The organism is Cellulomonas sp. NPDC055163, assembly GCF_053607065.1.
The window spans coordinates 1-56,860 of record NZ_JBSGSU010000014.1; the positions used below are offsets into that span (position 1 = coordinate 1).

The 56,860-nt window shown below is 75.1% G+C and carries 54 protein-coding genes and 1 riboswitch (1 of these 55 cut by a window edge); of the genes, 43 read left to right on the forward strand and 11 right to left on the reverse strand.

Annotation, left to right across the window (positions count from 1 at the left end; translation table 11 throughout):
- Positions 1–268, reverse strand: a 268-nt coding sequence (locus tag ACWFNE_RS19825; RefSeq protein WP_452124143.1) for a hypothetical protein, incomplete at its 3' end; no start/stop codon positions are given.
- Between ACWFNE_RS19825 and ACWFNE_RS19830 the strand changes: the two genes are divergently transcribed.
- The 21 genes from ACWFNE_RS19830 to ACWFNE_RS19930 all read left to right on the forward strand — a co-directional run bounded on the left by ACWFNE_RS19830 (position 267) and on the right by ACWFNE_RS19930 (position 24,485).
- Complete coding sequence (locus tag ACWFNE_RS19830) at positions 267–2,105, forward strand: peptidoglycan D,D-transpeptidase FtsI family protein (protein ID WP_452124144.1); 1,839 nt, start codon at positions 267–269, stop codon at positions 2,103–2,105. The genes ACWFNE_RS19825 and ACWFNE_RS19830 overlap by 2 nt on opposite strands.
- 79 nt (positions 2,106–2,184) lie before the next feature.
- Positions 2,185–3,780: a UDP-N-acetylmuramoyl-L-alanyl-D-glutamate--2,6-diaminopimelate ligase gene (locus ACWFNE_RS19835; protein WP_452124145.1), complete on the forward strand. Its 1,596-nt coding sequence runs from the start codon at positions 2,185–2,187 to the stop codon at positions 3,778–3,780.
- Positions 3,777–5,237: a UDP-N-acetylmuramoyl-tripeptide--D-alanyl-D-alanine ligase gene (locus ACWFNE_RS19840; protein ID WP_452124146.1), complete on the forward strand. Its 1,461-nt coding sequence runs from the start codon at positions 3,777–3,779 to the stop codon at positions 5,235–5,237. Before ACWFNE_RS19835 ends, ACWFNE_RS19840 begins: the two co-directional genes overlap by 4 nt.
- Positions 5,234–6,316: a phospho-N-acetylmuramoyl-pentapeptide-transferase gene (mraY, locus tag ACWFNE_RS19845; RefSeq protein WP_452124147.1), complete on the forward strand. Its 1,083-nt coding sequence runs from the start codon at positions 5,234–5,236 to the stop codon at positions 6,314–6,316. The genes ACWFNE_RS19840 and mraY overlap by 4 nt, the downstream gene beginning before the upstream one ends.
- Entirely contained in the window at positions 6,316–7,743 is a 1,428-nt protein-coding gene (gene murD, locus ACWFNE_RS19850; protein ID WP_452124148.1) for a UDP-N-acetylmuramoyl-L-alanine--D-glutamate ligase, read from the forward strand. The genes mraY and murD overlap by 1 nt, the downstream gene beginning before the upstream one ends.
- A gap of 11 nt (positions 7,744–7,754) precedes the next feature.
- On the forward strand, positions 7,755–9,002 hold the full coding sequence (ftsW, locus tag ACWFNE_RS19855) for a putative lipid II flippase FtsW (RefSeq protein ID WP_452124149.1): 1,248 nt from the start codon (positions 7,755–7,757) through the stop codon (positions 9,000–9,002).
- Complete coding sequence (gene murG / locus ACWFNE_RS19860; RefSeq protein ID WP_452124150.1) at positions 8,995–10,251, forward strand: undecaprenyldiphospho-muramoylpentapeptide beta-N-acetylglucosaminyltransferase; 1,257 nt, start codon at positions 8,995–8,997, stop codon at positions 10,249–10,251. Before ftsW ends, murG begins: the two co-directional genes overlap by 8 nt.
- Positions 10,252–10,346: 95 nt before the next feature.
- A complete protein-coding gene (gene murC, locus ACWFNE_RS19865; RefSeq protein ID WP_452124200.1) occupies positions 10,347–11,744 on the forward strand; it encodes a UDP-N-acetylmuramate--L-alanine ligase in 1,398 nt (465 codons plus the stop codon).
- The gene (locus ACWFNE_RS19870) at positions 11,741–12,856 is read left to right on the forward strand and encodes a cell division protein FtsQ/DivIB (protein ID WP_452124151.1); all 1,116 of its coding nucleotides are present in this window, start codon (positions 11,741–11,743) and stop codon (positions 12,854–12,856) included. The genes murC and ACWFNE_RS19870 overlap by 4 nt, the downstream gene beginning before the upstream one ends.
- Positions 12,857–13,044: 188 nt before the next feature.
- A complete protein-coding gene (gene ftsZ / locus ACWFNE_RS19875; RefSeq protein WP_452124152.1) occupies positions 13,045–14,298 on the forward strand; it encodes a cell division protein FtsZ in 1,254 nt (417 codons plus the stop codon).
- An 8-nt stretch (positions 14,299–14,306) separates the two neighbouring features.
- A complete protein-coding gene (locus ACWFNE_RS19880; protein ID WP_452124153.1) occupies positions 14,307–15,065 on the forward strand; it encodes a polyphenol oxidase family protein in 759 nt (252 codons plus the stop codon).
- Positions 15,066–15,183: 118 nt separating this feature from the next.
- Positions 15,184–15,672 (forward strand): cell division protein SepF, encoded by a 489-nt coding sequence (locus tag ACWFNE_RS19885; RefSeq protein ID WP_452124154.1) that lies wholly within the window; start codon positions 15,184–15,186, stop codon positions 15,670–15,672.
- Between the two features lie 3 nt (positions 15,673–15,675).
- Positions 15,676–15,960: a YggT family protein gene (locus ACWFNE_RS19890; RefSeq protein WP_452124155.1), complete on the forward strand. Its 285-nt coding sequence runs from the start codon at positions 15,676–15,678 to the stop codon at positions 15,958–15,960.
- Positions 15,961–16,137: 177 nt separating this feature from the next.
- Entirely contained in the window at positions 16,138–16,812 is a 675-nt protein-coding gene (locus ACWFNE_RS19895; RefSeq protein WP_412870340.1) for a DivIVA domain-containing protein, read from the forward strand.
- A 116-nt stretch (positions 16,813–16,928) separates the two neighbouring features.
- The gene (locus ACWFNE_RS19900; protein ID WP_396126392.1) at positions 16,929–17,384 is read left to right on the forward strand and encodes a TraR/DksA family transcriptional regulator; all 456 of its coding nucleotides are present in this window, start codon (positions 16,929–16,931) and stop codon (positions 17,382–17,384) included.
- Positions 17,385–17,406: 22 nt separating this feature from the next.
- Complete coding sequence (gene lspA, locus ACWFNE_RS19905; RefSeq protein WP_452124156.1) at positions 17,407–18,087, forward strand: signal peptidase II; 681 nt, start codon at positions 17,407–17,409, stop codon at positions 18,085–18,087.
- The gene (locus ACWFNE_RS19910; RefSeq protein WP_452124157.1) at positions 18,080–19,018 is read left to right on the forward strand and encodes an RluA family pseudouridine synthase; all 939 of its coding nucleotides are present in this window, start codon (positions 18,080–18,082) and stop codon (positions 19,016–19,018) included. Before lspA ends, ACWFNE_RS19910 begins: the two co-directional genes overlap by 8 nt.
- Positions 19,019–19,191: 173 nt before the next feature.
- A complete protein-coding gene (gene dnaE / locus ACWFNE_RS19915) occupies positions 19,192–22,728 on the forward strand; it encodes a DNA polymerase III subunit alpha (protein ID WP_452124158.1) in 3,537 nt (1,178 codons plus the stop codon).
- 106 nt (positions 22,729–22,834) lie between these two features.
- Positions 22,835–23,188: an ArsR/SmtB family transcription factor gene (locus ACWFNE_RS19920; protein WP_452124201.1), complete on the forward strand. Its 354-nt coding sequence runs from the start codon at positions 22,835–22,837 to the stop codon at positions 23,186–23,188.
- Positions 23,185–24,084, forward strand: coding sequence for an SRPBCC family protein (locus tag ACWFNE_RS19925; protein WP_452124159.1), 900 nt, complete (start codon positions 23,185–23,187; stop codon positions 24,082–24,084). The genes ACWFNE_RS19920 and ACWFNE_RS19925 overlap by 4 nt, the downstream gene beginning before the upstream one ends.
- A gap of 11 nt (positions 24,085–24,095) precedes the next feature.
- On the forward strand, positions 24,096–24,485 hold the full coding sequence (locus ACWFNE_RS19930; protein WP_452124160.1) for a pyridoxamine 5'-phosphate oxidase family protein: 390 nt from the start codon (positions 24,096–24,098) through the stop codon (positions 24,483–24,485).
- 38 nt (positions 24,486–24,523) lie between these two features.
- On the opposite strand, the gene ACWFNE_RS19935 is transcribed toward ACWFNE_RS19930, so the two are convergent.
- Positions 24,524–24,772, reverse strand: a complete 249-nt coding sequence (locus tag ACWFNE_RS19935; RefSeq protein WP_452124161.1) for an RNA-binding S4 domain-containing protein — start codon at positions 24,770–24,772, stop codon at positions 24,524–24,526.
- Between the two features lie 73 nt (positions 24,773–24,845).
- Here ACWFNE_RS19935 and hisD point away from each other — a divergent pair, with 73 nt between their 5' ends.
- Positions 24,846–26,168, forward strand: a complete 1,323-nt coding sequence (gene hisD / locus ACWFNE_RS19940; RefSeq protein WP_452124162.1) for a histidinol dehydrogenase — start codon at positions 24,846–24,848, stop codon at positions 26,166–26,168.
- A gap of 295 nt (positions 26,169–26,463) precedes the next feature.
- Here the strand turns inward: hisD and ACWFNE_RS19945 are convergent, their stop codons facing one another.
- Positions 26,464–28,716, reverse strand: a complete 2,253-nt coding sequence (locus ACWFNE_RS19945) for a DEAD/DEAH box helicase (protein ID WP_452124163.1) — start codon at positions 28,714–28,716, stop codon at positions 26,464–26,466.
- Between the two features lie 344 nt (positions 28,717–29,060).
- Here ACWFNE_RS19945 and ACWFNE_RS19950 point away from each other — a divergent pair, with 344 nt between their 5' ends.
- The 6 genes from ACWFNE_RS19950 (at position 29,061) to ACWFNE_RS19975 (ending at position 33,932) form a co-directional block, all read left to right on the forward strand.
- On the forward strand, positions 29,061–30,176 hold the full coding sequence (locus ACWFNE_RS19950) for a histidinol-phosphate transaminase (RefSeq protein WP_452124164.1): 1,116 nt from the start codon (positions 29,061–29,063) through the stop codon (positions 30,174–30,176).
- Complete coding sequence (hisB, locus tag ACWFNE_RS19955; protein WP_452124165.1) at positions 30,173–30,781, forward strand: imidazoleglycerol-phosphate dehydratase HisB; 609 nt, start codon at positions 30,173–30,175, stop codon at positions 30,779–30,781. Before ACWFNE_RS19950 ends, hisB begins: the two co-directional genes overlap by 4 nt.
- Positions 30,778–31,566, forward strand: a complete 789-nt coding sequence (locus tag ACWFNE_RS19960; protein WP_452124166.1) for a hypothetical protein — start codon at positions 30,778–30,780, stop codon at positions 31,564–31,566. Before hisB ends, ACWFNE_RS19960 begins: the two co-directional genes overlap by 4 nt.
- Positions 31,567–31,653: 87 nt before the next feature.
- Complete coding sequence (gene hisH, locus ACWFNE_RS19965) at positions 31,654–32,301, forward strand: imidazole glycerol phosphate synthase subunit HisH (protein ID WP_452124167.1); 648 nt, start codon at positions 31,654–31,656, stop codon at positions 32,299–32,301.
- 93 nt (positions 32,302–32,394) lie between these two features.
- Positions 32,395–33,135: a bifunctional 1-(5-phosphoribosyl)-5-((5-phosphoribosylamino)methylideneamino)imidazole-4-carboxamide isomerase/phosphoribosylanthranilate isomerase PriA gene (gene priA / locus ACWFNE_RS19970; RefSeq protein WP_452124168.1), complete on the forward strand. Its 741-nt coding sequence runs from the start codon at positions 32,395–32,397 to the stop codon at positions 33,133–33,135.
- Positions 33,132–33,932, forward strand: coding sequence for an SseB family protein (locus ACWFNE_RS19975; protein WP_452124169.1), 801 nt, complete (start codon positions 33,132–33,134; stop codon positions 33,930–33,932). The genes priA and ACWFNE_RS19975 overlap by 4 nt, the downstream gene beginning before the upstream one ends.
- A 30-nt stretch (positions 33,933–33,962) precedes the next feature.
- On the opposite strand, the gene ACWFNE_RS19980 is transcribed toward ACWFNE_RS19975, so the two are convergent.
- From ACWFNE_RS19980 to ACWFNE_RS19990, 3 genes are all read right to left on the reverse strand, one after another.
- On the reverse strand, positions 33,963–34,406 hold the full coding sequence (locus tag ACWFNE_RS19980; RefSeq protein ID WP_452124170.1) for a hypothetical protein: 444 nt from the start codon (positions 34,404–34,406) through the stop codon (positions 33,963–33,965).
- A 110-nt stretch (positions 34,407–34,516) separates the two neighbouring features.
- A complete protein-coding gene (locus tag ACWFNE_RS19985) occupies positions 34,517–35,260 on the reverse strand; it encodes a S1C family serine protease (protein WP_452124171.1) in 744 nt (247 codons plus the stop codon).
- Positions 35,257–36,366 carry a hypothetical protein gene (locus ACWFNE_RS19990; RefSeq protein ID WP_452124172.1) on the reverse strand — a complete coding sequence of 370 codons (1,110 nt, stop codon included), beginning with the start codon at positions 36,364–36,366 and terminating at the stop codon, positions 35,257–35,259. The genes ACWFNE_RS19985 and ACWFNE_RS19990 overlap by 4 nt, the downstream gene beginning before the upstream one ends.
- A gap of 234 nt (positions 36,367–36,600) precedes the next feature.
- Between ACWFNE_RS19990 and ACWFNE_RS19995 the strand changes: the two genes are divergently transcribed.
- The gene (locus tag ACWFNE_RS19995; protein ID WP_452124173.1) at positions 36,601–37,923 is read left to right on the forward strand and encodes an MFS transporter; all 1,323 of its coding nucleotides are present in this window, start codon (positions 36,601–36,603) and stop codon (positions 37,921–37,923) included.
- Between the two features lie 149 nt (positions 37,924–38,072).
- Here the strand turns inward: ACWFNE_RS19995 and ACWFNE_RS20000 are convergent, their stop codons facing one another.
- The 3 genes from ACWFNE_RS20000 to ACWFNE_RS20010 all read right to left on the reverse strand — a co-directional run bounded on the left by ACWFNE_RS20000 (position 38,073) and on the right by ACWFNE_RS20010 (position 40,690).
- Entirely contained in the window at positions 38,073–38,459 is a 387-nt protein-coding gene (locus ACWFNE_RS20000) for a DUF1844 domain-containing protein (protein ID WP_452124174.1), read from the reverse strand.
- A 192-nt stretch (positions 38,460–38,651) separates the two neighbouring features.
- Complete coding sequence (locus ACWFNE_RS20005) at positions 38,652–40,157, reverse strand: catalase (RefSeq protein ID WP_452124175.1); 1,506 nt, start codon at positions 40,155–40,157, stop codon at positions 38,652–38,654.
- 113 nt (positions 40,158–40,270) lie between these two features.
- A complete protein-coding gene (locus tag ACWFNE_RS20010) occupies positions 40,271–40,690 on the reverse strand; it encodes a Fur family transcriptional regulator (protein ID WP_452124176.1) in 420 nt (139 codons plus the stop codon).
- A gap of 500 nt (positions 40,691–41,190) precedes the next feature.
- Between ACWFNE_RS20010 and infC the strand changes: the two genes are divergently transcribed.
- The 10 genes from infC to thiD all read left to right on the forward strand — a co-directional run bounded on the left by infC (position 41,191) and on the right by thiD (position 52,102).
- A complete protein-coding gene (infC, locus tag ACWFNE_RS20015) occupies positions 41,191–42,255 on the forward strand; it encodes a translation initiation factor IF-3 (protein ID WP_452124202.1) in 1,065 nt (354 codons plus the stop codon).
- An 87-nt stretch (positions 42,256–42,342) separates the two neighbouring features.
- Positions 42,343–42,537, forward strand: a complete 195-nt coding sequence (rpmI, locus tag ACWFNE_RS20020; RefSeq protein WP_141372337.1) for a 50S ribosomal protein L35 — start codon at positions 42,343–42,345, stop codon at positions 42,535–42,537.
- Between the two features lie 61 nt (positions 42,538–42,598).
- A complete protein-coding gene (gene rplT / locus ACWFNE_RS20025) occupies positions 42,599–42,985 on the forward strand; it encodes a 50S ribosomal protein L20 (RefSeq protein ID WP_452124177.1) in 387 nt (128 codons plus the stop codon).
- 128 nt (positions 42,986–43,113) lie between these two features.
- Positions 43,114–44,055 (forward strand): TrmH family RNA methyltransferase, encoded by a 942-nt coding sequence (locus tag ACWFNE_RS20030; protein ID WP_452124178.1) that lies wholly within the window; start codon positions 43,114–43,116, stop codon positions 44,053–44,055.
- Positions 44,056–44,125: 70 nt separating this feature from the next.
- On the forward strand, positions 44,126–44,749 hold the full coding sequence (gene thpR, locus ACWFNE_RS20035; protein WP_452124179.1) for an RNA 2',3'-cyclic phosphodiesterase: 624 nt from the start codon (positions 44,126–44,128) through the stop codon (positions 44,747–44,749).
- A 290-nt stretch (positions 44,750–45,039) separates the two neighbouring features.
- The gene (gene pheS, locus ACWFNE_RS20040; protein ID WP_452124180.1) at positions 45,040–46,098 is read left to right on the forward strand and encodes a phenylalanine--tRNA ligase subunit alpha; all 1,059 of its coding nucleotides are present in this window, start codon (positions 45,040–45,042) and stop codon (positions 46,096–46,098) included.
- Positions 46,098–48,656: a phenylalanine--tRNA ligase subunit beta gene (pheT, locus tag ACWFNE_RS20045; protein ID WP_452124181.1), complete on the forward strand. Its 2,559-nt coding sequence runs from the start codon at positions 46,098–46,100 to the stop codon at positions 48,654–48,656. Before pheS ends, pheT begins: the two co-directional genes overlap by 1 nt.
- A 181-nt stretch (positions 48,657–48,837) precedes the next feature.
- A riboswitch (TPP riboswitch) is annotated at positions 48,838–48,950 on the forward strand.
- Positions 48,943–49,821, forward strand: a complete 879-nt coding sequence (gene thiM / locus ACWFNE_RS20050; protein WP_452124182.1) for a hydroxyethylthiazole kinase — start codon at positions 48,943–48,945, stop codon at positions 49,819–49,821. Its footprint overlaps the riboswitch before it by 8 nt.
- Entirely contained in the window at positions 49,818–50,504 is a 687-nt protein-coding gene (gene thiE, locus ACWFNE_RS20055) for a thiamine phosphate synthase (RefSeq protein WP_452124183.1), read from the forward strand. The genes thiM and thiE overlap by 4 nt, the downstream gene beginning before the upstream one ends.
- Complete coding sequence (thiD, locus tag ACWFNE_RS20060; RefSeq protein WP_452124184.1) at positions 50,501–52,102, forward strand: bifunctional hydroxymethylpyrimidine kinase/phosphomethylpyrimidine kinase; 1,602 nt, start codon at positions 50,501–50,503, stop codon at positions 52,100–52,102. Before thiE ends, thiD begins: the two co-directional genes overlap by 4 nt.
- 46 nt (positions 52,103–52,148) lie before the next feature.
- On the opposite strand, the gene ACWFNE_RS20065 is transcribed toward thiD, so the two are convergent.
- Together ACWFNE_RS20065 and ACWFNE_RS20070 are read right to left on the reverse strand one after the other, a co-directional pair.
- On the reverse strand, positions 52,149–52,679 hold the full coding sequence (locus ACWFNE_RS20065; RefSeq protein WP_452124185.1) for a GNAT family N-acetyltransferase: 531 nt from the start codon (positions 52,677–52,679) through the stop codon (positions 52,149–52,151).
- Positions 52,676–53,695 carry a quinone oxidoreductase family protein gene (locus ACWFNE_RS20070; protein ID WP_452124186.1) on the reverse strand — a complete coding sequence of 340 codons (1,020 nt, stop codon included), beginning with the start codon at positions 53,693–53,695 and terminating at the stop codon, positions 52,676–52,678. Before ACWFNE_RS20070 ends, ACWFNE_RS20065 begins: the two co-directional genes overlap by 4 nt.
- Positions 53,696–53,819: 124 nt before the next feature.
- Here ACWFNE_RS20070 and ACWFNE_RS20075 point away from each other — a divergent pair, with 124 nt between their 5' ends.
- The 4 genes in view from ACWFNE_RS20075 to argJ are tightly spaced (at most 60 nt apart) and all read left to right on the forward strand, a layout consistent with a single transcriptional unit that may run on beyond the window.
- Positions 53,820–54,722: a sulfurtransferase gene (locus tag ACWFNE_RS20075; protein WP_452124187.1), complete on the forward strand. Its 903-nt coding sequence runs from the start codon at positions 53,820–53,822 to the stop codon at positions 54,720–54,722.
- Between the two features lie 48 nt (positions 54,723–54,770).
- Entirely contained in the window at positions 54,771–55,211 is a 441-nt protein-coding gene (locus ACWFNE_RS20080; RefSeq protein ID WP_452124188.1) for a SufE family protein, read from the forward strand.
- A 60-nt stretch (positions 55,212–55,271) separates the two neighbouring features.
- The gene (gene argC / locus ACWFNE_RS20085) at positions 55,272–56,327 is read left to right on the forward strand and encodes an N-acetyl-gamma-glutamyl-phosphate reductase (RefSeq protein ID WP_452124189.1); all 1,056 of its coding nucleotides are present in this window, start codon (positions 55,272–55,274) and stop codon (positions 56,325–56,327) included.
- Positions 56,324–56,860: the 5' portion of a bifunctional glutamate N-acetyltransferase/amino-acid acetyltransferase ArgJ gene (gene argJ / locus ACWFNE_RS20090; RefSeq protein WP_452124190.1), read on the forward strand. Its footprint extends 663 nt past the window's final position; 537 of the gene's 1,200 nt are visible here — the first part of the coding sequence; it begins with the start codon at positions 56,324–56,326; its stop codon lies beyond the right edge, outside the window. Before argC ends, argJ begins: the two co-directional genes overlap by 4 nt.

The window sequence follows — 56,860 nt, forward strand, 5'->3', positions numbered from 1 at the left end:
CCCCCACCCCGGCCGCCCGTACCTCCGTGCCGCGCACCTCGACCGGAGATGCGACGCCGCTCGCGGCGGGCCGGAGCGGCAGCGTGCCGCGCTCCACTCGCCCGGACGACTCGGCACGGCGCACCCCGGCGCCGCGCGCCCCTTCGCCGCGCACGTCGGTACCGCGCACGGCCGCACGAGCCGCGAGCCCGGTCGTCGCACCGCTCCGCAGCTCCGCCCCGCGTGCGGCGTCGTCCTCGACGCGCACGCCGCCGGCGGGCGAGCGCATGCTGCGCCCCGGCCCGGCCGGACGCGCCACGGTGCGCCGCGGTCTCGTCCCGTCGGAGCGCGTCCGGGTCCCCGCCCGCCGCGTCCCGCCGCCCCCGGCCCTCCCGCCCGAGCCCGCGGACCCGCGCCGCCGGCAGGCCGTGCTGACGGTGCTCGTCCTCGTGCTGCTCACGGTGTTCGCCGGGCGGCTCGTGTACATCCAGGGCTTCCAGGGGGAGGCCATCGCCGCGAAGGCCCTCGAGGAGCGGCTCTCGTACGCCGAGCTCATCGCGGCGCGCGGTCAGATCACGGACGCGAACGGCAAGCCGCTCGCGACGTCCGTCGAGCGCTACACGATGCACGTCAACCAGCGCGAGCTCGCCAAGTGGGAGGTCAAGGGCAGCGACCCGCTCGTCGAGGGACCGGCCGGCGCCGCCGCGAGGATCGCGCCGATCCTCGGCATGAACCCGGCCGAGCTGGGCGCGGTGCTCACGGGGAACGCCAAGTACAAGGTCGTGCAGCGCGACGTGCTGCCGGCGCAGGTCCGCGCGATCCGCGACCTGAAGATCTACTCGATCGGGTTCGACCCGACCCCCAAGCGCGTGTACCCGAACGGCATCGTCGCGGGGAACCTGCTCGGCTGGGTCAACCGTGAGGGTCAGGGCGCGTCGGGCCTCGAGGCCCTGCTCGACGAGCGGCTCGCCGGCACGCCGGGTGTCGCGGTGTGGGAGCGCGGGCGCCTCGGCCAGCAGATCCCGGGCGGCTTCCAGGACGGGACGAGCCCGGAGGCCGGCGACAGCGTGCAGCTCACGTTGCTCAACGACCTGCAGTTCTACGCCCAGGAGGCCATCGACGCGCGCGTCGCGGAGACGGGAGCGAGCTCGGGCGTCATCGTCGTGCTCGACCCGCGGACGGGGGAGCTGCTCGCGCTCGCGGACTCGGGCGCGGTCGACCCGAACCATCCGTCGGCCGGCAACCTGCGCGGGTCGAGCGCCATCTCGGACGTCTTCGAGCCGGGCTCGACCGCGAAGGTCGTGACGATGGCCGCGGCGCTCGAGCTCGGCGTCACGACACCGACGACGCCGTACGAGGTCCCGTACCAGTACACGACGGCGAACGAGCAGACGTTCAAGGACTCGCACGAGCACGCCGGCCTCAAGCTCACGACGACGGGCGTGCTCGCCGAGTCGTCGAACACGGGCACCGTGATGATCGGGCAGGACATCCCGCAGCAGGTGCGCCACGACTACCTCGCCAAGTTCGGCTTCGGCTCCCAGCTCGGGATCGAGCTGCCCAACGAGTCGAAGGGCCTCCTGCACCCCTCCGACGAGTGGGACGGGCGCACGAAGTTCGCGGTCCTGTTCGGGCAGGGCGTCTCCGTGACCGCGCTGCAGGCGACGTCGGTCTTCGCCACGATCGCCAACGACGGGGTGCGCGTCCAGCCGCACCTCATCAAGGGCTGGACGGCCGCCGACGGCACGCCCGCGACGGTCGAGCCGCCCACGTCGACGCAGGTCGTCTCGCCGCAGACCGCCGACACGGTGCTCACGATGCTCGAGAGCGCGGTCGACGAGGGCACCGGCGGTAACGCCGCGATCCCGGGCTACCGCGTGGCGGGCAAGACGGGAACCGCGCAGAAGTTCAACCCGAACGGCATCACGGCGTCGTTCATCGGCGTGGCGCCGGCGGACGACCCGCGGATCGCGGTCGGGGTGTTCCTGCAGGACCCCCGCTCGTCGGAGTGGGGCGGCACGGTCGCCGCGCCGGTCTTCAGCGACGTCGCGGGCTTCGCGCTCCAGGAGCTCGGCGTCGCCCCGTCGGGGGTCCCCGCGCAGCTCTTCCCGACCACGTGGGAGTGAGCCCGCGGGCCCCTCGTCGACCGGACGGGGGACTCCCGTCGCGCCGCTGGGGCGCCTCCGTCCGGGGTAGATTCTCCCCATGACGTCCCCCCAGGGCCGGCTGCGCCCTGAGCATCCCGCCACGCACCGGGTCGTCGACCTCGTCGCCGCGTTCGAGCTCGAGGTACGCGGCCCGGCCCCCCATCCCGACGCCGTCCTCAGGGGCGTGACCGTCTCGAGCTCCGACACCGCACCGGGCGACGTCTTCGTCGCCCTGAGCGGCGCGAAGGTGCACGGCGCCACGTACGCCGCCCAGGCCGTGCAGCAGGGTGCGGTCGCGGTGCTCACCGACGCGGCCGGTTCCGAGCTCCTCGCCCGCGCAGCCGGCGGCCTGCCCGTCCCGGTGCTCGTGACCCCGGATGCGCGCGCGCTCGCCGGGCCCGTCGCCGCGTGGGCGTACGGCCACCCGGCGGCCGGTCTCGCGAGCGTCGGCATCACCGGCACCAACGGCAAGACGACCACGACCTACTTCGTCGACGCGGCGCTGCGCACGGCGCACGCGCGCACGGTCGTGCTCGGCACGGTCGAGCTGCGGATCGGCGACGACGCGATCGAGAGCCCGCGCACGACCGTCGAGGCGCCCGTGCTGCAGGCGATCCTGGCGCTGGCCCGCGAGCGGGGAGCGACGGCGGTCACGACCGAGGTCTCGTCGCACGCGCTCGCGCTGGGGCGCGTCGGCGGTCTCGAGCTCGACGTCGCAGGGTTCACGAACCTGCAGCGCGACCACCTCGACTTCCACGGCGACATGGAGGGCTACTTCCGCGACAAGGCCCGCCTGCTCGCGCCCGGACAGGCGCGCCGCGGGGTCGTCGTCGTCGACGACGAGTGGGGCCGGCGGCTCGCCGCCGAGGCGCGGATCCCCGTGGAGACCGTCTCGACGCACGTCGGCGCGGACGTCGCGACGACCGCGGACTGGGCCGTGACGAGCGCGGACATCGGTCTCGACGGCGTCGGCTCGACGTTCACGCTGCGCGGGCCCGACGGCAGCGAGCACGTCGCGGCGAGCCCGCTGCCGGGACTGGTCAACGTGTCGAACGCCGCGCTCGCCGTCGTGCTCGCGCACCGGGCGGGCGTCGAGCTCGCGACGGCCATCGAGGCGGTCGGCCACGCGCACGCGATCCCCGGCCGCATGGAGCGCGTGATCGAGCGCGCCCCCGGGACGCCGCTCGCGCTCGTCGACTACGCCCACACGCCGGACGCTCTGGTGCTCGCGCTCGAGGCCGTCCGCCCCATCACGCCCGGGCGCCTCGTGATCGTCTTCGGCTCGGACGGCGACCGCGACCGCGGCAAGCGCCCGATCATGGGCAAGGTCGCCGCGCGCCTCGCGGACGTGCTCGTCGTGACCGACGAGAACCCGCGCTCGGAAGACCCCGCGTCGATCCGTGCGGCGATCCTCGACGGTGTGCGCGCGGAGCGCCCGTCGCTCACGGACGTGCACGAGGCGACCAGCAGGACCCAGGCCATCCACGACGCCCTCGACCTCGCGACGGACCAGGACACGATCATCATCACCGGCAAGGGCCACGAGCCCACCCAGGAGATCGCCGGGGTGTTCCACCGGTACAACGACCGCGACGTGCTGCGTGCGGCGCAGGCGGCGCGCACGGCGCGCGAGAGCCAGGGGCTGCCCGCGTGATCGCGCTCACGGCGGCCGACATCGCGGCCGCGACCGGCGGCGTGCTGCGCCCGGAGACCCTCGACCCCCGCACCGTCGTGACCGGTCCCGTCGTGGTCGACTCGCGTCAGGTCGGGCCGGGGTCGCTGTTCGTGGCGCTGCCCGGCGAGCACGTCGACGGGCACGACTTCGCCGCAGGTGCCGTCGAGGCCGGCGCGTCGCTCGTCGTCGCGGCGCGCGAGCTGACCGGACCCGGGGGAGAGCCGCTGCCGTGCGTCGTGGTCCCCGACGTCGAGAAGGCGCTCGGCGACCTCGCGCGCGACGTGCTGGTGCGGCTGCGCGAGGCCGCGGTCGAGCCCGGCGGCTCGGGCCTCCAGGTCGTCGCGGTCACCGGCTCGGTCGGCAAGACGACGACGAAGGACCTGCTCGCGCAGCTGTGCGGTGCGGCGGGCCCGACGGTCGCCCCCGAGAAGTCGTTCAACAACGAGATCGGCCTGCCGCTGACCGTGCTGCGGGCCGACGAGCACACGCGCTACCTCGTGCTCGAGATGGGGGCGAGCGGGATCGGGCACCTCACGTACCTGACCGACATCGCGCCCCCGGACGTCGCGGTCGTGCTCGTCGTCGGCTCGGCTCACCTCGGGGAGTTCGGCGGGATCGAGGCGGTCGCGCGCGCGAAGTCCGAGCTCGTCGCCGGCCTCGTCCCGGGCGGCACCGCGGTGCTCAACGCACAGGACGAGCGCGTCATGGCGATGGCCGCGCTCGCGAGCGGGGACGTCGTGACGTTCGGCGGCACACCCGGCGCGACGGTCCGGGCGACCGACATCCACCTCGACCGCGCCGGTCGCGTCTCGTTCACCCTCGTGGCACCGGGCGCCGACGGCACCGACGTGAGCGCGCCCGTGCAGCTGCGGCTCGTGGGGGAGCACCACCTGAACAACGCGCTCGCCGCGGCGGCGGCCTCGCTCGCGGTCGGCCTGCCCCTCGAGCACGTCGCGGAGGTGCTGAGCGCCGCCGACGCGCTGAGCCCGCACCGCATGCACGTCGTCGACCGCCCCGACGGGGTCACCGTCGTCGACGACTCCTACAACGCCAACCCGGACTCGATGCGGGCCGCGCTCAAGGCCCTCGCGGTGCTCGCCGGGAGGGACCGGCGCTCGGTCGCGGTGCTCGGGGAGATGCTCGAGCTCGGCCCGGACGCACGCGCCGAGCACGAGGCGATCGGGCTCATGGTCGTCCGGCTCAACGTCGCGCTGACCGTGGTGGTCGGGGCGGGTGCGCAGGCGATCGCCGACGGGGCGGTGCGCGAGGGCTCGTGGGGCGAGGAGGTCGTCGTCGTGCCCGACGTCGACGCCGCCGAGCGGTTCCTCGCCGAGGAGCTGCGCGCGGGCGACGTCGTGCTCGTGAAGTCGTCCTACGGCTCCGGGCTCTGGCAGCTGGGCGACCGGCTGCTCGCACCGCAGGAGGTCGCCCCGTGAGAGCGGTCCTGATCTCCGGCGGGCTGTCGATGCTCGTCGCGCTCCTCGGCACCCCCCTGTTCATCCGGTTCCTGATCCGCCGGCAGTACGGCCAGTTCATCCGGCAGGACGGCCCCACCGCGCACTACACGAAGCGCGGGACGCCCACGATGGGCGGCGTCGTGATCATCGGCGCCACGCTGCTCGGCTGGGTCGGCGGCCTGATCGCGACGCAGCAGCTGCCGAGCGTGTCCGCCGTGCTCGTGCTGTTCCTCATGACAGGGCTCGGCACCGTCGGGTTCCTCGACGACTTCATCAAGATCTCCCGGCAGCGCAGCCTGGGCCTCAAAGCCAAACCGAAGATCCTCGGCCAGGGGCTCGTCGGTATCACGTTCGCCGTCGCCGCTCTGCAGTTCCCCAACGAGCAGTTCCGCACGCCCGCGTCGACGCGCGTCTCGTTCATCCGGGACACCAACATCGACCTCGCGTTCGCGGGCGCGACCGTCGGGCTCATCTTGTTCGTGCTGTGGGCCAACTTCCTCATCACGGCGTGGTCCAACGCCGTGAACCTGACGGACGGGCTCGACGGCCTCGCGACGGGCGTCTCCCTCATCGTCTTCGGCGCGTACGTGCTCGTGGGCGTGTGGCAGTTCAACCAGAGCTGCCAGTTCCTCGCGACGGCCGGGCCACGCTGCTACGAGGCGCGGGACCCGCTCGACCTCGCGGTCGTCGCCGCGGCGATCACCGGGGCGTGCTTCGGGTTCCTGTGGTGGAACGCGAGCCCCGCGAAGATCTTCATGGGTGACACCGGGTCGCTCGCGCTCGGCGGCGCGCTCGCCGGCCTGTCGATCCTGTCCCGCACCGAGATCCTCGCGGCGATCATCGGCGGGATGTTCGTGCTCGTCGTGCTCTCGGACGTCATCCAGATCGGCTTCTTCCGGATGACCGGCAAACGCGTGTTCAAGATGGCGCCGCTGCACCACCACTTCGAGCTCTCCGGCTGGGGCGAGGTCACGATCGTCATCCGGTTCTGGATCATCGCCGGGCTGTTCGTGGCCGTCGGGGTCGGCATCTTCTACGGCGAGTGGGTGGCCGGCTAGTGGACCTCGCACGTCACCGGGTCGTCCTCGCGGGGCTCGGGGTCTCGGGGCGCGCCGCGCTCGAGGTCCTGACGGCCGCGGGGGCGCACGTCGTCACGGTCGACCGGCACGCACCCGAGGCCGACGCGTCCGACTCCGCGGCGTTCGTCGCCGGCGGTGGCCTCGACGGCGTCGACCTCGTCGTCGCGTCGCCGGGCTGGCCGCCGAGCGACCCGCTCCTCGCCGCCGCGCTCGAGCGCCGGGTGCCCGTCTGGAGCGAGGTCGAGCTCGCGTGGCAGCTGCGCGTGGACCGCGCGGGCGGCGACGGTCCTGCGCCGTGGCTCGCGGTCACGGGGACCAACGGCAAGACCACGACCGTCGGGATGCTCGCGTCGATCCTGCGCGCGGGCGGCGAGCACGCCGCGGCCGTCGGGAACGTCGGGACGCCGGTCGTGCTCGCGGCGACCGACCCGAGCCTCGACGTGCTCGCGGTCGAGCTGTCGAGCTTCCAGCTGCACTTCACGCACTCGATGTCGGCGCAGGCGGCCGCGGTGCTGAACGTCGCGGAGGACCACCTCGACTGGCACGGCTCGTTCGACGCGTACGCGGCGGACAAGGGCCGGGTCTACGAGCGGACGCAGGTCGCCTGCGTGTACAGCGCGATCGACCCCCGGACCGAGCAGCTCGTGCGCGAGGCCGACGTCGACGACGGGGCCGTCGCGGTCGGCTTCACGCTCGGGACGCCGCGCGTGGGTCAGGTCGGCGTCGTCGAGGACGTGCTGGTGGACCGGGGGTTCGCGTCGCTGCGGCACACGCACGCCGCCGAGCTCGGCACCCTCGCGGACCTCGCGCACCTCGCCGGGGCGGACGGAGCCGTGCCCCCGCACGTCGTCCAGAACGCCCTCGCCGCCGCGGCGCTCGCGCTCGCGCACGGCGTCGCCCCGGTCGCGGTGCGCGAGGGGCTGCGCGCGTACTCCCCGGGCGGGCACCGCATCGAGCGGGTCGCGCAGACCGACGGGATCGCGTGGGTCGACGACTCGAAGGCCACGAACCCGCACGCCGCGGCGGCCGCGCTCGCGTCCTTCGAGGCGGGGTCGGTCGTGTGGATCGCGGGCGGGCTGGCCAAGGGCGCGACGTTCGACGAGCTCGTGCGCACGCGCCGGGACCGGCTGCGGGGCGTCGTGCTCATCGGCGTCGACCAGCAGCCGCTGCGGGACGCGCTCGACCGACACGCGCCCGAGGTTCCCGTCGTGGCCGTCGATCCCGGTGACACTGGATCGGTGATGACCCGCGCCGTCGACTCCGCGCGCACGCTCGCCGGTACCCAGACCCCCGTGACCGTGCTGCTCGCGCCGGCGTGCGCGTCCATGGACCAGTTCACCTCGTACGCCGAGCGCGGGGACGCGTTCGCCGCGGCCGTCCGGGCACTCGCTCCGGACGAGTCCTGAGGCCCGCGGCCGTGGCGCAGACGACGCCCGCCCGGCCCGGCGCGGTCGAGCCCCCGTCCCCGGGGCGCTCGCGCGCCGGGTCGCTGCTGGGGCAGTGGGACAGCGCGGTGACGAGCTACTACGTGCTCACGGGCGCCACGGCGCTGCTCATCGTGCTCGGGCTCGTGATGGTGCTGTCGAGCTCGAGCGTCGAGTCGCTCGCCGCGGACAAGTCCCCCTACGCGGTGTTCGCGACCCAGGCGCAGTTCGCGCTCATCGGCGTGCCGATCATGTTCGTCGCGTCGCGCCTGCCGGTGCGCTTCTACGCGGCGGTGGCCTGGCCGGCTCTCGCCGGCGCCGCAGTGCTCCAGCTCCTCACGCTGACGCCGCTCGGCTGGGCCGTGGGTGGCAACCGTGGCTGGATCCGCGTCGGCGGGTTCACGATGCAGCCCGCCGAGGTGGTCAAGGTCGCGCTCGCGCTGTGGCTGGGGGCGGTGCTCGCACGCAAGCGGCCGCTCCTGGGGGAGTGGCGGCACGCGCTCGTGCCCGCCGTGCCCGTCGCGGGCGGCATGGTCGGGCTCGTCATGCTCGGCCGTGACCTCGGGACGGCGCTCGTGATCCTCGTGCTCATCGCGGGGGCCCTGTTCATCGCCGGGGTCCCGCTGCGCGTGTTCGGCTTCGCGGGCGTGATCGCCGCTGCGGGTGTCGCCGCGCTCACGATCCCCAGCGCGAACCGCAGGAAGCGCATCTTCTCCTGGCTCGGCGAGTGCGACATCAGCAACGAGTGCTACCAGACCGAGCACGGCGCGCGCGCTCTCGCGACCGGCGGCTGGGGCGGGGTGGGGCTCGGCGGGAGCGCCGAGAAGTGGTCCTACCTGCCCGAGGCGCACAACGACTTCATCTTCGCGATCATCGGCGAGGAGCTCGGCCTCATCGGCACGCTGCTGGTGCTCGGCCTGTTCACGCTGCTCGCGCTCGCGATGTTCCGCATCATCCGGCGCCACCCCGACCCGTTCGTCAAGATCACCACGGGCGCCGTCGCGTGCTGGGTGATCGGGCAGGCGCTCCTGAACATCGGCGTCGTGATCGGTCTCGCGCCGGTCATCGGCGTCCCGCTGCCGCTCGTCTCCGCGGGCGGCTCGGCGCTCATCATGACCATGACGGCCCTCGGCATGGTCATCTCGTTCGCGCGCGCCGAGCCCGGTGCTGCCGAGGCCCTCGCCGCGCGCCCGCACGTCGTGCGCCGCTCGCTCGCGGTGCTCGGGAGGATCCGTGCCTGACCTGCCCCGTCGTTCCGTCCTGCTCGCCGGTGGAGGGACCGCCGGCCATGTGAACCCGCTGCTCGCGGTCGCCGAGGAGCTCCGGCGCCGCGACCCCGGCGTCCGGCTCACGGTGCTCGGCACCGCGTCGGGCCTCGAGGCGCGCCTGGTGCCCGAGCGCGGGCTGCCGCTCGCGCTGGTCCCGCGCGTGCCGCTCCCGCGCCGCCCGAGCTCGGACGTGCTCCGCCTCCCGGGGCGCCTGCGCGAGGCCGTGCGCGCCGCGGGTGACGCGATCGACGCGAGCGGGGCCCAGGTCGTCGTCGGGTTCGGCGGGTACGTCTCGATGCCCGCGTACCTGGCCGCGCGGTCGCGCGCCGTGCCGGTCGTGGTGCACGAGCAGAACGCCCGTCCCGGGCTCGCGAACCGGCTCGGCGCCCGCTGGGCTGCCTCGGTCGCCGTGACCTTCCCCGGCACCGAGCTGCCCGGCGCGCTCGTCACCGGCCTGCCGCTGCGGCCCGAGATCGCGGGGCTGATCGCGGACCGTGCGCGCGACGCGGCCGGGACCCGCACCGGCGCGGCGCGCCGGCTCGGGCTGGACCCGGCGCTGCCGACGCTCGTCGTCACGGGCGGCTCGCTCGGGGCCGTGAGCGTCAACGCCGCGATCGCGTCGGTCGCGGCGGACCTGATCGCGGCGGGGGTGCAGGTCCTGCACTCGACCGGCGCGGGCAAGGCGGACGCCGTGCGCGCCGTCGTGGACGGCCTGCCCGGCGCCGAGCGCTACCACGTGCGCGAGTACCTCGACGAGATGCAGCTCGCGCTGGCGTGCGCCGACGTCGTGCTGGGCCGCTCGGGTGCGGGGACGGTCAGCGAGATCGCGGCGCTCGGGCTGCCGGCGGTGTACGTCCCGCTGCCCATCGGCAACGGCGAGCAGCGCCTCAACGCGGCGCCCGTCGTCGCGGCGGGCGGTGGTCTCGTCGTCGCGGACGACGAGCTCACGGCACCGTGGCTGCGTGAGCACCTGCTGCCGCTGCTCGTCGGCCCGGACGCGCGTGGGGAGCGTGAGCGGATGGGCGCCGCGGCGGCCTCCGTGGGCGTGCGGGACGCGGCCGCCCGTGTCGCCGACCTCGTCGAGGCGCACCTCGCGCCGGCGAGCGCGGAGGGTGCCGCGCACGGAGCGAGCTCGGACCGCACCGCGGCGGAGGGCACGGCGCAGGGCGGCACCGCACCGGACGGCACGGCGCACGGCGTCCCGTCGGGCGAGGCCCCGTGAGCGGGCCCGCCCCCACGCACGTCCAGGACCTCGTCGCCGCCGACGGCCTCACGGTCCTGGGCCGCACGCACCTCGTCGGCGTCGGCGGCGCCGGCATGTCGGCGGTCGCGGGGCTGCTCGCGGCGCGCGGCGTGCCGGTCAGCGGGTCCGACGCGCAGGACGGCCCGGCGCTCGTCCCGCTGCGGGCTGCGGGCGTGACGGTGTTCGTCGGGCACGACGCAGCGCACCTCGACGGGGTCGACACGGTCGTCGTGTCCTCCGCGGTCCGCGAGTCCAACGTCGAGCTCGCGCGCGCACGGCGGGACGGGCTGCGCGTGCTGCACCGGTCGGAGGCCCTGGCCGCGCTCATGGTCGGGCGGCGCTCGGTCGCCGTGGCGGGCGCGCACGGGAAGACGACGACGTCGGCGATGGTCGCGACGGCGCTGCTCGAGGCCGGGCTCGACCCGTCGTTCGCGATCGGCGGCACGGTGCTGACCGTGGGGGGGCCCGTGGCCGGGGGCCGGCCGGGCGAGGGTGCGGCGTTCGTGGCCGAGGCCGACGAGTCGGACGGCTCGTTCCTCGCGTACGCGCCCGAGGTCGCGGTCGTGACCAACGTCGAGCCCGACCACCTCGACCACTACGGCACCCGCGAGGCGTTCGAGGACGCGTTCGTGGCCTTCACCGAGCGCGTCGTCCCCGGCGGGCTGCTCGTCACGTGCCTCGACGACCCGGGCGCCGCGCGCCTCGTCGAGCGCACGCGCGTGGATCTCGCCGGGCGCGGCGTCGACGTGGTCACGTACGGCACGGACGCCGGCGCGGACGTCGTGGTGGGGCCCGTGCGGCTCGAGGGCGGCGCGTGGACCGCGACGATCGACGCCGCACCGGCGATCGGCAGCACGACGCTCGTCCTGACGGCTCCCGGCGCGCACAACGCGCTCAACGCCGCCGCGGCGTACGTCGCCGCACGGCGGCTCGGCGCGTCGGTGCCGTCGGCGACCGCGGGGCTCGCCGCGTTCCGGGGCACGGGCCGACGGTTCGAGCACCGCGGTGACGCGGGCGGCGTCCGGGTCGTCGACGACTACGCGCACCACCCCACCGAGGTGGCGGCGCTGCTGCGGGCTGCCCGGGCCGTCGCGGGGGACGGACGCGTCCTCGCGCTGTTCCAGCCGCACCTGTTCTCGCGCACCCGGACGTTCGCCACGGAGTTCGCGGAGGCGCTCGACCTCGCGGACGTCGTCGTGGTCACCGACGTGTACGCGGCGCGCGAGGACCCGGACCCCGAGGTGACCGGGGCGATGATCGCCGAGCGCGTCCCGACGGAGGGCAGGGCGACGTTCGTCGCCGATCGCGTGCAGGCGGCGGTCGCGGTCGCGCGCGCTGCCCGGCCCGGTGACCTGCTGCTGACGGTCGGGGCGGGGGACGTCACCGCGCTGGTGCCCGACGTGCTCGCGGAGCTCGCGCGCGCGGCCGGAGCCGGTGCCGGGCCGCAGTCGGGCGCCGCGGAGGACGCATGACGCCACCGCCGCGCCGACCCGTGACCGGTCGCCCGGCACGTCCGCGGCCGGCGCCCGCCCGCCCGGCTGCCCCGGCTGCCCGGCCTGAGGCGCGCCCGCGCGCGCTCCCGCCCGCCGAGCCGCGCCCGTCGACGGGCTCTCAGCGCACCGCGCCGGGCGACCCGCGCACGACGGGCGAGCACCGGACCGTCCCGACGCCGCTGCGGCCCTCGGGTCCACGGACGGCGCGCGAGCCCGCGCCCGACACCGGCGGCCAGCCCCAGGTCCTCGACCCGCACGCCTCGACCGTGACGACGTACACGTCCGGCCGGCGGGGTTTCGCGCTGCCGGTGCGGGCCTCTGTCGTCTCCGAGCGGTCCGCCGAGCGGTTCGCGGAGCGGGCGCGGGCGCGTCGCCGGCTCGCGGTCCGCCAGGTCGTCATCGGCGCGGGCGGGCTCCTCGCGGTCGGCTCGCTCGCCTGGCTCCTGCTCCTGTCGCCGGTGTTCGCGCTCGACCCGGCGCGCGTGGCGATCTCCGGGGCCGGCACCGTCGTGGCCGTCGACCAGGTCGCCGCGGTGGTCGGGGCTCGTGCCGGCACCCCGCTCCCGCGCCTCGACACCGTCGCGCTGCGGGACGACGTGCTCGAGGTGCCGGGTGTGCGCGAGGCTCGCGTGATGCGCGACTGGCCCCGCGGGCTCGTCGTCGAGCTGGTGTCGCGCGAGCCCGTCGCTGCGGTCCCCGAGCCGCCGTCGACCTCGGCGGCGGCTCCGGACGGCCCCGTCGAGGGCTTCGCGCTGCTCGACATGGAGGGCATCCAGGTGGGGCGCGTCGACGTCCCGCCCGAGGGGCTGCCCGTCGTGCGGGTCCCGGTGGGCGACGCCCGGACGCTGCGGGCCGTGCTCACGGTGCTCGAGGCGCTGCCGCCGGACCTGCTCGGGCAGGTCGGGGAGGTCTCGGCGGAAACTCAGGACACGGTGTCGATGGTGCTGCGCGACGGGGCGGAGGTCGTGTGGGGGAGCGCCCACGAGACGGCGCTCAAGATCGCCGTGCTGCAGGCGCTGCGTGCGGCGCCGACGAGCGCGGGCGCCGCCGTCTTCGACGTGTCCGCCCCGACCCTGCCGATCACCCGGTGACGCGCGCGACATCGCCGACACGCCCGGGGTGGTCGTTGCTCCCGGCGTGCGACACACCTACCGTCACGACAAGAAGCACCTGACATAACTATAACCCTCTAGTAGAGGGTGAAGGTTTCGGCGGGTGCAGGGGTCAGATCCCGGCTCCGCACACCCGCAGCACTGGCGCACAACGAGAGGCACCCACCGTGGCAGCTCCGCAGAACTACCTGGCGGTCATCAAGGTCGTCGGCATCGGCGGTGGCGGCGTCAACGCCGTCAACCGCATGATCGAGGTCGGCCTCAAGGGTGTCGAGTTCATCGCCATCAACACGGACGCCCAGGCGCTCCTCATGTCGGACGCCGACGTCAAGCTCGACGTGGGCCGCGAGCTCACGCGTGGCCTCGGTGCCGGCGCGGACCCCGAGGTCGGCAAGAAGGCCGCCGAGGACCACGCGGAGGAGATCGAGGACGTCCTGCGCGGCGCCGACATGGTCTTCGTGACCGCGGGCGAGGGTGGTGGCACCGGGACCGGTGGCGCACCGGTCGTCGCCCGGATCGCCCGCTCGCTCGGCGCCCTCACCATCGGCGTCGTCACCCGCCCGTTCACCTTCGAGGGCCGGCGCCGCTCCGTGCAGGCCGACTCCGGCATCGACGCGCTGCGCGCCGAGGTCGACACGCTCATCGTCATCCCGAACGACCGGCTCCTGTCGATCTCGGACCGCTCCGTCTCGGTGCTCGACGCGTTCCACTCGGCGGACCAGGTGCTGCTCTCGGGCGTCCAGGGCATCACCGACCTCATCACGACGCCGGGTCTAATCAACCTCGACTTCGCCGACGTGAAGTCCGTCATGCAGGGCGCCGGCTCGGCGCTCATGGGCATCGGCTCCGCGCGCGGTGAGGACCGTGCGGTCCAGGCCGCCGAGCTCGCGATCTCCTCGCCGCTGCTCGAGGCCAGCATCGACGGCGCGCACGGCGTGCTGCTGTCGATCCAGGGCGGCTCCGACCTCGGCCTGTTCGAGATCAACGAGGCGGCGCGGCTCGTCCAGGAGGCCGCGCACCCCGAGGCCAACATCATCTTCGGTGCGGTGATCGACGACGCCCTCGGCGACGAGGTGCGGGTCACCGTGATCGCGGCCGGCTTCGACGGCGGCTCCCCGGTCGTGCGGCGCGAGTCGCGCGGGCTCGGTCAGGTGAGCGGCAGCTCGGCGCCGCCGCGGCTCGCGCCGCCGGTGACCGTCCCTTCGCACGCCGCCCCGCGACCGGTCCCCGCGGACGACGACGTCGTGCGCGTCGGCGCAGCGCCGGTGCACGCTGCGCCGCGGCAGGTCCCGGCGTTCCTCGCGAGCGAGCACGAGCCCGCGCCGGCGACCGGCCAGCTCGAGGTCCCGCGCGTGTTCGAGGAGGAGCGCGTGACGCGCCGCCCGAGCGAGGACCTGGACGTCCCCGACTTCCTCAAGTAGCCGCACGGGTGGGCGCGCGCGCGATCGACGTGCTCGAGGTCGACCTCGGCCCCGGCGTCCGTGCGGGGTTCACGACGCGCACGGGCGGCGTGAGCCTCGCCCCGTGGGACTCGCTCGACCTCGGGCTGCATGTCGGCGACGACCCCGACCGGGTGCTCGTCAACCGCGGGCGCGTCGAGCGGTGGCTCGGTGGGCGCGTCGCGTTCGCTGCGCAGGTCCACGGTCCGGACGTCCTGACCCTGGAGCGCGAGCCGGCTCCCGGGGAGGTCGAGGTCGGCGTGGCGGACGCGCTCGTCGCCGCACGTCCGGGCGTCGGGCTCGGCGTGCTGGTCGCCGACTGCGTCCCGGTCCTGATCGCCGACGCCGGCGCGGGCGTCGTCGGAGTCGCGCACGCCGGCCGGCAGGGTCTCGAGCGCGGGGTGCTCGAGGCTGCGGTGCGGGCTCTGGTCGCCGCAGGTGCCCGGCTCGAGCACGTCCGGGCCGTCGTGGGCCCGGCGATCAGCGGGGTCGAGTACGAGGTGCCCGCCGCGCTGCGCGAGCAGGTCGCGGCGTCGGTCCCCGAGACCTGGGCGACGACGGCGTGGGGGACCCCTGCGCTCGACCTGCCCGCCGGCGCGCGTGCGGTGCTCGCGCGGGCCGGTGTCGAGGACGTGACCAGCGTCGACGTGTGCACGGCGCGCGACCCGCGGTTCTTCTCGCACCGCCTCGCGACCCGGGGTGGCACGACGACCGGTCGGTTCGCGGGGGTGGTTCGCTCGTCCGGGTGACATCGGGTGATCTACGGTAAGTCGAGAGGCGCCGCGCGTGTCGCGGGGTCCACGATCCTCCGACGTTGCTAGCGTGAAAGTCGCTGGACAGATCAGTTCGGGGGATGGGGAGACCGCGATGGCCGGAGCACTGCGCAAGACGATGCTGTACCTCGGCCTCGCCGACGACCGGGGCGAGCACGAGGAGTACGTCGACGAGTACGACGACCTGGAGGCCGACGTGGCGCACGAGTACGAGGCCCAGGTGACACCGCTGCACCGCCCGACGGCGACGCGGTCGGTGGCACCCGCGCACGACGTGCACCCGGAGACGGGTGACCTGCGCCGGATCACGACGATCCACCCGCGCTCGTACAACGACGCGCGCAAGATCGGTGAGGCGTTCCGTGAGGGGACGCCCGTGATCATGAACCTCTCGGACATGGACGAGGCGGACGCCAAGCGGCTCGTCGACTTCTCCGCCGGCCTCATCTTCGGGCTGCACGGCGCGATCGAGCGGGTCACCAACAAGGTGTTCCTGCTGTCGCCCGCGCACGTCGAGGTGACCGGCGAGGAGCAGCCCGCGCCTGTCGAGCCGGTCCGCACCGGCTTCTTCAACCAGAGCTGACGCGTGTCCCTCGTCGCGGACCTGCTGTACCTCGTCGTCTTCGTCTTCGTCCTCCTGCTCCTGATCCGGCTCGTGCTGGACTGGGTGCAGTTCTTCGCGCGCGAGTGGCGGCCGCGCGGCATCGCGCTCGTCGTGGCGGAGGCGACCTACACGGTCACCGACCCGCCGCTGCGCGCGCTGCGGCGCATCCTGCCCCCGCTGACCATCGGCACCGTGCGCCTGGACCTCGCGTTCCTGGTCCTCATGCTCGCGTGCTACGTCCTCATGGCCGTCCTCAGCCGCATCTGACCACGTCGGGCCCGCCGCGTGTCCGGTTCGTCCGGTTCGTGCGCGACCCGAGCGACCGCACGTCCCGGGTGGGCGTGGCGGGTCGCGTGCTCGTCCCGCAATGTCCGCTACCGTGAGCCGAGGCGGTCGGTGGACTGCCCACCGGCTTGACCAAGTGCGACCGAAGAGGTGACGACGATGGCACTGCTGACCGCAGACGACGTCCTGAACAAGAAGTTCCAGGCGACCAAGTTCAGAGAGGGGTACGACCAGGACGAGGTCGACGACTTCCTCGACGAGGTCGTCAACACCCTCCGGGACCTCCAGGGCGAGAACGACGACCTCAAGACGAAGCTCGCGGCGGCCGAGCGCCGGATCGCGGAGCTGAGCCGCGCAGGTGCGCAGCAGGCGGCCCCCGCGCCGAAGCCGCTGCCCGAGCCCGAGCCCGAGCGTCAGGTCGTCGCCGCGCCGATCGCCCCCGCGCCCGTGGCCGTCGCCCCGGTCCAGCAGGGCCGGCCCAACGAGCCCGAGTCCGCGACGGGGATGCTCGCCCTCGCGCAGAAGCTGCACGACGACTACGTGCGCAGCGGTCAGGAGGAGAGCGACCGGCTCATCTCCGAGGCCAAGTCGCAGGGCGCCCGGATCGTGCGCGAGGCCGAGGAGACGTCGGCCCGCACGCTCGGTCAGCTCGAGCAGGAGCGGTCCCTGCTGGAGCGGAAGATCGACGAGCTCCGGGTCTTCGAGCGCGACTACCGCACGCGCCTCAAGAGCTACCTCGAGAACCTGCTCGGGGACCTCGACAACCGCGGCTCGGCGCTCCCGCCGCGCAGTGGTCAGAACGCCCAGCCGGTGGGCGAGGGTCGCACCCTCTGACCAGCAGCTCTGCCCACAGCACACCACGTCCGGTCCGTCGACCGGCGTGGTGTGTTGTGCGTGCTGACTCGGGCGCATAGTCTCGCGTGACTCACAACGAGAGGGTGCTCGTGGCCATCAAGGACTCGGTCGGCACGACGACCGCATCGCACGACTTTCCGGACCTCGCCAAGGCGGTCCGCGGCTTCCCGGTCCGTGACGGCGAGAAGCCCTGGACCGCTCGTGAGGTGCAGGCGGTCGCCGACGAGCTGATCGGCGACGTCGACCGGCTGACCGCGGAGCTCAGCGCCGCGGACGCCGAGCTGTCGGACCTCCTGCGCAACTCGGGTGACGGCGCGGGCGACGACCAGGCCGACTCCGGGTCGAGCGCGCTGGAGCGCGAGCAGGAGCTCACGCTCGTCAACAACACGCGCGACCTCCTGACCCAGTCGAGCCACGCGCTCGCGCGCATCTCCGCCGGCACGTTCGGCACGTGCGAGTCGTGCGGCAAGGCGATCGGCAAGGCCCGCGTGCAGGCGTTCCCGCGCGCGTCCCTGTGCGTCGAGTGCAAGCAGCGCGAGGAGCGTCGCTGACGCGCCCGTAGACTCGTCCTCGATGTCCACGACGCCCGAGGTAGAGCCGACCCCTGACCGCACCGACCCGGCCCACCGGCGTCGGCTGCTCGTGCTGCTCTCGAGCCTGACGGTCGGGGTCCTCGCGCTCGACCAGCTGACCAAGGTCGTCGCCCTGCGCGAGCTGAGCGAGACCGAGCGGATCCCGCTCCTCGGGGACCTGCTGGGTCTGCGCCTGGTGTTCAACCCGGGTGCGGCGCTGTCGATCGCGAACGGCCAGACGTGGCTGCTGACGGTCGTCGCGACCGTCGTGGTCGTGGTCGTGGTCCGTGCTTCGCGCCGGCTCGGGTCCCGCGGCTGGGCGGTCGCGTTCGGCCTCCTGCTGGGCGGTGCGCTCGGGAACCTGGTGGACCGGTTCTTCCGTGAGCCGGGCGTCGCACGCGGGCACGTCGTCGACTTCATCGCGTACGGGAACGTCTTCGTCGGCAACGTCGCCGACATCGCGATCGTCGGCGCCGCGGGGCTGATCATGCTGCTCGCGGTGCGCGGCATCGCGCTCGACGGGACGCGCGAGAACGCCGCGCCCGAGCCGGAGACGGTCGAGACCAACCCCGCCCGCGTGGACGGTCCGGCGGCGACGCCCGGGAGGCCTGCCGACGGGACCCACGCCGCACCCGCGGCAGCCGCCGGCCCGCTCGACGGTCCCGTGCGCACCGATGGCTGAGACGCGCTCGCTCCCGGTCCCGGACGGGCTCGCCGGTGAGCGGGTCGACGCCGCCCTGGCGCGGCTGCTCGGCTTCTCTCGCACCCGCGCCGCCGAGCTCGCGGGCGCCGGAGCCGTCCGGGTCGACGGGCGCGAGGCGGGCAAGTCCGAGCGGCTGCACGCCGGGTCGTGGCTCGAGGTCGAGATCCCCGACGAGCGTGCGGCCGCCGCCGTCGAGGTCGTCCCCGAGCCGGTCCCCGGCATGCGCATCGTGCACGACGACGACGACCTCGTGGTCGTGGACAAGCCGGTCGGCGTCGCGGCGCACCCCTCGCCGGGGTGGGAGGGCCCGACGGTCGTGGGCGCGCTCGCCGCCGCCGGGTACCGGATCTCGACGTCGGGTGCCGCCGAGCGCCAGGGCATCGTGCACCGGCTCGACGCCGGGACCTCGGGCCTCATGGTCGTCGCGAAGAGCGAGTACGCGTACACGGTGCTCAAGCGGGCGTTCAAGGAGCGCACGGTCGAGAAGGTCTACCACGCGCTCGTGCAGGGTCACCCGGAGCCGACCACCGGCACGATCGACGCCCCGATCGGCCGGCACCCCAGCTCCGACTGGAAGTTCGCCGTCGTCGCGGACGGCAAGCCGTCGGTGACCCACTACGAGGTGCTCGAGATGCTGCCCTCGGCGTCGCTGGTGGAGGTGCACCTCGAGACCGGGCGCACGCACCAGATCCGGGTGCACTTCGCGGCGCTGCGCCACCCGTGCGTGGGGGACCTCACGTACGGCGCCGACCCGACGCTCGCGGCCCGCACCGGGCTGACGCGGCAGTGGCTGCACGCGATGCGCCTCGGCTTCGAGCACCCGACGAGCGGCACCTGGCTCGGGCTCGCGAGCTCCTACCCGGACGACCTCGCACGCGCGCTCGACCTCCTCGGCGACGGGTTCCGCTGACCCCCGCGCCGGGCCTGGAGCGGCGAAGGACCCCGTCGTCCCGCGACACGCCGGGTCGACACGCCGGGGGCCGCGAGGGCGCCGGCACGGGCGGGACGGCTGTGCCCGAGGCCACCCGCCGACACGCTCGCGACCCGCCGGAGGTGTCGGCGGGACGACCTAGGATGGCCCGCATGGCTTCTGGAGGATCTGACTTCGTCCACCTCCACGCACACACCGAGTTCTCGATGCTCGACGGTGCGGCCCGCGTCGAGGACCTCTTCACCGAGGCCGAACGGCTGGGCCAGACGGCCATGGCGATCACCGACCACGGCTACCTGTTCGGCGCGTTCGACTTCTGGTCGCGCGCCAAGGCGCACGGCATCAAGCCGATCATCGGCATCGAGGCGTACCTGACGCCCGGGACCAGCCGGTTCGACCAGACGCGCGTGCGGTGGGGCGAGGCGCACCAGGCGAGCGACGACGTGTCGGCGCGCGGCGCCTACACGCACATGACCATCCTGTCCCGGACCACCGAGGGCATGCACAACCTGTTCCGGCTGGGCTCCCTCGCGTCGCTCGAGGGCCAGATGGGCAAGTGGCCGCGCATGGACCGCGAGCTGCTGAGCCGCTACTCGACGGGCCTCATCGCGACGACGGGCTGCCCGTCGGGCGAGGTGCAGACGCGCCTGCGGCTCGGGCAGTTCGACGAGGCCGTGCGGGCCGCGGGCGAGTTCCAGGACATCTTCGGCAAGGAGTTCTTCTACGTCGAGCTGATGGACCACGGGCTCGAGATCGAGCAGCGGGTCATCAAGGACCTGCGCCGGCTCGCCGAGGTCATCGACGCCCCGCTCGTCGCGACGAACGACCTGCACTACACGCGCCACGAGGACAGCCACGCCCACGAGGTGCTGCTGTGCGTCCAGTCGGGCTCGACGCTCGCGGACCCCGACCGGTTCAAGTTCGACACCGACGAGTTCTACCTGTGGTCCGGCGAGGAGATGCGGCGCAGGTGGGCCGAGCTCCCGGAGGCGTGCGACAACACGCTGCGCATCGCGGAGCAGTGCGAGGTCGAGTTCAACACCAACGCCAACTACATGCCGAACTTCCCGGTGCCCGCCGGCGAGGACGAGCAGTCGTGGTTCATCAAGGAGGTCGAGTCGGGCCTCCAGCGCCGGTACAAGGGCGCGATCCCGGACGACGTCCGCAAGCAGGCCGACTACGAGACCGGCGTCATCACGCAGCTCGGGTTCTCCGGCTACTTCCTCGTCGTTGCCGACTTCATCAACTGGGCGAAGGACCAGGGCATCCGCGTCGGCCCGGGGCGTGGCTCGGCGGCCGGCTCGATGGCCTCGTACGCGATGGGCATCACCGAGCTCGACCCCCTCGAGCACGGCCTGATCTTCGAGCGGTTCCTCAACCCCGAGCGCGTCTCGTGGCCCGACGTCGACGTCGACTTCGACGAGCGCCGGCGCGGTGAGGTCATCCGGTACGTGACCGAGAAGTACGGCGAGGACCGCGTCGCACAGATCGTCACCTACGGCACGATCAAGGCGAAGCAGGCCCTCAAGGACGCCTCGCGCGTGCTGGGCTTCCCCTTCGCGATGGGGGAGAAGCTCACCAAGGCGATGCCGCCCGCGGTCATGGGCAAGGACATCTCGCTCAAGGGGATCTACAACCCGGACGACCCGCGGTACGCCGAGGCCGAAGAGTTCCGCCAGGTCGTGCAGGCGGACCCCGAGGCGCAGCGCGTCCTGGAGACCGCGCGCGGGCTCGAGAACCTCAAGCGCCAGTGGGGCGTGCACGCGGCCGGCGTCATCATGTCGAGCGAGCCGCTGCTCGACATCATCCCGATCATGCGCCGCCCGCAGGACGGCGCGATCATCACGCAGTTCGACCAGCCGTCCTCCGAGGCGCTCGGCCTGATCAAGATGGACTTCCTCGGGCTGCGCAACCTCACGATCCTCGACGACGCGCTCGAGAACATCGAGATGAACGGCAAGGACCCGATCCTCATCGAGGAGGTCGCGCTCGACGACCCGCCGACGTACGAGCTGCTCGGCCGCGGCGACACGCTCGGGGTGTTCCAGCTCGACGGCGGCCCGATGCGGTCCCTGCTGCGGCAGATGCGCCCCGACAACTTCGAGGACATCTCGGCCGTCATCGCGCTCTACCGCCCGGGTCCGATGGGCATGAACTCGCACATCAACTACGCGCTGCGCAAGAACGGCCTGCAGCAGATCGAGCCGATCCACCCCGAGCTGGCCGAGCCGCTCGAGGAGGTCGTGGGCATCACGCACGGCCTGATCGTGTACCAGGAGCAGGTCCAGCGTGCCGCGCAGAAGCTCGCCGGCTACACGCTCGGCCAGGCCGACCTGCTGCGCCGCGCGATGGGCAAGAAGAAGAAGGAGGTGCTCGACAAGGAGTTCATCCCGTTCCAGGCCGGGTGCCGCGAGCGGGGCTACTCCGACAAGGCGATCCAGGCGGTGTGGGACGTGCTGGTCCCGTTCGCCGGCTACGCGTTCAACAAGGCGCACTCCGCGGCGTACGGCGTCGTGTCGTACTGGACGGCGTTCCTCAAGGCGAACTACCCGACCGAGTACATGGCGGCGCTCCTCACGAGCGTCCGCGACGACAAGGACAAGTCGGCGCTGTACCTCGGCGAGTGCCGGCGCATGGGCATCACGGTTCTGCCGCCCGACGTGAACTCCTCGTCGGCCAACTTCACCGCCGTGGGCGTGGACATCCGCTTCGGCCTGACGGCGGTGCGCAACGTCGGCGCGAACGTCGTCGACGCGATCGTGCGTACCCGTGAGGAGAAGGGCGCGTTCACGTCCTTCACCGACTTCCTCGACAAGGTGCCGGCGGTCGTCTGCAACAAGCGGACCATCGAGTCGCTCATCAAGGCCGGTGCGTTCGACTCGCTCGGCCACGCGCGGCGGGCTCTGCTGCTCGTGCACGAGCAGGCGGTCGACTCGGTCATCGGCGTCAAGCGCAAGGAGGCCGAGGGGCAGTTCGACCTGTTCGCGGACCTCGGCGGCGACGACGAGGGTCCCGGCTTCTCGGTCGTGATCCCGGACCTGCCGGACTGGGACAAGAAGCAGAGGCTGCAGTTCGAGCGCGAGATGCTCGGGCTCTACGTCTCGGACCACCCGCTCTCCGGGCTCGAGCACGTGCTCGCCGCCGCGGCGGACGTGTCGATCGCGACGCTCAACGCCGACGAGGCGCGCCCGGACGGCTCGACGGTCGTGGTCGCCGGCCTGGTCACGTCGCTGCAGCGGAAGATGTCGAAGCAGGGCAACCCGTGGGCCGCGGTCACGCTCGAGGACATGGAGGGCGCCGTCGAGATCATGTTCTTCGGCGAGACGTACCTCGCGTACTCGACCGCGCTCGCCGAGGACGCCGTCGTGGTCGTGCGCGGCCGGGTGCGGCGCCGGGACGAGACGATGCAGCTCCAGGCGATGGAGGTGTCGATCCCGGACGTGTCCGCGGCGGCGGACTCCCCGGTCGTCCTGACGCTCCCCGTCGCGCGGTGCACGGCTCCCGTCGTGGAGCGGCTGCGCGAGGTGCTCTCGACGCACCCCGGCGTCACGGAGGTGCACCTGCGGCTCACGAGCCCTGGGCGAGCGACGGTCATGCGGCTCGACGAGGGGCTGCGCGTCGAGCGGTCGCCGTCGCTGTTCGGGGACCTCAAGGCGTTGCTGGGCCCGAGCTGCCTCGCGACGCCCTGAGGCGGCGCGGCTGACGCGACGGGGCCGGGGCGACTCCAGCTGCGGGCGATGATGCATGACTGTTGCGTTATATAACGCGCGGTGAAATAGTCGGGTCGTGCAGACGATGGACGCGCTCGGCGACCCGGTCCGGCGACGGCTCGTCGAGCTCCTCGCGGACGGTGAACGCACCGCGGGCGAGCTCGCGGCCGCCGTCGGCGCGGAGTTCGGCGTGAGCCAGCCCGGCGCATCCCGCCACCTGCGCGTCCTGCGCGAGGCCGGCGTCGTCGAGTCCGTCGTCGACGGCCAGCGCCGCCTGTACTCGGTGCGCGCCGAGTCGCTCACCGAGGTCGAGCACTGGGTCCGCCGGGTCCGCCGCTTCTGGGACCAGCGGCTCGATGCGCTCGAGACGGAGGTCGCGCGCGGCCTGCGGCAGACCCGGAGCGCGGACCCGACCCACCCTCAGGAGGCACGGCCATGACCTCACGCATGATCGACGAGCTCGGACTGCTCACCGCCGAGGGGCGCGAGGCGCAGGTGCGGTTCGAGCGGACCCTCGCCGCCCCGCCCGAGGAGGTGTGGACGGCGCTGACCGACCCGGAGCGCGTCGCGCGCTGGCTCGGCCGGCTCAGCGGGGACCTGCGCGTCGGCGGCGCGTACGCGCTGGACATGGGCGACGACGGCAGCTCCGGCGCCTCCGACGAGCGCGCGACCGGTGAGGTGCTGGCGTGCGAGCCGCCCACGCGGGTGCTGCTCACGTGGAGCTTCCCGGGGGAGGACCCGAGCGAGGTCGAGGCGCGCGTCGAGCCGCGCGGTGGGGGATCGGTCCTGCACGTCGAGCACCGGCGGCTGAGCCGCGGGGCGGCGCGGGGCTACGGTGCCGGCTGGCACGCGTTCCTCGACCACCTCGGGCTGCTCCTGGTCGGGCGCGAGGACGAGTGGACGGACCGGTTCGACGACCTGCTGCCCACGTACCGGCGGCTCCTCGCCGCGGTCGGCCCCGTGCACGTCGAGGCGACCGATGACCGGCTGGTCTCCGCAGACCCGGCGGCGACGGCCGAGTTCCTCGGCGCATGGCTCGGGTGGACCGAGGGCGGAGCGGCACCCGGCCGGCCCGTGCTGCACGGCGTGCCGGGCCGCGCCGGGCTCGCCGTCGTCGAGCGCGACCCCGCGACGGATGACGCGCCCGCGGACGTGACCCTGACCTGGGCCGACGTCGAGTCGCTGCGCGAGTCCCTCGTCAGCGCGGTCGGCTCCGGCGGCCGGCTCGCCGCGGGGGAGCCGGGCGACGTCGGGGCCGACGGCGCCGAGCTCGTGTGCCCGGGCCAGGTCCGGCTCCGCGTGCGTGCCGAGGCGGGCGGCGCGCCCGGCGCCTAGACTCGCGCCTCGTGCTCGCACTGACCCCGGACCAGCTCGCGTTCGTCACCGAACGGCACCTGGCGACGCTCTCGACGCTGCGGCCCGACGGGTCGCCGCACGTCGTGCCGGTCGGCTTCACGTGGGACGCCGGGCGCGGGCGCGTCCGCGTGACGACCAAGATCACGTCGGTCAAGGCCCGTCACGTCGCCGGCAGCGAGGGGCCGGTGCGGGCCGCGGTGTGCCAGCTGGACGGGCGTCGGTGGCTCACGCTCGAGGGCGAGATCACGCTCTCGCGCGACCCCGGCGAGATCGCCGAGGCGGTCGAGGCGTACGCGGTGCGGTACCGGCCCCGGCCCTTCCAGCCCGAGCGCGTCGTGCTGCACCTCGCGGTCGACCGGGTGCTCGGGTCGGTCCGCTAGGACGGCCACCGCCCGTCCTGCACGCTGCGGCGACGTTCTCAGCCGACGACGGCGGTCGACGGCCCTGCGGGCAGGTCGACGACGACCACGTCCCCCGTGCGCAGCTGACGGCCGCGGCGCTGCTCGGGCTCGCCGTTGACGGTGACGACCTCGTCGTCGAGCAGCTCGCGCGCGTGCGCGCCGGAGTCGGCGAGCCCGGCCAGCTTGAGGAACTGGCCGAGGCGGATGCTCTCATCGGCGATGGCGACGACCTCGGGCGGCGGACCGGCGGGCTCACGTGTGCTCATGCGCCCATCCTCCCCGCTCGCGTACCGCCGGACGACGAGGGGCCGCGCGCGTCCGGATCACTACACTCGAGACGTGATCTCCCGGATCGACCTGCGCGGTCGCACCCTGTCCCGTCGCGAGCTGCTCGACACCCTCCCGCGTGCGGCGGTGGACGTCGAGACCGCCGCCGTCACCGTGGCGCCGATCCTCGCGGACGTCCGCGCGCACGGAGCCGCGGCGCTGCGCGACCTCGCCGAGCGGTTCGACGGCGTGCGGCCGGTGCACCTGCGCGTGCCCGCCGAGGCGATCCGTGCGGCGGTCGAGGGGCTCGACCCCGACGTCCGCGCCGCGATCGACGAGACGATCGTCCGGGTCCGGACCGTGCACGCCGCGCAGCGACCGGCGGACTTCACGGTCGACCTCGGCCCGGGTGCGCAGGTGCGCCAGCGCTGGCTGCCGGTGCGCCGCGTCGGTCTGTACGTGCCGGGCGGCCTCGCGGTGTACCCGTCGTCGGTGATCATGAACGTCGTCGCCGCCCAGGAGGCCGGTGTCGGCTCGCTCGCCGTCGCGTCGCCGCCGCAGAAGGACTCGGGCGGGCTGCCGAACGCGACGATCCTCGCGACGTGCGCGCTGCTCGGGGTCGACGAGGTCTACGCGGTCGGCGGGGCGCAGGCGGTCGGGATGTTCGCCTACGGGGCGGACGGCACCGACGAGGTCGACGGTGCCGTGCTGTGCGAGCCCGTCGACGTCGTCACCGGACCGGGCAACGTCTACGTCGCCGCGGCCAAGCGGCTCGTGCGCGGCGTCGTCGGCATCGACTCGGAGGCCGGGCCGACGGAGATCGCGATCCTCGCCGACGGCACCGCGGACGCCGTGCACGTCGCGGCCGACCTCATCTCGCAGGCCGAGCACGACCCGCTCGCGGCCGCCGTGCTCGTGACGCCGTCGGCGGAGCTGGCCGGGGCCGTCGCGGCCAAGCTGGGGGACCGGGCGCCGAGCACGCCCCACGCCGCACGCGTCCTGACCTCGCTGTCCGGTCCGCAGTCCGCGATCGTGCTCGTCGACGACCTCGACGCGGGCCTCGAGGTGGTCAACGCGTACGGCGCGGAGCACCTCGAGATCCAGACGGCCGACGCGGCGGCGGTCGCCGACCGCGTGACGAGCGCCGGGGCGATCTTCGTCGGGCCGTACTCGCCGGTCTCGCTCGGGGACTACATGGCGGGGTCGAACCACGTCCTGCCGACCGGCGGCTGCGCGCACTTCACGAGCGGGCTCGGTGTGCACTCGTTCCTGCGCGCCGTGCAGGTCATCGAGTACGACGCGACCGCGCTCGACGAGGTCGCGGACCGCATCGTGGCGTTCGCCGAGGCCGAGGGCCTGCCCGCGCACGGCGAGGCGGTCCGCGCGCGCTTCTGAGCCGCGCCGGCGCGCAAGCGGAGAGCGGCGTCGTCCGGCCCGGCCAGTGCGCGTCGTCGGCCGGGTAGCCCCCGCCGCGTCGGAACTTCCGGCCCGGACCACGCGTGTCGTCGGCCGTGTAGCCCTCGCCGCGTCGGGGGCCGTCGAGCCGGGATGCGGCCGAGCCCGGCACCGCGGCACCGCCCGCGCCGCACCCGGCACCGCGGCACCGCCCGCGCCGAGCCCGGCACCGCGGCACAGCCCGCGCCGCACCCGCCAGCGCCACATCCGGCACCGAGGCGCGCGCGGCAGTGCGTCAGCCGACGGCGAGGACGAACGGGTGGACCGCGTCGGCGCCGGCCTCACGCAGCAGGCGCGCCGCGACCGTGAGCGTCCAGCCGGAGTCCGTCCGGTCGTCCACGAGCAGGACCGCGCGCCCGGGCAGGCCGGCGGCCGCCGCGGGGGACAGGTCGAGCTCGAGCCGGCGCGCGACACCCGCGAGCCGCTGCGCGGAGTTCACGTCGTGCCGACCGGGGGGCACGCCGTCGGCCGGCCGCACCACGCCCACGACGGGGACGCCGAGGTGCCGGGCGACCCCCTCGGCGAGGTGGCGCACGAGGGCCGGGCGCGTCGCCGACTCGACGAGGACGACACCCGCGGGGGTGGGGTCCGGGTGCCACGCGTCGAGGACCTCGACCACCGGGCGGCGCAGCGGGACGGGCAGCCCGTCGTTGCACCCGCCGTGCTCGCCGTCCGCATCCGGATCGGCGCCGGGCCCGCCCGCGGGCGCGAACAGGTCCCGCAGCAGCCCGCCCCACCCGATGCCGTCGAGCCGTGCGACGGCGCGTCCGGCCGACGCCTGCACCCCGGGGGCGATCCGCCCGCTGAGCTCGACGCCGAGCGCCGCCATGCCGGACGGCCACATCTTCCGGGGCTCGACCTCGACGCCCGGGACCGCGAGGCGCTCGCGGGCCGCCTCGACCTCGGCCTCGTCGGGCGCGACCCCCGCGCTCGCACCACCGCACACGTCGCACCGGCCGCACCGCCACGCCTCGCCCTCGGGCCCGCTGAGCTCCGGGTCGTCGAGCGCACGTCGCAGGAACGCCATGCGGCAGGTCTCGCCGCGCACGTACTCGACCATCGACTCCTGCTCGGCGGCCCGGGCGGCGGCGACGCGCTCGTACCGCTCGGCGTCGTACTCCCACGGCTCGCCCGTCGACTGCCAGCCGCCCGTGACCCGCCGCACGGCGCCGTCGACGTCCAGCACCTTGAGCATGAGCTCGAGGCGGTTGCGTCGCAGCGACACGTGCGTCTCGAGCGCGGCGGTCGAGAGCGTGCCGTGCGCCTCGAGCGCGGCGAGCGTCGCCCGAACCTCCTGGGCGGGCGGGAACGCCATCGACGCGAAGTAGTCCCAGATCGCGCGGTCCTCCCGGCCGGGCAGCAGGACGACCTCGGCGTGGTCCGTCGCGCGGCCGGCGCGCCCGACCTGCTGGTAGTAGGCGATCGGCGACGCGGGCGCTCCGAGGTGCACGACGAACGCGAGGTCGCCCTTGTCGAAGCCCATCCCGAGCGCCGACGTCGCGACGAGCGCCTTGACCCGGTTCGCGAGCAGGTCCGCCTCGGCGGCCTCGCGCTCGGTGGGGTCGGTCTGCCCGGTGTACGCGCGCACGTCGAGCCCGCTCGCGCGCAGGTGCTCCGTGACCTGCTGCGCCGCCGCGACCGTGAGGCAGTAGACGATGCCGGACCCGTCGACGCGCGGGAGGTTGTGCGCGAGCCAGGCGAGCTGCGCGGAGGTGTCGGGCAGGCGGGCGACCGTCAGGTGCAGGCTCTCGCGGTCGAGCGGCCCGCGCAGCACCAGCACGTCCTCGAGCCCGGAGGTCTCGGCGCCGTCCCCGGCGCCGGGACCGCGCACGGCGAGCTGCTCCGCGACGTCGCCGGTCACGCGCGCGTTCGCCGTCGCGGTCGTCGCAAGCACCGGGATGCCGGCCGGGAGGTCGGCGAGCAGCGTGCGGATGCGCCGGTAGTCGGGCCGGAAGTCGTGGCCCCAGTCGGAGATGCAGTGCGCCTCGTCGATCACGACGAGCCCGGCGTCGGCCGCGAGCCGGGGCAGGACGGTGTCGCGGAACGACGGGTTGTTGAGCCGCTCGGGCGAGACGAGCAGCACGTCGACCTCGCCGGCGGCGACGCGCTCGTGCACGGCGTCCCACTCGGTCACGTTCGCGGAGTTGATCGTCTCGGCGCGGATCCCGGCCCGCGCCGCCGCGGCGACCTGGTTGCGCATGAGCGCGAGCAGCGGCGAGACGATGACGGTCGGCCCCGAGGGCTCGCCGCCGCCGGCGCCCGCGCGCAGCAGCGCGGTGGCGACGAAGTACACCGCCGACTTGCCCCACCCGGTGCGCTGCACGACGAGCGCGCGACGCCGGTCCGCGACGAGCGCCTCGACCGCGACCCACTGGTCCTCGCGGAGCACCGCGTCCTCCCGGCCGACCAGCGCCCGCAGCGCCCGCTCCGCGTCCTCGCGCAGCGCCGCTCGGTCGACGTCGGGCAGGGTCGTCGCACGAGGGGTCATGCGCTCGATCGTAGGTCGCGCCTCGGACACGGCGTCCGTCGGGCCGGCCCGTCCGGTGGGGCGTCCCGTCCAGCGGGGTGCCCCGGTCACGGGCGCGGTCCCCGTCCCCGGCCGGCACGCTCGGCTCCGACCGGCGCGCCGGCAGCGCTCGCGGCACGGGGTTCGTGGTCCGCTCGTCGCGCGTTCACCTTCCGCCGCCCGTGCGCCCGTGCGCCCGTCCGTCCGTCCGTCCGCCCGTCGTCCGTGCGTCCGCCCGCCGCCTGCCCGTCCGTTCGTCGTCCGCCCGCCGTCCGCTCGTCGGCCGCCGGCGAGAGCCCCGCGTGCCGCTGACTACGATCGGTGCCGTGAGCGCCCCCACGTCCCGACCCGTCCTGCCGCTGCGCCCCGAGATCGTCGGGGTCGCGCCGTACGGCGCGCCGCAGCTCGACGTGCCGTACCTGCTCAACGTGAACGAGAACCCGTACGCGCCCGCCCCGGACGTCGTCGCGGACATCGCCCGGGACGTCGCGACCGCCGCCGCGACGCTCAACCGGTACCCCGACCGCGACTTCCTCGCGCTGCGCGAGGACCTCGCGGCGTACCTCGCGGCCGAGTCCGGCGTGACGCTCGCCCCGGAGCAGCTCTGGGCGGCCAACGGGTCCAACGAGGTCATGCTGCACCTGCTCCAGGCGTTCGGCGGCCCCGGGCGGACCGCGGTCTCGTTCGCCCCGACGTACTCGATGTACCCGGAGTACGCGCGCGCGACGTCGACGGCCTGGGTCGAGGGCCGGCGCGCCGAGGACTTCAGCCTCGACACCGACGCCGTGGCCGCGACGATCACGCGCGAGCAGCCCTCGGTCGTGCTGCTCGCGAGCCCCAACAACCCGACCGGCACGGCGCTCCCGCGCGCGACCGTCGAGGCGGTGCTCGCCGTCGCGGACGAGGTCCCCGGCGGCTGCGTCGTGGTGGTCGACGAGGCGTACGGCGAGTTCCGCCGCACCGGCACGCCCTCGGCGCTCGAGCTCCTGCCCGCGCACCCGAACCTCGCCGTGAGCCGCACGATGTCCAAGGCGTTCGGTCTCGCGGGAGCGCGCCTCGGGTACCTCGCCGCGGCGCCGGCCCTGGTCGACGCGCTGCGCGTCGTGCGCCTGCCCTACCACCTGTCGGCCGTCACGCAGGCGGTCGCCCGGGCGGCGCTCCGGCACGCCCCCGCGCTCATGGCCCAGGTCGGTTCGCTGCGCGACGAGCGCGACGCCCTCGTGGTGTGGCTGCGCGAGCGGGGCCTGACGGTCGCGGACTCCGACGCGAACTTCGTGCTGTTCGGCCTGTTCGACGACCGGCACGCAGTCTGGCAGGGTCTGCTCGACCGGGGGGTGCTGATCCGCGAGGTCGGGCCCCCGGGATGGCTGCGGGTGTCGGTCGGCACCCCGGAGGAGACGGCGGCGTTCAAGGACGCCCTGGTGGAGGTGGCAGCGCTGTGAGCGCAGGCAAGCGGACGGGGCGCGTCGAGCGCACGACGAGCGAGTCGAGCGTGCTCGTCGAGCTCGACCTCGACGGCACCGGCACGACCGACATCTCGACGACGGTCGGGTTCTACGACCACATGCTCACCGCGCTGGGCAAGCACTCGCTCATCGACCTCACGGTCCGCGCGACCGGCGACACCCACATCGACGCGCACCACACCGTCGAGGACGTCGCCATCGCGATCGGCGAGGCGCTGCGCCAGGCGCTCGGCGACAAGCGGGGCATCTCGCGGTTCGGCGACGCGCTCGTGCCGCTCGACGAGGCGCTCGCGCAGGCCGTCGTGGACGTCTCCGGGCGTCCCTACCTCGTGCACTCCGGGGAGCCCGAGGGGCAGGCGTACCACCTGATCGGCGGGCACTTCACCGGGTCGCTCACGCGGCACGTGCTCGAGTCGATCGCGCACCACGCGGGCATCTGCCTGCACGTGCGCGTGCTCTCCGGGCGAGACCCGCACCACATCGTCGAGGCGCAGTTCAAGGCGCTCGCCCGCGCGCTCCGGCTCGCCGTGCAGCCCGACCCGCGCGTCACCGGCATCCCGAGCACCAAGGGCGTCCTGTGAGCGCCGGGCCGGGGCACGGGCCGGACGACGACGCGCTGCCCGAGGACTTCACGGTCCCCGACGACCTGTCCGGGCTCTTCGACGCGCCGGAAGCTCCGGACGCTCCCGACGCACCGCCCGCCCCGTCGGCCACCGACCCGCGTGGGCCCGCCACGGCCGGGCTCGGTGACGACGTGCTGGGCGAGCGAGACGGCTCCGCGCCGAGCGCGGAGGCAGCGGCGGGCGCTTCCGTCGCCGGTGCGTCCGCGCCGACCCCGGACGCAGCCATGCGCCCCGAGTCCGAGGGTCGCGCGGCGGACGACGACCCGGGCAGCACGGTCCCGGACGACCTCGCGTCGCTCACGGACCCTGCCGCCGCCGAGGCGCCGACGGTGACCCTCGTCCTGACCCAGGTCGCGGCGGCAGCCCCCCTCGCGGCGGCGTGCGCCCTCGCCGGGGTCGCGGTCGACGTCGTCCCCTCGCCCGTCGGCGCGCTCGCGGTCCTGCGCGACCCCCGCACCGGTCCGGACGGCGCCGCGGCGATCTCGAAGCTGCTCAAGGCCGTTCCCGTGATCCTGCTCGAGCGTCGCAGCGGGCAGATCACGGCGACCCGGTGGGCCGGCGGGGAGAAGGGCGACGAGCTGCCCGCGGGCCTCGTGCTGTCCGACGCGCCCGCGGTGCTCGAGGACCTGCTGCTCGGGGGCGCCTCCGTCGGCGACGTCGAGGGCGTGGTCACGAGCGTCGGGCTCTCGCGCTGGAAGGCCATGCGCCTGCTCGCGCAGTCGGCGCGGGGAGCACGAGGCTGACCGGCCCACGGCCCGGCGGGGAGCGGCGGCGGTCTCACGGGCCGCTCGCGGGCCGCGGCCTGCGGTGCGCCCCGGTAACCTGAGGGCGTGTCCAGCCAGCCTCGTGTCGTCGTCCTCGACTACGGCTTCGGCAACGTCCGATCCGCCGTCCGCGCCCTCGAACGTGTCGGCGCGCACGTCGAGCTGACCGCGGACCCGCACGCCGCCGCGGAGGCGGACGGCCTCGTCGTCCCCGGGGTCGGGGCGTTCGCCGCGGTCATGTCGGGCCTGCGTGACGTGCGGGGCGACCAGATCGTCGACCGCCGCCTCGCGGGGGGCCGGCCCGTGCTCGGCATCTGCGTCGGCATGCAGGTCATGTTCGCGGCCGGGGACGAGCACGGCGTGCGGACCGACGGTCTGGGCGAGTGGCCGGGCCTCGTGGACCGTCTCGAGGCCGACGTCGTCCCGCACATGGGCTGGGCGACGGTCGACCCGCCCGAGGGCACGACGCTGTTCGCGGGCATCGAGGACGAGCGCTTCTACTTCGTGCACTCCTACGCGGCGCGAACCTTCCCGCTCACCGAGGGCTCCGCCGAGGAGCGGCTCGCACCCCCGCGCGTCACGTGGGCCGAGCACGGCGACCGCTTCGTCGCCGCGGTCGAGAACGGCCCGCTGTCCGCAACCCAGTTCCACCCCGAGAAGTCGGGCGACGCGGGTGCCCAGCTGCTGACCAACTGGGTCGACTCCCTGCGCTGACCGCCCGTGCCCCGAGGACCGGGGCACGTGGGCCGGGCGCGCCCCGGCCACCCACCCGAGCAGGTGCCGCACGGCACCGACGAGAGGACCACCATGACCGACCGCCTCGAGCTGCTGCCCGCCGTCGACGTCGCCGACGGGCAGGCCGTGCGCCTCGTCCAGGGCGAGGCCGGCTCCGAGACCGGGTACGGCGACCCGCTCGCCGCGGCGCTCGACTGGCAGGCGGGCGGGGCCGAGTGGATCCACCTCGTCGACCTCGACGCCGCCTTCGGGCGCGGGTCGAACGCTCCGCTGCTGGCCGACGTCACGGCGGACCTGTCGGCGAAGGGTGTCAAGGTCGAGCTCTCGGGGGGCATCCGCGACGACGCCTCCCTCGAGCGCGCGCTCGCCACGGGAGCGACGCGCGTCAACCTCGGGACGGCGGCGCTCGAGGACCCCGAGTGGACCGCCAAGGTCATCGCGAGCCATGGTGCGGCGATCGCCGTCGGCCTCGACGTGCGCGGGACGACGCTCGCCGCGCGCGGCTGGACGCAGGAGGGCGGCGACCTCTGGGAGGTCCTCGCCCGGCTCGACGAGGCCGGCTGCGCGCGCTATGTCGTGACCGACGTGACGAAGGACGGGACCCTGCGCGGACCCAACCTCGACCTGCTCCGCGAGGTGTGCGCGCGCACGAGCGCCCCGGTCGTGGCGTCGGGCGGCATCTCGAGCCTCGCCGACCTCGAGGCGCTGCGGGCCCTCGTGCCCGTCGGCGTCGAGGGCGCGATCGTCGGCAAAGCGCTCTACGCCCGGGCGTTCACGCTGCCCGAGGCGCTCGACGTCGCCGGCCGACCGTGACCTCCCCGCGCGAGCTGCCGCCGACCTCCGCGTTCGCGGGGGACGACGGGAGCTGCGACCCGCGCCTCGCGGAGGAGCTGCGGGCGCTCGGCGACGGGCGTGGATCGCTCGCGGGCGTCGTGGCGACGCTCGCGGGGACGCGTGTGCTCGTCCCGGTCCTCGCGGAGCTCGAGGCCGCGGACGTCGTGGTCCACGATGGGCACGAGCACACCGTGGACAAGGAGGCGTCCGCCGGGATCGTGGCGCTCCAGGCGCCCGACGGCCGCACCGCGCTGCCGGTGTTCTCGTCCGTCACGGCGATGCAGGCGTGGCGGCCCGACGCGCGTCCCGTGCCGACCGACGTCGCCCGCGCGGCGCTCTCGGCGGTCGAGGAGCGGTGGGAGCTGCTCGTCCTCGACCCCGGCGGCCCGGTCACGGTGCTCGTGCCCCGACCGGCCGTGTGGGCGCTCGCCCAGCAGCGCGCCTGGGTGCCCGCGGTCCGCCGTGCGTCCGGGGTGGCGGGCGCCGGTCCGTCGATGGGTGTCGCCTCGGACGTCACGGGAGCCGGAGACGCAGGTGAGGTCGACCCCGACGTCCGCGCTGCGCTGCAGGGTGCGCTCGGAGCGGTCCCCGAGGTCCTCGGGGTCGACGCCCGGCCCGGCCGCCGCGCCGAGGTCGCCGTGCTGCTGCGCCTCGTGCCCGGCCTCGACCGCGCGCGCCTCGACGCGGTCCTCGCCCGGGTCAACGCCGCGCTGGCGGCCGACGAGACCGTGACGCTCCGCGTCGACTCCCTGGAGCTGCGGCTGCTCGCGGGCTGACCGCCGTCGGGGCGGCGCCGGCCCCGCGGCTCAGCGCCGGCGGCGGAGCGCCCAGGCCAGCGAGAACGCGGTGAGCACCACCGCGCCGACGACCTGCCCGCCCAGGATCACGCGGTTGAGGTCGAGCGCCGGGCGCCAGTGCACGCCGTCGTCGTCGACCTCGTAGACCCCCACCGCGCGCACGCGCGTCGCGTACCCGCCGCCACCACCCGAACCGCCGCCCTCGCCCTTGCCCGCCCCGGCGCCCGCGCCGACCTCCCCGGTCCCCGAGCCGGTCATGACCGCGCCGAGCACCTTGGCGACGGGGATGACGGTCGTGCTGCCGCGTTCGTAGGCGTCGCCGAAGACCCGGCGCACGGCCCAGGTGTCGCCGGCCGCGTGCGTCAGGGCCGCGGGGTCGAAGCGTGTGCGGGCGTGCGTCGGCTCGGCGTCGACGTCCTGCTGGGGACGCTCAGGGTGCGGGGTCGCGGACACGGTTCCTCCCGGTCGTCGGTGGCCCCACTGTGGCAGCGGGGGCCGCGCGACCACAACGGCCCGAGGCGCACGAGCGGGGCGCCGGCCCGTAGGGGCACCACGGCGGTCGGTCAGGACGAGGTGCAGGACGTCGCAGGAGCGAACGCCGTCGTGTCGGCGAGCAGCGCGCGCAGCGTGCTCACGGGCACGACGAAGCTCTGCCCCGTCGTGTTCTTGGCGTACACGACGCCGATGACCCGGCCCTCGCTGTCGAGCGCCGCCGACCCCGAGCTGCCCGGCTCCACGGGGGCGTCGGTCACGAGCACCTCGCCGAGGTTCTCGTTGAGCGGGTCCGTCGTGGAACCGATGACGTGACCGCTCGTGACCGTGAGCTGCCCGCCCTTGGGGTACCCCACGACGCTCACCGCGTCGCCCGGCGCGGGGTCGGCGTCCGCCAGCACGGGCGCGGCGGGCAGCGGCGCGGCGGTGCGGACCACGGCGAGGTCGGCGAGCGCGGCGGTCTGCGCGGCGGTCACCGCGATGTCGCGCCCGTCGTAGGTGCTCAGGTGCAGGTCCGCGGAGTCGGCTACGACGTGCCGGTTGGTGATCAGGGTCGTCTCGTCGATCGCGAAGCCCGAGCCGGTGGACAGCGACGAGCACCCGATGTTCCGGATGCGCACCGCCATGCGCTGCGCCGCGTCGAAGCCGTCGGGGGACAGGTTGCCGGTCTGGGTCGGGGTCGGCGCCGCGACCGTCGACGGGACCACGTCGCTCGGCATCGGCCCGGGCATCGACGGCACGACGCCGCAGCCCGCGAGGACGACGCACGCGGCGACCGACAGGACGGCGCCGGACCGGGCCCGCACCCGGGTCATCGCTCGAGCTCGAGCTGCAGCGCGGCGTTGGCGTCGCGCGCCGCGCCGCACACCTGCTGCACGTCGGTCCGGAACCGGGCGAGGTCCGCCGCGTCGTAGGCGGCCGCGTTCTCGAGGTAGCTGATGAGCTGGTACTGCCCGTCGACGCACACGTCGAGCGCCCCGGCGACCTTGCCGGCGGCCTCCGAGACCCGGGCCTGGTAGTCCACGAGCTGTCGCTGCGCCTCGCGCTCGTCGCCGATCTGCGCCTTCTCGTCGGCGAGCTCCGTGATCCGGGCCTGGGCCGTCTGGAGCTGGGTCCGCACCGCCTCAAGCTCCGCGATCGCCCCGTCGAGCTCGACGCGCTGCTGCGCGAGCTCCGTGCCGGTGGTGCGGGCGACCTGCTCCCACTGCGCGGCGCGCTCCTCGTGGGCCCGCGTGAGCACGACGAGGTAGGTCGCGAGCGCGAGCGTCAGGGCGAACAGCATCGCGAGCACGATGACCGCCCAGGGCTGGCGGCGGTGCCGGGCGGACGGCGCCGCGGGCGCGACGTGCGGCGGCGGCGTCCACGCGCCCGGGCGGGCACCGGAGTGGCTGCCACCCCCGTGGTGCGCGGGCTGGGGCGCTCCCGGGCCGGCGGTCGGCGACGGCTCGTTGCTGACGGGCGGGAGGGTCCGGATGGCGTCGGTGTCCGGGCGGGGCGCCGGCACGGACGAGGTGGGGCCCTGGGGCCGGGGGGCGTCGACCGGGGGGACGGGCCGATCATCGCCGGCGGCGCCGCCGGTCGGGTCACTGGCGCGCGGGGCCGAGTCGGTCGTCGCGCCCGGAGGCGTCGTCGCCTGTGCCTCGCGGGTCGTGTCGGTCCGCGCACCACCGTTCGTCGCGCCGGGGTGCCCCGCGTCCCGGAGGTCACCGGTCGGCACCCCTCCAGCCGTGCGGTCGGTGCCGGTGCTCGACCCGTGCCGGCTCGCCGTCCCGGCCGTGCCCGGGAGCGGGACGGACCCGGGCGGCTCGTCCCCCTCCCGCACGGGGGTGCGGAGCGGCTCGGCGAGGAGGTCGAGGTGGTCGGGCAGGCCACGCGCGGCGGGCGTGGCGGTGCCGTCCTCGGTCTCCGGCTCACGCGTCACCGTCCCAGGATAGAGCGGGGCCAGGTCGACCTCGCCGTCCGTCCGTGGTGAGGCGCACGCGTGCCCCTCCGACGCCGCCACCTGGTCCGGGCTCCGCGCCCCGTGGCGCCCCGCCCGTCGCTGCCTGCGCTCCTGGTCGGGGGCGGGCCCCCGACCAGGAGCCACCGGTGGGCGGGGAACGTCACCCCGTGGTGCCGGATATCACCGTGCTCCTCGTCGGAGGGCCGGGAGACAATGGCGCACGTGTCCCTCTCGCCGTACGTCGACCTGCTGCGCCTGCCCGGCGTCCTCCGCCTGGTGCTCGTCGCGCTCGTCGCCCGCGTGCCGCACGCCGCCTCGGGCGTCGTCGTCACCCTGCACGTCGTCCTGACGCTCGGCAAGGGGTACGGGCAGGCGGGCGTCGTGGTCGCCGCGGTGACGATCGGCTCCGCGATCGGTGCCCCGTGGCGCGGGCGGCGCGTCGACACGCTCGGGCTGCGGCGCGCGCTGGTCCCGTCCGTGGTCGTCGAGTCGGCGGTGTGGGTCGTGGCGCCGTTCCTCGGGTACGAGGCGCTCGTCGTCGCCGCCTTCCTCGCTGGGCTGTTCCTCGTGCCGGTGTTCTCCGTCGTGCGGCAGTCGCTGGGCGTGCTCGTGCCCCCGGTGCAGCAGCGGACGGGCTACGCGCTCGACTCGGTCGGCACCGAGCTGACGTTCATGCTGGCACCCGTCGTCGGCGTGCTCGTCGCGACGCAGGTCTCGACGACCGTCGCACTCGTCGCGGTCGGCGTCTCCACCGTCGCCGCCGGAGCGCTGCTGATCTGGTTCGACCCGCCGACGCGCACGTCGCAGGTGCACGCCCGGTCGGCAGCAGCTCAGTCGGCGGCTCCGGACGCCGGGGGCCTCGTGCCGCTCGCGGAGCCGGTCACCGTCGCCGTGGCGCCCGGGGCGACGGGCTTCCGCGTCGTGACCCCGGCGCTCCTCGTCGTCCTGGCGGCGGCGGTCGCGGTGTCGTTCGTCCTCAACGCGACCGACGTGTCCATCGTCGCCGCTCTCGAGGGCTGGGGGCGGGAGTCGTCCGTGGGGTGGGTCATCGCGCTGTGGGCCGGCGGCTCGGTCGTCGGCGGGCTCGCCTACGGCGCGGGCCGCCGTGCGGTGCACCCGCTCGTGCTCGTCCTCGTGCTCGCTCTCCTGACGCTGCCCGCAGCGGCCGCCGGGACGCCGCTGCTGCTCGCGGTCGCGGTCGTGCTCGCCGGCGTGCCCTGCGCGCCTGCGCTCTCGTCGATCACCGCGGCGCTCGTCCGGCTCGCCCCCGAGGAGCGGCGCGGCGAGGTCATGGGCTGGCAGGGCACGGCGATGACGCTCGGTGCCGCGGTCGGCGCACCCCTGTGCGGCTGGTTCATCGACCGGCACGGCGCGGGGGCCGGGTTCCTGACGGCGAGCGCGATGGGTGTGGTGCTCGCCGGAGGTGGGCTCGTCGTGCTCCGGCTCGCCCGCGACCGCTCGCTGCGGTCGGCGTCCCCGGCCGGGCCGGCGCACGACGCGGACGGGGCGCACGTCCCCGTCGACGCGCACGGCTGAGGCGTCGCCGGGCGCCGTGCCGCGGGGGCGGCTTCGCGAGGCCGACCCGAGCGCGCCGGGCGTCCTCGGGTCGGCCTCGTGCGCGGCCCTCGCCGGCGCGGTCGGACGGCCGCGTCAGTCTGCGTCCCGCCCGGCGCTCGCCGGCTCCGTCAGACGACGGAGCCGGTCCACTTCTCGCCCGGGCCCTCGCCGGGCGCGTCGGGGAACGGCGACGCCTCGCGGAACGCGAGCTGCAGCGAGCGCAGCCCGTCGCGCAGCGAGCGCGCGTGCTGGTTGCCGAGGTCCGGCGCCGACGCCGTGACGAGCGCGGCGAGCGCGGTGATGAGCTTGCGGGCCTCGTCGAGGTCGAGGTAGTCCTCGCCGCGCGCGTCGTCGGTGTCGGGGCTCAGGCCGCACTTCACCGCGGCGGCGCTCATGAGGTGCACGGCCGCGGTCGTGATGACCTCGACCGCGGCCACGTCGGCGATGTCGCGCACGGCCTCCGTCTCGGGCGTGCGGGGGTCGACGGGGCTCGTGCTCGCGCTGGGCTCGGACATGCCCCGATCCTCTCATCGCACGCCGGTCGCCCTGCGCGTCGAGGCTCACGTCGACCGGGCACGTCGAGCGGCACGTCGACCGCCACGGCGACCGGCACCGCCGCCGCGGCGTGCGCCCCGGACGCGGACAGGGCCCGCACCGGTGCGGTGCGGGCCCTGCTGCCGGTCCGGACGGACCGTCGTGCTCGTGCGTCAGGCGACGGGGATGCTCGCCGTCGCCGGCTCGCCCGTCTCGAAGGGCGCCGTGCCGGCGAGGGCGGCACGCAGCGCGGCGCCGAGGCCCGCGTCGACGTTCGTCCAGTAGCCGATCGCGCGCTCGCGGATCTCGTCGCTCTTCACCGCGCCGACGTGGCCGGTGATCGTCTCGAGGAACCGCGCGCGTGCAGCGTCGTCGAACACCTCGCGGTAGAGCGTGCCCGCCTGCCCGAAGTCGTCGTCCTCGGGGTGCAGGGTCGCGGCCGAGCGCTGCAGCGCGCCGTCGGACTCCCAGCCCGGCGACTCGGCCGCGCGTGCCGGGTCGGCCGCGGCCCCGCCGACCGAGTTCGGGGCGTAGACGGGGACGCCGGGGGCGTTGAACGCGTACCGCGCGGCGCCGTCCTTCGAGTACGAGTACACGGGCGCCGCGTGCGGGGCGTTGACCGGGAGCTGCGCGTGGTTCGTGCCGACGCGGTACCGGTGGGCGTCCGCATAGGAGAAGATCCGCGCGAGGAGCATCTTGTCGGGGCTCGCCGCGATGCCGGGCACGAAGTTGCTCGGCGCGAACGTGGCCTGCTCGATCTGCGCGAAGTAGTTCTCGGGGTTGCGGTTCAGCTCGAGCTGGCCGACCTCGATCAGGGGGTAGTCGGCGTGCGGCCACACCTTCGTCAGGTCGAACGGGTTGAACCGGTACTCCGCCGCGTCCGCGTAGGGCATGACCTGGACCGAGAGCGTCCACGACGGGAAGTCGCCGCCCTCGATGGCCTCGTAGAGGTCGCGGATGTGGTGGTCGGCGTCCGAGCCGGCGAGCTGCGCGGCCTCGTCGGGCGTGAAGTTGCGGATGCCCTGGTTGGTCGTGAAGTGGTACTTGACCCAGAACCGCTCGCCCGCGGCGTTGATCCACTGGTAGGTGTGCGAGCCGAACCCGTCCATGTGCCGCCACGACGCCGGGATCCCGCGGTCGCCCATGAGCCAGGTGACCTGGTGCGCCGACTCCGGCGAGAGCGACCAGAAGTCCCACTGCATGTCGTTGTCGCGCAGGTGGCTGCCCGGGAGGCGCTTCTGCGAGTGGATGAAGTCGGGGAACTTGATGCCGTCGCGGATGAAGAAGACGGGGGTGTTGTTGCCGACGAGGTCGTAGTTGCCCTCGGTCGTGTAGAACTTCAGCGCGAAGCCGCGGGGGTCGCGCCACGTGTCGGGGGAGCCCTGCTCGCCCGCGACCGTCGAGAAGCGCAGCAGCGTCTCGGTCGTGGTGCCCTTCTGGAACAGCGCGGCGCGGGTGAAGGCGCTCACGTCGTGCGTCGTGGTGAAGGTGCCGAAGGCCCCGCCGCCCTTGGCGTGCACGATGCGCTCGGGGACCTTCTCGCGGTTGAACTGCGCGAGCTTCTCGACGAGGTAGTGGTCGTGCAGCGCGATGGGGCCGTCGGCGCCGACGGACTGCGAGTGCGCGTCCGACGCGACCGGCGCGCCGGCGTTCGTCGTGGTGTACGGGACCTGGGACACGGTGGTTCCTTTCACGAGACCGGGCAGGGCCGGCCGGGGGTGTACCGCGCGGCGGCGGAGCCGGCGGAGCGGGGGAGAGGTCGAGGAGCCGGGCGGGCGCCGCGGCGTGGTCGTCAGGTGGCTCCGGCGGCGCGGCAGTCGGGGCACAGGCCCCAGTAGGTGACCTCGGCGCTCTCGATCGTGAAGCCGGACGTCGAGCTGGGGACGAGGCAGGGGGCGTGACCGACGGCGCAGTCCACGTCGCCGAGCGCACCGCAGCCGCGGCACGCGACGTGGTGGTGGTTGTCGCCGACGCGGCGCTCGTAGCGCGCGGGGTGACCGGCGGGCTCGATGCGGCGGAGGAGGCCGGCGTCGGTGAGCGCGCGCAGCACGTCGTAGACCGCCTGGACGGAGACGGTGGGCAGGGTGCGACGGACCTCGGTTAGGACGGTGTCGGCGTCGGCGTGCGGGTGGGCGCCGACCACGTCGAAGACGGCGAGCCGCGGCTCCGTGACGCGCAGCCCGCGGTCACGCAGTGCGGCGGAGAGGTCCATGACCAGCAGATTGTCATCCTTTCTGGAATGATTCAAGTAAGCATGCCCTGTGCGGTGGAGTGTCGTGGCTCACACCTCTCGGGGGCCGGCGTCCCGCCGGGTCGTCCGCCGGGCCTCCGCCGGGCCGCCCGCCGGTGCGCCCGCCAGGTTGCTGTCGGCGTTCCCGCCTATCCCGTGCCCGTGGTAGCCTTGACGACGACCAGCCGCGTCCTGCTGCCCCCGACCGGGCGACGGGGCGCGGTGTACAAGTGGAGCTGATCCCACCCGAGCGTCGACCGTTCGCGACCTGCACAGGGCGCGACGACAGAGGCCGGGTCCGGTCCGAGGGGTGCGTCGCGTTCTCGCGGGGCACGCCTGGTGTCGTGCCGTCCGTCGGTGCAGCACCCTCTCGGACTCGTGAGGCCCCCACCTGTACCCAGGGCGGGGGCCTTCCTCGTCCCCGGGGGTCTCACGACGAGTTCAAGGAGCACCACATCAGCGAGCCCCGCATCAACGATCGGATCCGCGTCGCCGAGGTCCGCCTGGTCGGCCCCAACGGCGAGCAGGTCGGCATCGTCCGCGTGGAGGACGCACTGCGCCTGGCCCAGGACGCCGACCTCGACCTCGTCGAGGTCGCGCCGGACGCCCGCCCGCCCGTCTGCAAGATCATGGACTACGGCAAGTTCAAGTACGAAGCAGACATGAAGGCCCGCGAGGCCCGGCGCAACCAGACGAACACGGTCCTCAAGGAGATCCGTTTCCGGCTGAAGATCGACCCGCACGACTACGGCACCAAGAAGGGCCACGTCGAGCGCTTCCTCTCGGCCGGCGACAAGGTCAAGGTCATGATCATGTTCCGTGGCCGCGAGCAGTCGCGCCCGGAGATGGGCATCCGCCTGCTGCAGCGGCTCGCCGCCGACGTCGCCGAGCTCGGCTTCGTGGAGAGCTCCCCGAAGCAGGACGGCCGCAACATGATCATGGTGCTCGGGCCGACCAAGAAGAAGGCCGAGCAGAAGCAGGAGCAGCGTCGCGTCGAGAAGACGCGTCCGCCGCGCGAGCAGCCCGAGACGATCGAGTTCGACGCCGACGCAGCCGCCGCGTCCGCCGCCGCTCCCGCGGCGCAGGCCCAGCCGGCCGTCGCGCCGGTCGCCGCCTCGACCGCTCCGGCCGACGCCCTGGCTCCCGCGTCGACTCCTGCCGCGGCGCCCGCAGCGGCGGCGTCCACCCCGGCCCCGTCGCGTCCCTCGGCTCCGCGGCCGCCCGCCCCCGCGTCGCGTCCCGCCGTCTCGGCGCCGCGTCCGGCGAGCTCGGGTGCGCGTCCGGCGTCCTCGGGCGCCGGTCGCCCCGCGTCGTCGGCGCGCCCCACGGGGAGCGCGGCGCCGGCCAGCCGGCCGACGTCCGCCTCGGCGCCGCGTCCCGCCGCCGCCCCGGCAGCGGCACCGGCACCGCGTCCCGCGGCCGCCAAGCCCGTGGCCGCCCCGAAGCCGTCGGCGCTGCCCAAGCCGGTCCCGCGACCGGCCCCGAGCGGTGTGAAGCCGGCCCCGCGCCCGGCGCCCTCGTCCAGCAGCGAGGACGCCAAGGCCTGACTTCCCCACGGGGATCCCCACCAGGACCCCCGCACGAACGAGTCGCGCGGCCCCGCGCGATGCGACCTCAAGGAGAGAGCGGCAGCCATGCCGAAGAACAAGACGCACTCCGGTGCCAAGAAGCGCTTCCGGATCACCGGCAGCGGCAAGGTCATGCGCGAGCAGGCAGGCGGGCGCCACCTGCTCGAGCACAAGTCGAGCCGCCGTACGCGCCGCATCGCCGGTGACGTCGTCGTCTCCGCCGCTGACACCCCGAAGATCAAGAAGCTGCTCGGCAAGTGAGACCGGGGGCGCGCGAGCGCCCCGGACTCACCTGTGAGCCCCGAAACGCAAGGAGCATCACGTGGCACGCGTGAAGCGGGCGGTCAACGCCCAGAAGAAGCGCCGCACTACCCTCGAGCGCGCCAGCGGTTACCGCGGCCAGCGTTCGCGCCTGTACCGCAAGGCGAAGGAGCAGGTCACCCACTCCCTCGTCTACGCCTACCGTGACCGCAAGGCGCGCAAGGGCGACTTCCGCAAGCTGTGGATCCAGCGCATCAACGCGGCGGCTCGCGAGCAGGGCATGACGTACAACCGCCTCATCCAGGGTCTCAAGCTCGCGGGTGTCGAGGTCGACCGTCGTGTCCTCGCCGAGCTCGCCGTCAGCGACGCCCCGGCGTTCGCGACGCTGGTCCAGGTCGCGAAGGCGGCCCTGCCGGCCGACGTCAACGCCCCCGCCTCGGCGGCCTGACGCACGTTCGCACACGCACGACCCGCACACGCACGACGCCCCCGTGGTCCACGTGACCACGGGGGCGTCGTCGTGCGTGCCCCCGCGGGTCGCCCGAGCCGCACCCCGCGGCGCGAGAGGATGACGCCATGAGCGCCACGAGCCCCGACCCCACCGCGACCGGCCGGGCCCGCCCGATGCTCGACAACCCGCGCGCCGACCGCGTGAAGGCCGTCCGCGCTCTCGCCGGGCGCTCGGCCCGTGCACGTCACGGGCGGTTCCTCGTCGAGGGTCCTCAGTCGGTGCGCGAGCTCGTGCGCGAGGACGCGGCACGGGTGCGGGACCTCTACCTCAGCGAGGCCGCGGCGGACCGGTACGACGAGATCGTGGCGGCCGCCCGCGCCGCGGGGGTCCGGATGCACCTCGCGACACCCGCGGTGCTCGACGCCATGAGCCCGGACGCCCAGCACGTCCTGGCCGTCGCCGAGCCGCACGCCGTGGGGCTCGCCGAGGTCCTGGCCGGCTCGCCCCGGCTCGTCGCGGTCCTGTCGCGCGTGCGGGACCCGGGCAACGCGGGCGCGGTCGTGCGTGCGGCCGACGCCGCGGGCGCCGACGCCGTGATCCTCACGGCCGAGAGCGTCGACGTGCACAACCCGAAGGTGGTCCGCTCGACGGCCGGGTCGCTGTTCCACCTGCCGGTCGTGACGGGCGTTCCCCTGGCCGAGGCGGTCGCGGCCCTGCGCCGCGCCGGGCTCGCGGTCCTCGCGGCGGACGGCGCGGGGGAGCACGACCTCGACGACCTGCTCGACCTCGCGGGGCACAGCGGGACGTCCGGCGGGACGCGAGGCGCGGGACCCGACGCCGCGCAGGGCGCTCGCTCACCCGACGCCGCGCCGGGCGTGGGCGCGGCCCCCGACCTGGCGCGCCCGACCGCCTGGGTCTTCGGCAACGAGGCGTGGGGCCTCCCGGAGGCGGACCGGGCGCTGACTGACGCGGTCGTGCGCGTCCCCATCCGCGGGCGTGCCGAGTCGCTCAACCTCGCGACCGCCGCCACGGTGTGCCTGTACGCGAGCTCGCGCGCGCAGCGCTGACCGGCGCGTGCACGCCCGGGAGCGGGGGCGGAGGTCCCGGGTGGCCGCGTCGTCCTGAGACCCTGGTGCGGTGCGCCTCTTCGCCGCCGTGCGGCCCCCTGCTGACGTCCTCGACCACCTCGACCTCGCGCTGCGCGTGGTGCGCGCCGGCGCGGCGACGGACGACCGGACGTCCCCGGTGCGCTGGACCGCGGAGGAGAACCGGCACCTGACGGTCGCCTTCTACGGCGAGGTCCCGGCCGGTGTGTCCGAGGACCTGGCGCGCGGGCTCGCCCGCGTCGGGGACGAGGCGGAGCCGTTCCCGCTGCGGCTGCGCGGGGCCGGGGTGTTCTCGCACCGCACGCTGTGGGTCGGGGCCGGCGGTGACGTCGAGGCGATGAACCGGCTCAGCGCACGGGCCGCCGAGGCGGGCGAGGAGGCCGGCACCCGCCCCGACGAGCGGGTCCGCTCCCGCCCCCACCTCACGGTCGGTCGGGTCAGCCCCTCCGCCCGGCCGACGCGCCGCTCGCGACGCCGGCCCGACGACGAGCCGCCGAGCGCACCCGTCGACGCGCTCGTGCGCGCCCTCGCCGTCTACGAGGGCCCGGCGTGGACGGTCGAGGAGCTTCTGCTCGTCGAGTCGGAGCCCGGCGCGGGGCGGGGCGGCGGTCCGCTGTACACGCCGGTGGACGCGTGGCGCCTCGGCGGCGCGTGAGCGGACGTCGTCGTGAGATCCGTGCTGCCGGCGGCGCCGGGCGCTGTGGCAGCATGGTGCCCATGCCAGCCTCGCGACGTGACGCACCGGTGACCCGTGGTCGCCGATTTCCCGGGCCCGTTCCCGGGCCGCGCCGCTGACGCTGTGCACGTGACCGAGCCGTCCCGGCAGGGGCGTGCAGAGGCGCTCGCCGAGCGAGCCACCGGTCCCCGGGACGGGCGCCACTAGACTCCCCAGCTGGCCGGGACCCTCGTCGGACCGGCCGCACCCTCCCCGCCTGGAAGGTCCGCATGTCCTCCTCACCCCTGTCCCCGCTCGACGCCGACGGCATCGAGGCGGCGCTCTCGGACGCCCTCGCGGCGCTCGCGAAGGCGTCCGACCTCGACGAGCTCAAGGCCGCGCGCCTCGAGCACGTCGGCGACCGCAGCCGGCTCTCGCTCGCGAACCGCGAGATCGGCCGGCTGGCCCCGGCCGAGAAGGCCGTCGCCGGCAAGCTGCTCGGCTCGGCGCGCGGCCGCCTGGGCGCCGCGCTCGCCGCACGCCAGACCGAGCTCGAGGCCGAGCGCGACGCCCGCGTGCTGGTCGAGGAGCGCGTCGACGTGACGCTCCCGGCCGAGCGTCGGCCCGCCGGTGCCCGGCACCCGCTCGAGACGCTCCAGGAGCGCATCGCCGACATGTTCGTCGCGATGGGCTGGGAGATCGCCGAGGGCCCCGAGGTCGAGGCCGAGTGGTTCAACTTCGACGCGCTCAACTTCGGCGTCGACCACCCCGCGCGCCAGATGCAGGACACGTTCTTCGTCGAGGGCGCCGAGGCGGGGGAGGCGTCGGGCCTCGTGCTGCGCACGCACACCTCGCCCGTGCAGGCGCGCACGCTGCTCGAGCGCGAGCTGCCGGTCTACATCGCGTGCCCCGGCAAGGTGTTCCGCACCGACGAGCTCGACGCGACGCACACGCCGGTGTTCCACCAGGTCGAGGGCCTCGCCGTGGACAAGGGCCTGACGATGGCGCACCTCAAGGGCACGCTCGACCACTTCGCGCGCGCGGTGTTCGGCCCCGAGGCCCGCACCCGGCTGCGGCCCGCGTACTTCCCGTTCACGGAGCCGAGCGCGGAGATGGACCTGTGGTTCCCGCAGAAGAAGGGCGGGGCCGGCTGGATCGAGTGGGGAGGGTGCGGGATGGTCAACCCGAACGTGCTGCGCGCCGCGGGCATCGACCCCGACGTGTACTCCGGGTTCGCGTTCGGGGTAGGCGTCGAGCGTGCGCTCATGCTGCGCCACGGCATCGCCGACATGCGCGACATGGTCGAGGGCGACGTGCGCTTCTCCGCGCAGCTGGGAGGGGTGGCCTGATGCCGCGCATCCCGCTGACGTGGCTCGCCGAGCACGTCGACCTCCCGGCCGGCACGACCGCCGAGCAGCTCGCCGCCGACCTGGTCCGCGTCGGTCTCGAGGAGGAGGCGATCCACCCCGCCGCCGTCACGGGCCCGCTCGTGGTCGGCCAGGTCGTCGAGCGCACCCCCGAGCCGCAGAAGAACGGCAAGACGATCAACTGGTGCCGCGTCGACGTGGGCGCGCACAACCAGGAGGACGGGTCACCGCGCGGCATCGTCTGCGGCGCGCACAACTTCGACGTGGGTGACCGCGTCGTCGTCGCACTGCCCGGCGCGGTCCTGCCCGGGCCGTTCCCGATCGCGGCGCGCAAGACCTACGGGCACGTGTCCGACGGCATGATCTGCTCGGCGCGCGAGCTCGGTCTCGGCGAGGACCACGACGGCATCATCGTGATCTCGCGGCTCGGGCTCGACGCCGAGCCGGGGACCGACGCGCGCGAGCTCCTGGGGCTCGGCGAGGAGGTCCTCGAGATCAACGTGACGCCCGACCGCGGGTACTGCTTCTCGATGCGCGGCGTGGCCCGCGAGTACGCGCACGCGACCGGTGCGACGTTCCGTGACCCGGGGCTGCCCGTGCCGGACGCGCCCGCGGTGGGCGGGTTCCCCGTCGAGCTCGACGACGACGCGCCGATCGACGGCGTCCCGGGTGCGGACCGGTTCGTCGCGCAGGTCGTGCGGGGCGTCGCCGCGTCGGGCCCGTCGCCCGCGTGGATGCAGCGCCGGCTGACCCAGGCCGGGATGCGCCCGATCTCGCTCGCGGTCGACGTCACGAACTACGTGATGCTGGACCTCGGCCAGCCGCTGCACGCGTACGACCTCGCGCAGCTCGCTGCCCCCGTCGTCGTCCGGCGCGCCCGCGCGGGCGAGCGTCTGCGCACGCTCGACGGGCAGGACCGCGCCCTGTCCGGCGAGGACCTCCTCGTCACGGACAGCCCTGCGGGTGCGCGGGCGAGCCGCATCCTCGGCCTGGCCGGGGTCATGGGCGGCGCGAAGTCCGAGGTCGGTTCGGCGACGACCGACCTGCTGGTCGAGGCCGCGCACTTCGACCCGATCACCGTCGCCCGCACGGCACGGCGCCACAAGCTGCCGAGCGAGGCGGCCAAGCGTTTCGAGCGGGGCGTCGACCCGCGGCTCGCGCGTGTGGCGGTCTCCCGGGTCGTCGAGCTGCTCGTCGAGCACGGTGGCGGGGCGCCCGACGCCGAGCTCACCGACGTGGACCGGACGGGCGAGCCGCCCGTCGTCGAGCTCGCGCTCGACCTGCCCGCACGGCTCGTCGGCGTCGGGTACACGCCCGAGCAGGTCCGCGAGTCGCTCACCGAGATAGGCTGCGAGGTCACCGACGCGCCGGCGGCGGGCCGCGTGCTCGTGCGGGTGCCGAGCTGGCGCCCCGACCTCGCCGTGCCGGTCGACCTGGTCGAGGAGGTGGCGCGGCTGCGCGGGTACTCCGAGATCCCGTCCGTGCTCCCCGTCGCGCCCGTCGGCCGGGGGCTCACCGACGGCCAGCGTGCCCGCCGGGCCGTCGCGGCCGCGCTCGTCGGCTCCGGCTGGGTCGAGACGCTGAGCTACCCGTTCGTCGCCCCCGAGCTGCACGACCTGCTCGGCCTCCCGGCGGACGACGACCGGCGCCGCGCGATCCGGCTCGTCAACCCGCTCGACGACTCGCAGCCCGAGATGCGCACGAGCCTCCTCGCGACGCTGCTCGACACGGCGCGCCGCAACGTGAGCCGCGGGACCACGGACCTCGCGGTCTTCGAGACCGGGCTCGTGACCCGTCCGGCCGCCGGTGCGCAGCCGGCGCCGCGCCTGCCGGGTGGGGTGCGGCCCTCCGAGGCGGACCTCGCGGCGCTCCGGGCCGCCGTCCCGGCGCAGCCGCGGCGTCTGGCCGGGGTCCTGACCGGGCAGCGCGACGCTGCCGGGTGGTGGGGTCCGGGCCGGCGTGCCGACCACTCCGACGCGGTCGCGGGCGCCGTGCTGGTCGCGCGCACCCTCGGGGTCGAGCTCGTCGTGCGCCAGGACGCGGACCACGCGCCGTGGCACCCGGGCCGGTGCGCACGGCTCGAGACGGCGGACGGCACGCTCGCCGGTCACGCGGGCGAGCTGCACCCGAAGGTCGTCGCGGCGCTCGGTCTCCCGGCGCGGGCGGCGGCGTTCGAGGTCGACCTCGACGTGCTGCTGGCGGCCGCGCCGACCGAGCCCGTGCAGGTCGTCGAGGTGTCGACGTTCCCGGTCGCGAAGGAGGACGTCGCGCTCGTGGTCGACGTCGACGTCCCGGCGGGCGACGTGCTCGCCGCGGTCCGCGCCGGTGCGGGCTCGAGCCCCGCGGGCGACGTGCTCGAGGAGCTCCGGCTGTTCGACGTCTACACCGGGCCGCAGGTCGGCGACGGCAAGAAGTCGCTGGCGTTCTCGCTGCGCCTGCGCGCGGCCGACCGCACCCTGACCGCGGACGAGACGGCCGCGGTGCGCGAGGCCGTCGTCGCCGAGGCGGACCGGCGGTTCGGGGCGCAGCTGCGCGCCTGACCCGTCGAGGGTCGACCAGGGCGCCCGTTCCCTCCGGGGGGCGGGCGCCCTCGTCGTCCCCCGGCGTGGCGCGTGGGCCGACACGCCGCGCCGGCGTCGCCGCGCCGACACGCCGCGGCGACGCGCCCGTGACGGCGCGCGGAACGCTTCCGGCGCGGGGCGTGTCCGAATAGGGTGATCCGCGAATGACACGGGGTGCTCGCGTACCGGTCCGACCGGTGCGGGCGAGCTGAGATCACACCCGTCGAACCTGATCTAGTTCGTACTAGCGAAGGGATGTCATGAGATGACTCATGCGCCTGAGAACGACACGGCCGGCTCCGCCCCGGAGCGTGCCGCGCTCCTCGACGCGGTGCACGAGGCCGCCAAGCAGGTCCGGCACCGCACGCCGCTCGTCCAGTGCCTCACGAACGAGGTGACGATCAACCTGGTCGCGAACGTGCTGCTCGCCGCGGGCGCGTCCCCGGCGATGGTCGCGACGCCGGGCGAGGCGGAGGAGCTCGCGCACGTCGCGGACGCGGTGCTCGTGAACCTCGGGACGATGGCAGCGGACCACCGGGTGTCGATCCGCTCGACGGTCGCCGCGGCGGAGGGGGCCCGCACGCCGTGGGTCCTCGACCCGGTCGCGGTGGGGGTGCTCTCGCTGCGCACGCGGCTCGCCGCCGAGATCCTCGTGCACACCCCGGCGGTGGTCCGGGGGAACGCGAGCGAGATCCGGGCGCTCGCCGGGGTGGCGTCCGCGGGCCGCGGGGTCGACGCGCGGGACGACGTCGACGACGCGCTCGCCGCCGCCGTGGCGGTCACCGGGCGCACGGGGTCGGTCGTGGCGGTCTCGGGGGCGACGGACCTCGTGACCGACGGCGTGACGGTCGTGCGGCTCACGGGCGGTCACCCGCTCCTGACCATGATGACCGGGGGCGGGTGCGCGCTCGGCGGGCTCGTCGCCGCGACGAGCGCCGTCGCGAGCCCGCTCGTCGCGGCGGTGACGGCGAGTGCCTGGTTCAACGAGGCGGCGGCCGACGCCGCCCTGGTGGCGCGCGGGCCCGGGTCGTTCGCGGTGGCCTTCGTCGACGCCGTGCACGCCCTGACCGCGGACACGCTCGTCGAGCGTGCGTCGGCGGGCCTGCGCGTCGGCGCGCTGACGGCTGCGGGGGCCCGCGCATGAGCGCCGCGCTGCCCCCCGGGCCGTACCTCGTGCTCGACGCCGCCGTCTGCGAGCGGGCCGGCCACGACCCGCTCGACGTCGTGGACGCGGCGGCGCACGCCGGGCTCGGCGTCGTCCAGCTCCGCGCGAAGGACCGGGACGTGCGCGCGCTGCTCGACCTGGCGGTCGCCGCGGCGGCCCGGCTCGCACGGTTCGTCGGTCCGCCTGCGCTCGTGGTCGACGACCGGGTCGACGTCGTGCTCGCGGCCCGCCGCCGGGGAGCGCGGGTCGACGGCGTGCACCTCGGGCAGTCCGACCTCCCGGCCGTGGACGCACGGCGGCTGCTGGGTGCGGGGACGCTGATCGGCGTCTCGGCCGCGCGGGACGAGGACGTCGACGCGGCGCTCCGGACGGGCGTCGTCGACTACCTCGGCGCCGGGCCGGTCCGGGCGACGCCGACCAAGCCGGACGCCGCGGACCCCATCGGGCTCGACGGGCTCGCCGCGGTCGCGCGCCGCTCGACGCTGCCGGTCGTCGCGATCGGGGGGCTGACCGTCGAGGACGCCGAGCCGGTCCGCCTCGCGGGCGCCGTGGGCCTCGCGGTGGTGTCCGCGGTGTGCGCGCACCCCGCGCCGTACGCCGCGGCGACGGATCTCGTCGCCGCCTGGGCCCGGGCCCGCTCGCACGCCGCGAGCGCCTCGTGACCGCGTCGCCCGGCGGAGCGCACCGGCCGGCGGACGAGCCGGGCGGGCCCGACGCCGCGCCGCGCCGAGTCCTCTTCGGTGCGCCGGGTGGCCCGAGCCGTCCGCGCGTCCTGTCGGTCGCGGGCACCGACCCGACCGGTGGTGCGGGGATCCAGGCGGACCTCAAGTCGATCGCCGCGCACGGCGGGTACGGCATGGCGGTCGTCACCGCACTCGTCGCGCAGAACACCCGGGGCGTGCGCGCGAGCCACGTCCCGGACCCCGCGTTCCTGCGCGCGCAGCTCGACGCGGTGAGCGACGACGTCACCGTCGACGCGCTGAAGATCGGCATGGTCGCAACCGAGGCCGTCGCGCGCGAGCTCGGCGCGTGGCTCGGGGTGCACCGGCCGCGGTACGTGGTGCTGGACCCGGTCATGGTCGCGACGAGCGGCGACCGCCTGCTGGACGGCGGGGCCGAGGACGCCGTCCGGTCGCTGCTCGGGCACGCCGACCTCGTGACGCCCAACCTGCCCGAGCTCGCGGTCCTGCTCGGCGAGCCGGTCGCCGCGACGTGGCCCGAGGCGCTCGACCAGGGCGCCCGGCTCGCGCGCCGGCACGGTGTGGCGGTGCTGGTCAAGGGCGGTCACCTCGCGGGCGAGCCGGGCCGGAGCCCGGACGCCGTCGTGACCCCCGAGGGGATCGTCGAGATCGACGCGCCCCGGGTGGCGACGCTGCACACGCACGGGACCGGCTGCTCGCTGTCCGCCGCGGTCGCGACGCTGCGCCCGCAGCGCGACGACTGGGTCGCGGCGGTGCGCGACGCGAAGAAGTGGCTCACGGGCGCCCTCCGGGCCGGGGGCGCGCTGCAGGTCGGGACGGGCAACGGTCCGGTGGACCACGCGCACCGGCAGGGCAGCGCGCGGCGCTTCACCGACGAGGCGTGGGAGCGGGTCGCGGACCTGCGGGAGGCGTGCGACGAGCTCGCGTTCGTCCGCGGGCTCGCCGCCGGGACGCTCGCGGCGGACCGGTTCGCGTTCTACCTCGCGCAGGACGCGCTGTACCTGCGCGAGTACTCCCGCGTCCTGGCGCGGGCGAGCGAGCTGGCCCCGGACCGCGCGGCGCAGGAGTTCTTCGCGCGCGGCGCGCACCACTGCCTCGCGGTCGAGTCGGACCTGCACCGGCGGTGGCTCAGGCGGTACGGCGTCGCAGAGGGCGGTGCGGCGACGTCACCCGTGACCGCCGCGTACACGGACCACCTGCGGGCGGTCGCGGCGAGCGGGTCCTACGCCGAGCTCGTCGCCGCGGTGCTCCCGTGCTACTGGCTGTACGCCGACATCGGCGCCCGCCTGCTGGCCCGGGCCGACCTCGACGGGCACCCGTACGCCGACTGGATCGCGACGTACGGCGACCCGGAGTTCGCGCGGGCGTCGGACCGGGCCCGCGAGCTGACCGACGACGCCGCCCGCTCCGCCGGTCCCGCCGAGCGTGCGCGCATGCTCGAGGCGTTCGTGCGCTCGTGCCGTCACGAGTGGCTGTTCTTCGCGCAGGGCACGGCCATGCCGTCGTGGCCTGCGCCGTCACGAGCGGCGGCGGAGCCCGAGCCGGCCGGAGTGCGCTGACGCCGGGCTCCGCACCGCGAGGTGCAGGGCGGACCCCCGACAGCGCTCAGGCCACGCCGACCCCGCGCGCGAGCAGCGCCACGCGGACCGCGCCGCCGGAGGTCACCTGCTCGCCGACCTGGGCGAACCCGAGCCGCCGGTGGAACGCGAGCGACCCGGGGTTGGGCGGGTCGAGGTTGACCTCGCACGTGACCTCGGCGAGCGCGGCCCGGGCGGCTGCGGCGTCGACCGCGTCGTACAGCACGCGGCCGATCCCACGGCCGTGGCCGTGCGGCGCGACGACGATCCGGTCGACGTACAGCGAGCCGGGCCGGTGCGCCTGGAACCACCGGTAGTTCTCGCTCGCGTACGCGGCCCCCGGGGCGAGGGCGAGCAGGAACGCGAGCGGTGCGCCGGTCACCGGGTCGTCGACGACGAGCGCGACGTCGCACGCGGGCAGGTGGGCGGCCAGGCCCGCGGTCCCCAGCGCGTTGACGGCCGGGACGGCGGCGTCGTTGAGCACCGCGAGCGCGGGGACGTCGTCGGGCCGCGCCATGCGCGGGACGGGGGAGCCGGCCGCGGGCGGAGGGACGCTCACGGGACGAGGACGACCTTCCCCGTGGTCGCGCGCCCCTCGAGCGCACGGTGCGCGTCGGCGGCGTCGCGCAGCGGGAACGTGGCCCCGACCCGGACGTCGAGCGTGCCGGCGGAGACGGCGTCGAGCAGCTCGCCCGCCCGCCACAGCAGCTCCTCGCGCGTCGCGGTGTAGTGCGCGAGCGTCGGGCGGGTCAGGAACAGGGACCCGGCGGCGTTGAGCCGCTGGGGGTCGAGCGGGGGGACAGGACCGGACGCGGCGCCGAACAGCGCGAGACCACCGCGCGGGCGCAGCGACGCGAGCGAGGCGTCGAACGTCGCGCGCCCGACGCCGTCGAACACGGTGTGGACGCCGGCGCCGCCGGTGAGCTCACGCACGCGCGCGGGCAGCTCCGTCGCGAGGTCGTCGAGCAGGTCGTAGCGGATCACCTCGGCGGCCCCGGCACCGCGCGCCAGGCCCTCCTTCTCGGCCGCGCCGACGGTGGCCAGCACGCGGGCCCCCCGCGCGACGGCGAGCTGGGTCAGGAGCAGTCCCACGCCCCCGGCGGCGGCGTGCACGAGCACGTCCTGGCCGGCGACCACGGGGAACGTCGACGCGACGAGGTAGTGCGCGGTCATCCCCTGGAGCAGCAGCGCCGCGGCCGTGGTGAGGTCGACGCCGTCGGGCACGGGCACGGCGTGCTGCACGTCGAGCAGCACCTGCTCGGCGTAGGAGCCGGGCGCACCGGACGCCCACGCGACGTGGTCGCCCACGCCGAGGCCGCTCACCCCGTCGCCGAGCGCCTCGACGGTGCCCGCCCCCTCGCCGCCCACGACGTGCGGGAACGCGACGGGGTACAGCCCCGACCGCCGGTAGGTGTCGATGAAGTTCACGCCCGCGGCGGCGAGGCGCACACGCACCTGGCCGGGCCCGGGCTCGGGCGTGGGGAGCTCGACGAGCTCGAGGACCTCGGGGCCGCCGGCGCTGCCGGCCTGGATCGTCTGCACGCCGGGCGCAACGCCGGACGTCGGCCGGATCATCCGCGGCGGACACGTCGTCTCACGATGTGTGCACCTCGTCGTCCCGCCTTGACGTGCGCCGCGCCGCGCTCGCAGGCTCAGGCCCGCGGGGTCCGACGGGGGCTCCACGGCGGACGGAGCTGGCATGACGGTGGAGATCGACACGACGTCGGAGAAGCTCGCGCAGTACGCGCACCCGGAGCGTCTCGTGACGACCCAGTGGCTCGCCGACCACCTCGGCGCCGAGGGTCTGGTCGTCGTTGAGTCGGACGAGGACGTGCTGCTCTACGAGACCGGGCACATCCCGGGCGCGGTCAAGATCGACTGGCACACGGACCTCAACGACGCGGACGTCCGCGACTACGTCGACGGCGAGCGTCTCGCGCAGCTGCTCGGCTCCAAGGGGATCGGCCGGGACACGACCGTCGTGATCTACGGGGACAAGAACAACTGGTGGGCGGCCTACACGCTGTGGGTGCTGTCGCTGTTCGGCCACGAGGACGTGCGCCTGCTCGACGGCGGCCGGAACACCTGGATCGCCGAGGGCCGCGAGATCACGACCGAGGTCCCGACGCCCGCGCCCGTCGAGTACCCGGTCGTCGAGCGCGACGACCGGACGCTGCGCGCGTTCAAGGAGGACGTCCTCGCGCACCTCGGGAACCCGATCGTCGACATCCGCTCGCCCAAGGAGTACTCGGGCGAGCTCGCGCACATGCCCGACTACCCGAACGAGGGTGCGCTGCGCACGGGCCACATCCCGACGGCGCGCAACGTGCCGTGGGCGACGGCTGTGGCCGCCGACGGGACGTACAAGTCGCGTGCCGAGCTCGAGGCGATCTACCAGGACGGGGGCCTCGGCCTGACGCCGGGGGACCAGGTCATCACGTACTGCCGCATCGGCGAGCGGTCGAGCCACACGTGGTTCGCGCTCAAGCACCTGCTGGGCCTGGACGACGTCCGCAACTACGACGGCTCGTGGACCGAGTGGGGCAACTCGGTGCGCGTCCCGATCGTCAAGGGCGAGGAGCCGGGGAGCCTCCCGGCGTGAGGACGGCAGCCTGCCGGGCGGTCCGGAGAAGGTGGGAGGATCGGTCCCATGGCTGAGTCCCCCGTCCCCGAGGCCTTCGCGCGGATCCGCGAGGAGTTCCTCGCCGTCCCGCAGCCGGACCGCCTGCAGCTGCTGCTCGAGTTCTCCCGCGAGCTGCCCGAGCTGCCGGAGCGCTACGCCTCGCAGCCGGGCCTGCTCGAGCGGGTCGAGGAGTGCCAGTCGCCCGTGCGCGCGTTCTCGGAGGTGGACGCCGACGGGATCGTGCACTTCTACGCGTCCGCGCCGCCCGAGGCGCCGACGACGCGGGGGTTCGCCGCGATCCTCGCGGAGGGCCTCGAGGGGCTGACGGCCCAGGAGGTGCTCGCGCTGCCCGACGACTACCCGTTCACGATCGGGCTGACCGAGGCGGTGAGCCCGCTGCGGCTGCGGGGCATGACCGGGATGCTCGAGCGGACCAAGCGGCAGGTGCGCGAGCAGGTCGGCGTGTAGGTCCGTGTCGGCGGCGCGTTCCGTCGCTGTGACTATGCACTCGGGTGTATGGTCATGCACATGACGTTCACCGTGGCAGTCGCCGGCGCGAGCGGGTACGCGGGCGGGGAGATGCTCCGCCTGCTGCTCGACCATCCCGACGCCGAGATCCGGACGGTCACGGCGCACTCCAACGCCGGGACGCGGCTCGGCCAGCACCAGCCGCACCTGCGCCGGCTCGCCGACCGCGTCCTCGCCCCGACCGAGGTCGAGCAGCTCGCGGGCCACGACGTCGTCGTCCTCGCCCTGCCGCACGGCGCGTCCGGCGCGGTCGCGGCGGAGCTCGGGGACGCCGCGCTCGTCGTCGACCTCGGCGCCGACCACCGGCTCGCCGACGCCGCCGCGTGGGAGGCCTTCTACGGCAACCCGCACGCCGGCACGTGGCCGTACGGTCTGCCCGAGCTGCTGCACGCGGGGGAGCGGACGCCCGCCGCCCAGCGTGCCGCGCTCGCGGGCACCCGGCGCATCGCCGTCCCGGGCTGCAACGTCACGGCCGTCACGCTCGGCCTCCAGCCGGGGGTCGCCGCGGGGCTGATCGAGCCGACCGACCTCGTCGCGGTGCTCGCCAACGGCTACTCGGGCGCAGGGAAGTCCCTCAAGACCCACCTGCTCGCGAGCGAGGCCCTCGGCGCGGCCCAGCCGTACGCCGTCGGCGGCACGCACCGGCACATCCCCGAGATCGAGCAGAACCTCGGCGTCGCGGGCGCGCCGGGCGTGAGCATCTCGTTCACCCCCACCCTCGTCCCGATGGCGCGCGGGATCCTCGCGACCGCGACCGCCCGCCTCGTGCCCGGCACCGACCCCGCGTCGGTCCGCGCCGCGTGGGAGGACGCGTACCGCGACGAGCCGTTCGTGCACCTGCTGCCCGAGGGCCAGTGGCCGACGACCGGCGGGACGCTCGGCGCCAACACCGCGCTCGTCCAGGTCGCCGTCGACGAGCGCGCCGGCCGGGTCGTGACGGTCACCGCGATCGACAACCTCGTCAAGGGGACCGCCGGCGCCGCCGTGCAGTCCCTCAACCTCGCGCTCGGTCTCCCCGAGACGCTCGGCCTCCCGCTGGACGGAGTCGCCCCGTGAGCACCGACACCCCCACCTCGCCCGGGGTGACTGCCGCCGCCGGGTTCCGCGCCGCCGGCGTGACCGCGGGCCTCAAGGCGTCGGGGCGTCCCGACCTCGCGCTCGTGGTCAACGACGGCCCGTCGCAGGTCGCGGCGGCGGTGTTCACGTCGAACCGCGTCGTCGGCGCGCCGGTCGTGTGGTCGCGCCAGGCCGTGTCCGACGGTGTGGCGAGCGCCGTGGTGCTCAACTCCGGCGGCGCGAACGTGTGCACCGGGCCCGAGGGGTTCCAGGACGTGCACGCCACGGCCGAGAAGGTCGCCGAGTTGCTCGGCGTCTCGGCGGGCGACGTGCTCGTCGCCTCGACCGGGCTCATCGGCGAGCGGCTCCCGCGCGAGAAGCTCCTCGCGGGCGTCGAGGCCGCCGGCCCCGCACTCTCCGCCGACGGCGGCCCGGACGCGTCCGTCGCGATCATGACGACCGACACGGTCCCGAAGACCGCGCACGTGACCGTCGGGACGCCGTCGGGCACCTGGACGGTCGGCGGCATGGCC

Bases quoted from the DNA above. Each gene is read 5' to 3' on its own strand.
- thiE (WP_452124183.1), top strand. From the start codon at position 49,818: ATGAGCGCCGCGCTGCCCCCCGGGCCGTACCTCGTGCTCGACGCCGCC.
- ACWFNE_RS20010 (WP_452124176.1), bottom strand. From the start codon at position 40,690: ATGGACCTCTCCGCCGCACTGCGTGACCGCGGGCTGCGCGTCACGGAG.
- ACWFNE_RS19920 (WP_452124201.1), top strand. From the start codon at position 22,835: ATGGACGCGCTCGGCGACCCGGTCCGGCGACGGCTCGTCGAGCTCCTC.
- rpmI (WP_141372337.1), top strand. From the start codon at position 42,343: ATGCCGAAGAACAAGACGCACTCCGGTGCCAAGAAGCGCTTCCGGATC.
- ACWFNE_RS19885 (WP_452124154.1), top strand. From the start codon at position 15,184: ATGGCCGGAGCACTGCGCAAGACGATGCTGTACCTCGGCCTCGCCGAC.
- pheS (WP_452124180.1), top strand. From the start codon at position 45,040: ATGTCCTCCTCACCCCTGTCCCCGCTCGACGCCGACGGCATCGAGGCG.
- ACWFNE_RS19910 (WP_452124157.1), top strand. From the start codon at position 18,080: ATGGCTGAGACGCGCTCGCTCCCGGTCCCGGACGGGCTCGCCGGTGAG.
- ACWFNE_RS20000 (WP_452124174.1), bottom strand. From the start codon at position 38,459: ATGTCCGAGCCCAGCGCGAGCACGAGCCCCGTCGACCCCCGCACGCCC.
- dnaE (WP_452124158.1), top strand. From the start codon at position 19,192: ATGGCTTCTGGAGGATCTGACTTCGTCCACCTCCACGCACACACCGAG.
- ACWFNE_RS19835 (WP_452124145.1), top strand. From the start codon at position 2,185: ATGACGTCCCCCCAGGGCCGGCTGCGCCCTGAGCATCCCGCCACGCAC.
- ACWFNE_RS19995 (WP_452124173.1), top strand. From the start codon at position 36,601: ATGGCGCACGTGTCCCTCTCGCCGTACGTCGACCTGCTGCGCCTGCCC.
- ACWFNE_RS19925 (WP_452124159.1), top strand. From the start codon at position 23,185: ATGACCTCACGCATGATCGACGAGCTCGGACTGCTCACCGCCGAGGGG.
- ACWFNE_RS19830 (WP_452124144.1), top strand. From the start codon at position 267: ATGCTGCGCCCCGGCCCGGCCGGACGCGCCACGGTGCGCCGCGGTCTC.
- thiM (WP_452124182.1), top strand. From the start codon at position 48,943: ATGACTCATGCGCCTGAGAACGACACGGCCGGCTCCGCCCCGGAGCGT.
- ACWFNE_RS19935 (WP_452124161.1), bottom strand. From the start codon at position 24,772: ATGAGCACACGTGAGCCCGCCGGTCCGCCGCCCGAGGTCGTCGCCATC.
- pheT (WP_452124181.1), top strand. From the start codon at position 46,098: ATGCCGCGCATCCCGCTGACGTGGCTCGCCGAGCACGTCGACCTCCCG.
- ACWFNE_RS19895 (WP_412870340.1), top strand. From the start codon at position 16,138: ATGGCACTGCTGACCGCAGACGACGTCCTGAACAAGAAGTTCCAGGCG.
- ACWFNE_RS19870 (WP_452124151.1), top strand. From the start codon at position 11,741: ATGACGCCACCGCCGCGCCGACCCGTGACCGGTCGCCCGGCACGTCCG.
- ACWFNE_RS20070 (WP_452124186.1), bottom strand. From the start codon at position 53,695: ATGATCCGGCCGACGTCCGGCGTTGCGCCCGGCGTGCAGACGATCCAG.
- ACWFNE_RS20030 (WP_452124178.1), top strand. From the start codon at position 43,114: ATGAGCGCCACGAGCCCCGACCCCACCGCGACCGGCCGGGCCCGCCCG.
- ACWFNE_RS20080 (WP_452124188.1), top strand. From the start codon at position 54,771: ATGGCTGAGTCCCCCGTCCCCGAGGCCTTCGCGCGGATCCGCGAGGAG.
- lspA (WP_452124156.1), top strand. From the start codon at position 17,407: ATGTCCACGACGCCCGAGGTAGAGCCGACCCCTGACCGCACCGACCCG.
- ACWFNE_RS20075 (WP_452124187.1), top strand. From the start codon at position 53,820: ATGACGGTGGAGATCGACACGACGTCGGAGAAGCTCGCGCAGTACGCG.
- priA (WP_452124168.1), top strand. From the start codon at position 32,395: ATGACCGACCGCCTCGAGCTGCTGCCCGCCGTCGACGTCGCCGACGGG.
- ACWFNE_RS19945 (WP_452124163.1), bottom strand. From the start codon at position 28,716: ATGACCCCTCGTGCGACGACCCTGCCCGACGTCGACCGAGCGGCGCTG.
- ACWFNE_RS19985 (WP_452124171.1), bottom strand. From the start codon at position 35,260: ATGACCCGGGTGCGGGCCCGGTCCGGCGCCGTCCTGTCGGTCGCCGCG.
- murC (WP_452124200.1), top strand. From the start codon at position 10,347: ATGTCGGCGGTCGCGGGGCTGCTCGCGGCGCGCGGCGTGCCGGTCAGC.
- argC (WP_452124189.1), top strand. From the start codon at position 55,272: ATGACGTTCACCGTGGCAGTCGCCGGCGCGAGCGGGTACGCGGGCGGG.